The following is a 55979-nucleotide window of genomic DNA, read 5'->3' as shown; positions in this document are numbered from 1 at the left end:
GACGTTGCTGGAAAAGGAATGGCACCGGCTGCTGACCTCGGTGCAGGGTGTGGGGGCGAAAGTATCGCTGGCCGTCCTTGGCACGATCGGGGCCGAGGGACTGTCGCGGGCGATTGCACTGGGTGACTGGTCGGCGGTCCGCAAGGCGCAGGGCGTGGGGCCGAAACTGGCGCAGCGCATCGTTCTGGAGCTGAAGGACAAGGCTCCGGCGATCATGGCGCTTGGCGGTGACCTGACCGTTGATGCCGGGGGAGTTGTGGGCGGACCGGGCATCGAACCCGGCACACCTGCCGCCGATGCCCAGGCCCCTGCGGCCGGCGCCCCGGCGCAATCCGTTCCTAATGGCGGAGGAACGGCAAAGGCCGCCGCCGAGGCGTTGTCGGCACTGACCAATCTCGGTTATGCGCATTCAGAGGCAGCCGCTGCCGTGGCCGAAACGCAGGCGCGCGAAACCGGGGCCGATACATCCACATTGATCCGTGCGGCGCTCAGATCGCTTGCGCCGAAGGGATAGCATGAGCCAACCCGATCCCACCCTGCGCCCCGAACCGCTGGAAGGCGAGACCGAGGATCGCGCCCTGCGTCCGCAGGCGCTTGGCGATTTCGTCGGGCAGGCCGAGGCGCGCGCCAATCTGCGCGTCTTCATCGAAAGCGCGAAGATGCGCGGTAAGGCGATGGACCACACGCTGTTCTTTGGCCCGCCCGGCCTTGGCAAGACGACGCTGGCCCAGATCATGGCGCGCGAGCTGGGGGTGAATTTCCGCATGACATCCGGGCCGGTTCTGGCGCGGGCTGGCGACCTCGCGGCGATCCTGACCAATCTTGAGGCTCGCGACGTGCTGTTCATCGACGAGATCCACCGCATGAACCCCGCGGTGGAAGAGGTGCTTTACCCGGCGATGGAGGATTTCGAGCTGGACCTGGTGATCGGCGAGGGGCCGGCGGCGCGGACTGTGCGGATCGAGCTGCAGCCCTTTACTCTTGTCGGCGCGACGACACGGCTGGGCCTGTTGACGACGCCGCTCAGGGACCGCTTCGGCATCCCGACCCGGCTGCAATTCTACGAGGTCGAGGAACTTGACCATATCGTCCAGCGCGGCGCCCGGCTGATGGGGATCGAGGCCGAACAGGACGGTACACGTGAAATCGCCCGCCGCTCGCGCGGCACGCCCCGGATCGCTGGACGATTGCTGCGCCGGGTGATCGATTTCGCGCTGGTCGAGGGCGATGGCCGCCTGACCCGCGCCATTGCGGATGCGGCCCTGACACGGTTGGGGGTGGACGATATCGGACTCGATGGGGCTGATCGCCGCTACCTGAAGCTGATGGCGGACCATTATGGCGGCGGGCCTGTCGGGGTCGAGACCTTGGCCGCGGCGCTGTCGGAAAGCCGTGACGCGATCGAGGAGGTGATCGAGCCCTATCTGCTACAGCAAGGGTTGATCGCACGCACGCCTCGCGGCCGGCAGCTTGCGCCGCGTGCCTGGCGGCATCTGGGGCTGGCGGCGCCGGTCACGCCCGGACAGACGGATTTGTTCGAGGAGTGACACGGTTCGGAAGGGCCTTCGACTGATCCATCCCGGACATTCCGACGAAGACGGGAAATCAGGCGGCGCAGAGACAATTTGGTTGCCGATGGGGGTGATCAGTCAAGGATCGCGTCCACAACACGCAGAATCGACAGGACCTTGCCGCTGTCACTGCTCACACGTACCAGTTGTCCGTCAATGACGGCATAACGGTCGCCATCGGGAGGTATGCTGAGACCGTAGCGGCCCGGGCGCGTCACGACATGCACATCATTCCAATCAATGATGTCACCGACGCTGAGCTGAGTATCATCTGTCATGGTCTGTCCCGGAGGCGTGCAGGACGGGCTTTTACTGGCAAGACCGGGTGGACAGGTTTGCACTAGGAGGATCCGCCGCTTTGCACTGTCGTGCTTCACAGTAACATGATGCCGAGCCTGGTTCGACCTGGCATGGGCAGGAGGGTCTGCGAAACCGGAAACGGGCGGTATCGCAAGAAACAGACCCGCTATTGCCCCGATAATTCGGCGCTGCTGTCTCACGTCATGCTCCTTTGGTGCCTTTCGGCGGATCAACCGCTGTTGCAGGGCATGGTTCCGTCACGGATATGCGACTGGCCCGGTTTGCAGCGGCGGGCAATTGGCGGGGATCGGTTCAGTCAAGGATCTCGGATTGGCTGCGCAGGATAGACAGAACCTTGCCCGTCTTGGGGTTGATCCTGATCAGCTTGCCACCCGCGACGGCATATTTGCTGCCGGCGGGTTCGGGCCCCAAGCCATAAAGACCGGGATTGGTGATAATATGAACCTGATCGGGTGGGAGCGTATCTCCTACCCCGAAACCGGCCGATTCCGATCCCGCCGCCCCGGCGGCGAGGGATTGTTGTAACAGAGTCGTGTCAACGACACCGACCGTAAAAGCAGCCGCAGTCACGATGGTTGCAATGGTGCGAACATAACCCATCTGGAATTCCAGTCCTTGGCTTTTACTTGCTATCTGACTTCATCAGATAGGTAACTTCTCACGGGTCGACTGGTTCCATCGCTTTCCAATGCCCCGGGAGCAAGGCTCGTTACAAAGCGGTCCTGGCGACTTCGGGGCGGGTCATCCCGTTCCGAGAGGCGGAAGTTCATGCGCCTGCGAGACGGGCAGATCCGGCAATCGGGCAAGAACGGGCTTGCGGGGCGACGCCGTTCAATTTTTGCCAGGATGATGAGGGTATACATGGCAGTGCCCCGCTATCCACCTTTGATGAAAGGCCGCGTCATGCGGATATGGCCGATAACAATCCTACGCCCGCAGTCCGGCAAAAATCATCGGATCGAGCGAGGATTGCGCGAAGGTCGGGCCATCGACCAGAAGGCTGACGGCATCATGCGAATGCAGCGATTCCTGGTGGCTGGCGATGATGCGGAAATCGCCGACCCGCGGCTCGGCCTGCAATTCCTTGGCAAAGGCCCGCACCGCATCCTCGACAAAGATCGGATTGGCGGCGTTCAGCTCGGCGAAGGCCTGTTCATCCTCGCGCTTGACCATGACCTGGGTTTCCGTCGGCACTGCGCGGCGGCAGAGTTCGACGATATCCTCGAACCATATCTTTTCCGGCCCGTTCATCACCAGCGAGATCCGGGCGATCGAGCGCTGCGAATGCGGGGTCGCGAGGCGCGAACGGGTCTCGCGCGCATGTTCCGACAATTCCAGCGAACAGGGGCAGGTCGAGGAATACACATAGTCGAAATGCATCACCCGCAGCCGCTCGCCCTTATGCTCGATCACCTCTTGCGAGATGTCGTAATATTGCCAGCCGGACAATCCGGAGCGCAGCGAGTCGACCCGGATCGGGTAAGAGAAGCACATCTGGATCCGGGCATCGAACGCCTCCAGATCGGCCTTGTAGTCGTCCAGCGCGGCTTCCAGAACCTTGACGCTGAAAAGATGATCGGCATGGCCATAGAAGGAACGCATGATCCGGCTCATGTTGATACCCTTTCGGTCGGCTTCCAGGCTGACCGTGCCGGTGACGCTGGTTTCCAGCGTGATCTCTCCGCCATCGCGGGTCTGATAACGGATCGGCAGCCGGAAATTCGAGATGCCGACATGCTGTATGGGCGCGCGTGCGCCGACGATCAGGCTGGCCGGGCCGTTCTGCAGGTCGGGCAGGCTGGCCTTGTAGGTGTCGTCGACACGGAATTCGGCGTCGTAATCGCGGCTCAGTGCCGGATAGGCCGGAACCATCGGACGGGCTTCGGTCATGCGGTCATCCTCCTTGGGACTGCACCCGTCCATATGGGCACAGTCCGAACCATTCTAAAGAGATGATTATCGTAAATCACCCCCGGAATCCGGCGGTTTGGGACGTTTTGCCGAACTAATGGTCCAGTGCCTGCCGCAAATCCCCGATCAGGTCCTGCGCATCCTCCAGCCCGACCGACAGGCGCAGCAGGCCCGGGGTGATGCCAAGCCGCGTCTTGTCCTCGTCGGAAAGACGCTGATGCGTGGTCGTCGCGGGATGGGTCACGATGGATTTGGCGTCGCCCAGATTGTTGGAGATCCTGACGATCCGCAGCCGGTCAAGCGTGGTGAAAGCGGCGTCCTTGCCGCCCTCGACCTCCAGCGCGATCATCGTGCCGCCTGAACCCATCTGCCGCATCGCCAGTTCGTATTGCGGGTGATCGGGCAGGCCGGGATAGATCACCTGCTTCAGCCGGGGATGGCCCTGCATCGCCTTTGCGATCGTGGCGGCGCTGTCGGCCTGCGCACGCACCCGCAGATCCATCGTTGCCAGTCCGTTCAGCATGATCCAGCTATGGAACGGGCTGATCGCCCCGCCGGTATGTTTCAGATAGGGCTCCAGCGTGCCGCGGATATAGTCCCGCGTGCCGCAAACCACACCGGCAAGCGCCCGCCCGCCGCCATCGATATGCTTGGTGGCGGAATAGACGATGACATCGGCACCCAGTTCGACCGCGCGGGAAAACACCGGGGTGGCAAAGACGTTATCCGCAACGACGAGTGCGCCCGCCGAATGAGCGAGATCGGAAACGGCCTTCATGTCGATCACTTCCAGCCCGGGGTTCGAGACCGACTCGAAGAACACCGCCCTGGTGCCGGGGCGGATCGCGGATTTCCACTGATCCAGATCGGTGCCATCGACGTAAGAGACCTCGACCCCGAATTTCGCCAGCAGGTCCAGGACATAGAGGCAGGAGCCGAACAGAGCCCGTGCCGCGACAACGTGGTCGCCCGGCGCGCAAAGGGAAAACAGCGCGCCATTCACCGCCGCCATGCCGCTGGCGGTCGCGAAGGCGTCCTCGGTGCCTTCCAGCGCGGCCATGCGGTCCTCGAACATGCGGCTGGTAGGGTTGCCGTAGCGGGCATAGATGAACTCGTCCGGGCCGCTTTCGACAAAGCGTGCCTCGGCCTGCGCGGCGCTGTCATAGACGAAGCCCTGCGTCAGGTAGATCGCCTCGGCCATCTCGCCATACTGGCTGCGACGGGTACCGTGATGGACGGCCTGTGTGCGGGGGTGAAGCCCCTTGGCTGACGTGACGCTCATATCATGCTTGCCTCTTGCTGGTTCCAGCGGATTAGTCCGGCAGGGATGTCATTGCAAGCCCGGCGCACTCAGGCCCGGTATGTCGGGACCATGTGCAGCCGGGTTATCGTTCCAGTGCCGCCAGTAGCAGCCGCAGCGCATGATCTACTGTCGCCGCGCGGACCTGCCCCCGGCCGATGGCGCCGAATTCGACGGTTTCGGTGGTGGTGCCGAACGCGTCGGCGATGCCGAAACAGACCCGGCCCTCGGGCTTGTGTTCCGAACCGCCGGGCCCTGCGATGCCGGTGACGGCGACGGCCAGGCTGGCATCAGAGCGGATCAGTGCACCCGAGGCCATCTCGGCCGCGACGGCTTCGCTGACCGCGCCATGACTTTCCAGCGTCGTTACACGGACGCCAAGCATCTGCTGCTTGGCGGCGTTGGAATAGGTGACGAAGCCGCGATCCACCACGTCGGAAGAGCCCGGCACTTCGGTCAATGCTCCGGCGATCAGGCCGCCGGTGCAGCTTTCCGCGGTGGCAATCGTGACCGCGCGGGCGCGGGCGGCCTCCAGGACATCGGCGGCGAGGCTCATAGCAGCACCAGATGCGCGATTGCGGCGGCAATCAACGTGGCGATACCGGCAAACAGACCGGCCCAAAGATCATCCTTCATCACGCCGTCAACGCCGCCCTCGCGGTCGGCACGCCCGACCAGCCAAGGCTTCCAGATATCGAAGAGGCGGAAGAAGGCAAAGGCGGCCAGCCAGCCGGGATAGGGAAAACTGCTGGAAGGCATTTGTGCAAAGAAGAAGGCGGCCGAGGGGAAGCATAGTGCGAGCCACTGGCCGGCCACCTCATCGATGACGATTTCGCTGCGGTCCGGATCGGCCATGCCCCGGGTATAGCGGCGGACAGACCAGAAACCGGCAATGGTGACAGCGACGGTGGCGATTGCCAGCAGGGGAAAGTGGCCGATGCGATGCAAGAGCACACCGAGAAGGACCGCGACCGCAGAGCCCCATGTGCCGGAGGCGGGGCGCAGCAGGCCCGCGCCGAACCAGGTGCAGAGAAGTCTTTCCATGGCTCTATCCCTTGATCAGGCTGGCTGTCGCGATCGCCGCGATACCCTCGCCCCGCCCGGTAAAGCCGAGCCGCTCCGAGGTGGTGGCCTTGACGCTGATGCGGTTGGCCTCGGTTTGCATCACCTCGGACAGGCGGGCCTGCATGGCGCTGGCATGGGGGCCGATTTTCGGCATTTCGCAGATCAGGGTCACGTCCACATTGGCGAGGCGAAAACCCCGCTCGCGCGCAAGGTCGATGGCGTGGCGCAGGAAGATTTCGCTGGCCAGGCCCTTCCATTGCGGATCGGAGGGCGGAAAATGGCGGCCGATGTCACCTTCGGCCAGCGCGCCATAGATTGCGTCGGTCAGGGCATGCATGCCGACATCGGCGTCGGAATGGCCTACCAGACCCGCGTCATGCGGGATGCGGATGCCGCAGAGCCAGACATGGTCCCCCGGCCCGAAAGCATGCACGTCGAACCCATTGCCCAAGCGGATATCCATCGCGCCCCCCAGCAGCTTCTCGGCGCGGGCGAAATCACCCGGCCATGTGATCTTCAGGTTGTCTTCGCTGCCCTCGGTAATGGCAACCGGATGACCCATCTTCAAGGCCAGCGCCACATCGTCGGTGGCACCTTCGGGATGGGCACGATGGGCGGCGATGATATGGGGCAGGCGGAAGCCCTGCGGGGTCTGGGCACGATACAGCCCGTCGCGTGGCGTGATGCCCGAAACATGCCCCGCTTCCCCGTGCCAGAGCGTGTCTGACACGGCCAGGCCGGGGGCGGCGGCGATGGCGTCGCCTTCCAGCGCGTCGATGACCCCTTGAATGACCGGCGCTGGCGTCAGGGGGCGGGCGCCGTCATGGATCAGGACATGGCTCGCCTGACCTTCCAGCGCCGTCAGCCCGGCCATGACGCTGGCGGAACGGGTCTCGCCCCCGGTGACGATGGTGACGGGGCCGGCGAATTGGGCGATAGCCGCCCCCATATCATCCTCGTGAACGACAAGGACGACCCGTTCGAACCCGGCAAAGGCATCCAGCGCACGGGCGAGCACCGGACGGTCGCCGAGATCGCACCACTGTTTCGGTTGCGTGCCGCCGGCACGAACGCCGCGCCCGGCAGCGAGGACTATGGCGGCATAGCCTGCGGGCGCGCGGATCGTCATGCGTGATCGGGCATGTCGCCCTTGATGGCGCGGGCGAAGGCGGTGCGATAGAGCTCCGACAGATCGGCCAGCAGTGCCCGGTCATCGCCCAGGGTGACATGATCCCCGCCAAAGCGTCCCACGGCCGCAAGTGGCACCCCGGCGGATTTTGCGGCGGCGATCAGGGGCTCCACGGCATCAAGGGGGCAGGCGATCAGGTAGCGGGCCTGATCTTCGCCGAAAAGCTGGGCGATATCGGCGCTGTCGAGGGTCAGGCCAATGCCCGCAGCCTCGGCCATCTCGAACGCGGCCAGCGCAAGGCCGCCGTCGGAAAGATCGGTTGCTGCGCTTACGTGCCTGCGATTGGCGCGCAGGAATTCGCCATGTTCGCGCTCGGCCCTCAGATCGACATGCGGGGCGTCGCCCGCCTCGATCCCGAAAGCCTCATGGGCCAGGGCGGATTGGCCCAGATGCCCCGCGGTCTCGCCTATGACCAGTGCCAGATCGCCCTCGGAGGGAAGGCCCGCGATCAACTCGTCGATATCCCCGATCAGGCCGACACCGCCGATGGTGGGGGTGGGCAGGATGCCCTTGCCGTCGGTTTCGTTGTAGAGCGAGACATTGCCCGAGACGATGGGGAAATCCAGCGCAGCGCAGGCCTCTCCGATGCCCTTGATGGCACCGACGAACTGGCCCATGATCTCGGGTTTTTCGGGATTGCCGAAATTGAGATTGTCCGTGGTGGCCAGGGGCGCGGCGCCGGTTGCGCAGAGATTGCGATAGGCTTCGGCCACGGCCTGCTTGCCGCCCTCGTAGGGATTGGCACGGACATAGCGCGGGGTGACGTCGCTGGTGAATGCCAGCGCTTTCCGGGTGCCATGCACGCGCACTACCCCCGCGCCCAGTCCGGGACGGCGGATGGTGTCGGCACCGACCTGCGTGTCGTATTGCTCCCATACCCATGCCTTATGGGCGTAGTTCGGGCTGCCGATCAGTGCCTTCAGCGCGGCGATCGGAGTGATTGCGGGCAGTGCCGGGGTCGGGCCTGCCGCCGGGGTTTCGACCCAGGGACGGTCATATTCGGGCGCCGAGGAGGACAGTTTCGACAGCGGCAGATCGGCCTTCACCTCGTTGCCATGCAGGATCAGGAACCGATCCTCGGGGATGGTTTCGCCTACGATGGCGAAATCGAGATCCCATTTCTCAAAGATTGCCCGCGCCTCGGCCTCTTTCTCGGGCTTCAGCACCATGAGCATACGCTCCTGGCTTTCGGACAGCATCATCTCATAGGCGGTCATGTTGGTTTCGCGCTGCGGCACCTCGTCGAGGATCAGCTTGATGCCGAGGCCGCCCTTGTCGCCCATCTCGACGGCCGAGCAGGTCAATCCCGCCGCACCCATGTCCTGGATCGAGATCACGCTGCCCGAAGCCATCAGTTCAAGGCAGGCTTCCAGCAGGCATTTCTCGGTAAAGGGGTCGCCGACCTGCACGGTGGGGCGCTTTTCCTCGATCGTGTCATCGAACTCGGCGCTGGCCATGGTCGCGCCGCCAACACCGTCGCGCCCGGTTTTCGCGCCCAGATAGACCACCGGCATTCCAACGCCCGAGGCGGCAGAGTAGAAAATCTTGTCGGCATCGGCCAATCCGGCGGCAAAGGCGTTCACGAGGCAGTTGCCGTCATAGGATGCGTGGAACCGCACCTCGCCGCCGACATTGGGCACGCCGAAGCAATTGCCGTAAGAGCCGATCCCCTCAACCACGCCCTTGACCAGATGCGGGGTCTTGGGATGCTCGGGGCGTCCGAAGGATAGCGAGTCCATCGCGGCGATGGGGCGCGCGCCCATGGTGAACACGTCACGCAGGATGCCGCCCACGCCAGTCGCGGCACCCTGATGGGGCTCGATATAAGAGGGGTGATTGTGGCTTTCCATCTTGAAGACCACGGCCTGACCGTCGCCGATATCCACGACGCCCGCATTCTCGCCGGGGCCGCAGATCACCTGTGGGCCTTCGGTCGGCAGGGTGCGTAGCCATTTCTTTGATGACTTGTAGGAACAATGCTCGTTCCACATCGCCGAGAAGATGCCCATCTCGGTGAATGTCGGCTCGCGTCCGATGATCTGCAGGATGCGGTCATATTCATCGGGTTTCAGCCCGTGCGCGGCGATCAATTCCGGGGTGATCGTCGGATCCTGCATGATTGGCCCTTCCTGCCGGTGGAGTCAGCCGCCTTTTATGGTGAGTTGCACGGATTGGGAAGGGCAATGCGATCCGGAAAGGCGATCCCGCGAACCGAAATCCCGGTCCGCGGGAGCAGGGCAGAAAGAACCATGTGGCGCCTGCGGCAATGGTCAATTGTTCCGTAGCTTTCCGTCAGGAGGACAGAGGTCTCATTGGATGTTTTGTGTGCCGCGCGACGAGTTGCCGGATTTGTGAGACCTTGGCCGGAATGAGACGGGCGGGCGATGGAGCAAAATCCGGATCGAAAAGCTGTGGGAACAGTGCTTCGATTTCCTTCCGGGAGTCGGCAGGCACGCTTTTCAACGCCTCGGGACCGATGAACAGACTTTCGGTTGGGGTTTCTTCCGCAAAGATGATCTCGTGCCGGTCGAAGAGGATATGCCAATAGATTACGCTATCCACATCGGAAACGATCTCGATCCCATCGATCCCGACCAAGCTGATGGCAGGAATGAGGATCTGGGAGGTCCCGAACATTCGCTGCACGATATTCGAGCTGACAAGTATGCGGTGCTGTCGGCTGACGAGCAGATCCCGCTGAGGCAAATCCTGCCCGAGCGCACTGGCTTTAATGCGAATCGGTAGCAACTTGGGATTCACAGCAAGATCGGTGGCCGATATCCTGGTGGCGCCGATCCAGCGAATTTCCTGGAGGCCGTGATCCATCGTGCGCACGCGGTCGCCGACCTGAAGGGTTTCCACCGCTTTTGCGCCAGTATCGGTATCGATCAATGTGCCGGATGTAAAACAGGTAGCTCTAGGAGGAGGGGGCGGTTCCTTCCGGATTGGCGGGGGAGGGGGGGATTCCGGCTCGGATGGGGCAGGAGGCTCTTCCGGTTCGTCGGACACAAAGGAGTCATGATCATCGTAATAAAGCTGATAGGCATATTCATCGCGGACCAGCTCTCCCCGAACCGCATTTCTGCCGATGTAGAAGGTCTTTGCGGGATTAGGAAAGTAAAGCTCCACTTCGCTTGTGCCGTCCGGTTCCCCCGGCTGATCCTTTGAACCCTTCAGGCCCTTTACATTCGGGTTTGCCGGCAACTCCCCGATCGAATGCCCCTCACCCAACCTGACGACAGCATTGCCATCTTCAATCCACTCAATAAGATTGATGTGCGTTACATTGCCGTCAATATCTTGATAGGCGAAATTGGCGAAATCACCGCTGTCCAGATAAGATATATCCACGCGCAGAACATGCGCCGGTTCGGTGAAGCTGTGGCCATGCAATTCCGCCGCTGTCTGGCTGTCGTCACCGATAATCCAATAAGATGGCGGCCCGGCATAATAATAGGGGGTAGGCTGACCGCCAGCGGCGTAGACCATCATCGACGTGGAATCGCCATCTGCATCCGTATATGATTGGGGCGTGGTCCCATCCCCGTCATCCGTAACCTGAACCCAAGCCATATCTTGTTTCCCTGACCATCCAAAAGTTCTTCTGGGCAGTCATGCAGTCAAAAAAACTAAACTTGAGTTTAGGGGAAGGCCTTTCTAGAACCATTTACGCTGCGAATTTTATCAATTTTGCCCCGCATAGGCATGGATGCACCATGTATGGGGTAGGCGGGAGATGCTGCGGAATGCCTGGCGGGCAAAAAAAAGCCGGGCACGAGGCCCGGCCTAAGTCCAACAGGGAGGTAGAAGGTGATGAGCGATTACGCAAACCATCGCCTTCGAAGACCGATTTATGTGCAGACTGTGCACCATTCAAGGGGAAACATGCTGCGTGCGCAGCATAGCGGGCATGCAGTGGCCGAATGGCTACAGGAAAAAGTCGTAATTATTGCGGAAAATACGCCAAATCGGCGAATTTTCGCCGATGACGCGGCCTTGGTATAAGGTGCGGTACTTCGCGGCAGGACCAGTTCGATTCAGCCTGTCGGCCCCGCTCCTGCCTCGATTATGAAACCGGTGGTCTGTCAGCGGATTGCGCCTTCACTCTGGCTGCGGCGATAGGACTGGATCTCTTCCAGCACGAAATCCCGAAAGACCGCGACGCGCCGGGTCTGGCGGAGTTCCTCGGGATAAGCGAGGAAGACCGGCACTTCGGCAGAATCGATATCGGGCAGGACCCGCACCAGTGCCGGGTGATCCGCCGTCAGGTAGTCGGGCAGAACACCGATGCCGACATGGGCCAGAACGCCCTGCAAGACGCCGAAGTAATTGTTCACCGTCAGGGTCGAGGCGATGTTCTGAGCCATGATTTCCTGAATCAGGCGGGCGCCGGCCGCGACTTGCGGCTGGTCGATCTTCTGACAGATGAGCCGGTGGCTGGACAGATCCGCCATGCAAGTGGGCGTGCCGGCGCGATCCAGATAATTCTGCGTCGCGTAAAGCCGCATGCGGATATTCAGCAGCCGCCGGCGGATCAGGTCGGATTGGCTGGGTTCCTTCATGCGGATGGCGACGTCGGCTTCGCGCATGGGCAGGTCGAGAACGCGTTCCTCCAGCATCAGGTCGATCTTGAGATCCGGGTATTTCTCGTAAAGCTTGACCAGGCGCGGCGCCAGCCACAATGTGCCGAAGCCGACCGTGGTGGTGACCTTCAATTCGCCCAGCACATGCTCGGTGCTGTCGCGCATCCTGGCCGAGGCACTGTCAAGCTTGCGCGCCATTGAAGAGGTGGCTTCGAACAGAAGCTCTCCCTGCTCGGTGAGAATCAGCCCGCGGGCATGGCGGTGAAACAGGGTGGTTCCCAGTGCTTCCTCAAGCGCGCGGATCTGCCGGCTGACGGCGGATTGCGACAGATGCAGCGTATCCCCAGCATGCGTCAGGCTGCCGGCATCGGCGACCGCGTGAAATATTCTTAACTTGTCCCAGTCCATCGCTGTTACAATCCTGCCTTGGCAGCCATGCGTTTTTTGCAAATCTGCCAACCACCTGCCTGTCCGCGCGCTTTACGTCAAGCCGGGAATTAATCCTTTATCGGTCAGCTATTCTGACCTATAATCCCTGTAAGCCCTTCGGGCATTGGAGGAGACGCAGGATGAGCAAGCAAGAATTCTCGCTAGCCGACCGCTTTGACCTGTCGAAGCCGCACGTATTGTTGAACGGCACGCAGGCACTTGTGCGGCTGATGCTTATGCAGGCGGCACGTGACAAAGCCGCCGGTCTGAACACGGCGGGTTACGTGACCGGTTACCGCGGCAGCCCCCTCGGGGGCGTCGATCTGCAGATGATGCGCGAAGGCAAGCGGCTGACCGAGGCCGGCGTTCTCTTTCAACCCGGCCTCAATGAGGATCTGGCCGCGACGGCTATCTGGGGCAGCCAGCAGGCGGAACTGCGCGGCGAGGGCAAATATGACGGCGTTTATGCCCTTTGGTATGGCAAGGGGCCGGGGGTGGACCGCACCGGCGATGTGATGCGCCATGCCAATATGGCCGGTTCGTCGAAACATGGCGGCGTCGTGATGGCCATGGGCGACGATCACACGGGAGAAAGCTCGACCGTGCTGCATCAGTCGGACTGGGCGATGATCGACGCCTATATCCCGGTGCTGTCCCCGGCGGGGGTCCAGGAAATCCTAGATTACGGCCTTTATGGCTTTGCGCTGTCGCGCTTTGCCGGGGTCTGGACCGGACTCAAGACCATGAAGGACACGGTAGAGGCGACGGCGGTGGTTAATGGCGACCCGCACCGGCTGACCTTCGTGATGCCCGATTTCAGGATGCCCGAGGGTGGGCTGAATATCCGCCTTGGCGATACTCCGGTGCTGCAAGAGGCGCGGATGATCGACCACAAGCGGTGGGCGGCAGAGGCTTTCAGCCGGGCCAATCGCATCGACCGCAAGATCTGGGGCAAGCCGGGCGCCAAGATCGGCTTCGTCGCGGCGGGCAAGAACTGGCTGGATCTCGTGCACGCTCTGTCGCTTCTGGGGATCGACGAGGCCGAGGCAGAGCGCCTGGGCCTGACCACCTACAAAGTTGGGCAAACCTGGCCGCTGGACATGAAGTCCATGCAGGAATGGTCCGAGAATCTGGAACTTATCGTCTGCGTCGAAGAAAAACGAAAGCTGATCGAGGTGCAGTTGAAAGAGGCGATCTTCGATAATCGCCACGGCCGCCGGGTGCATGGCTGGAAACATGATCGCACCGGCGAGGAACTGTTTCCCACGCGATATGCGCTGGACCCGGTGATGATCGCGCAGAAGATCGGCGGCATCCTGATCGAGGAGGGGCGCGGCACCGAACATATCAAGGCCGGGCTGGCCCGGCTGACCGAGGTCCTGCGCAACGACAACGCCTCCGAGATCGCGACCCGCACGCCGTGGTATTGCTCGGGCTGTCCGCATAACACCTCCACCAGATTGCCGGAAGGAAGCCGCGCCTATGCCGGGATCGGCTGTCACTACATGGTGCAGTGGATGGGCCGCGAGACCGAGGGTTTCACCCATATGGGCGGCGAGGGTGTGAACTGGGTCGGAGAGGCTCCGTTCAGCAAAAGGCCGCATGTTTTCCAGAACCTTGGCGACGGAACCTATAACCATTCCGGTTCTTTGGCGATCCGGGCGGCCCTGGCTGCGGGCACCAATATCACCTACAAGATCCTCTATAACGATGCGGTAGCGATGACTGGCGGGCAGCCGAACGAGGGCGGATTGAACGCGCCCCAGATCGCGCGGGAGCTGACCGCGATGGGCGTCGATCCGGTGATCGTCGTCTATGACGAGAAAGAGGATGTAGACCGCAAGCAATTCCCCTCGGGGCTGCGTTTCGAGGAGCGCGCCGAGATGATGAATGTCCAGCGCGAACTGGAATCGGCAGAGGGTGTCAGCGCCATTCTCTATATCCAGACCTGCGCTGCCGAGAAGCGCCGCCGCCGCAAGAAGGGGGCGTTTCCTGACCCCGATCTGCGCATCTGGATCAACCCCGAGGTCTGCGAGGGCTGCGGCGATTGCGGGGTGCAGTCAAATTGCGTCTCGGTGGTGCCGCTGGACACCGAACTGGGCCGCAAGCGTCAGATCGACCAGTCGAGCTGCAACAAGGATTACTCCTGCGTGAACGGCTTCTGCCCCAGCTTCGTCTCGGTTCGCGGCGGCAAGCTGCGCAAGCCCAAGGCAGAGGCATTCGAACTGCCGGACCTGCCCATGCCCGCGCTGCCCGAGATAGACGGCACGCATAACGTTGTGATTACAGGTGTCGGCGGAACCGGAGTCGTCACGATTGGCGCAGTTCTGGCGCAGGCGGCGCATATCGACGGCAAGGGGGCGGGCATGATGGAAATGGCCGGGCTGGCCCAGAAGGGCGGCGCCGTGCATATCCATCTGCGCTTGGCCAACCAGCCCGAGGATATCAGCGCCATTCGGGTTGCCGTGGGCGAGGCAGATTGCGTCGTCGGCGGTGATCTGATCGTGACCGCGGGGGCCAAGACCATCGGCCTGATGACGAAGGGCCGGACCGGTGCCGTGGTCAACGATCATGAGATCATCACCGGCGATTTCACCCGTTTCCGCGATTTCCAGGTGCCATCGGACCGGCTGAAACTGTCGCTGGAGGCGCGGTTGGGCGATAATGCGGCATTCTTTGATGCCAATGAACTGGCGCTGCGTCTGCTGGGGGACTCGATCTATTCCAACATGCTGGTGCTGGGGGCCTGCTGGCAACGGGGACTGTTGCCGCTCACCTTCGAGGCGATCATGGAGGCGATTCGCCTGAATGGCACCAAGGTCGAGGAAAACCAGCGCGCATTCCAGATCGGACGATGGGCGATCGCTTTCCCGGAACAGGCAACAAAACCCGCGAAGATCACCGAGCTTCCGGTTGATCCGATCGAATATCGCGCTGCCCGGCTGGTCGATTACCAGGGCAAGCGGTTGGAGAAGAAATTCCGCAAGCTGGTTGAAGCCGCACCCGGTGATTTGCGGGAATCCGTCGCGCGTGGTTACTACAAGCTACTGTCCTACAAGGATGAATACGAAGTTGCGCGCCTGCATCTGGACACCGCCGGCCGGGTTGCCGAGACATGGGAGGGGGATGTGAAACTGTCCTTCCATCTTGCTCCGCCGGTTCTGCCGGGCAGGGATGCCGAGGGACGCCCGAAGAAGCGCGAATTCGGGGCGTGGATGCTGAAAGGCTTCAGGCTGCTGGCGGCAATGAAGGTTCTGCGCGGCACGCCCTTCGATCCTTTCGGTTATATGCCCGAACGCCGCCGCGAACGCGCCATGATCCGCGAATACGAGGCCGATATGCGCGAGGTTCTGGCGGCGGTGACGGACGCGACCATGCCCATCGCGATCGAACTGGCGGAACTGCCGCTGACGGTGCGTGGTTTTGGCCCTGTCAAGGACAAGGCGGCGGACGAGGCGGCGCAGCGGCGCGAGGAACTGTTGGCGCAATTCCGCTCGGGCGGAGCGCCGCTTCGCGAGGCGGCCGAGTAGCCGGGTCTCAAACATTTGTGTCATTTCCAAATCCCGCGTGGCACCCTAAAACGGCGTCACGCGGGTGATGGAGAGACAACATGGCGGTTGGGGTTTTCGATTCGGGGCTGGGTGGGCTGACGATCCATCGCGCCATTGCCGAAAGGCTGCCCGATCTGCCGCTGGTCTATCTTGGCGACAATGCCAATGCTCCTTACGGGGTTCGCGATGCCGACGACATTTTCGACCTGACCTGTGCGGGCGTCGAACGGCTGTGGCAGGAGGGCTGCGACCTGGTGATCCTTGCCTGCAATACCGCCAGTGCCGCCGCCTTGCGCCGGATGCAGGAAACATGGCTGCCGGAAAACAAGCGCGTCCTCGGGGTATTCGTGCCGATGATCGAGGCGCTGACCGAGCGCCGTTGGGGCGACAACTCGCCGCCACGCGAGGTGGTGGTCAAGCAGGTGGCGCTGTTCGCCACGCCTGCGACGGTTGCCAGCCGGGCCTTCCAACGCGAGCTGGCCTTCCGCGCCGTGGGCGTGGATGTCGAGGCGCAGCCCTGCGGTGGGGTCGTCGACGCTATCGAGCAGGGGGACGAGATCCTGGCCGAAGCGCTGGTGACCAGCCATGTCGAGGCCCTGCTGCGCCGCATGCCACGGCCCGAGGCGGCTATCCTCGGCTGCACGCATTACCCGCTGGTCGAGGCGGTGTTTCAGCGCGCGCTCGGAGAGCAGGTGACGGTTTACAGTCAGCCGGGGCTGGTGGCAGAAAGCCTTGCGGATTATCTGGAGCGCAGGCCCGAATTCCTGGGCGAGGGCACGCAGTCGCGCTTCCTGACCACGGGCGATCCGGTTCGGGTGTCGGGCAAGGCCGTGCAGTTCCTGCGCCGCCCGCTCCGGTTCGAAGCAGCTTGAGGAGGCGGAATGGCCGGTCTGAAATCACTGAAGAAGCGTCGCCGCATCCAGGTTCTGCTGGGGGCCGCCGTGGCATTGGTGATCGCGGTTGCGCTGATCGGTTATGGTTTCCGTGACGGTATCAACCTGTATCGTTCGCCTACGCAGGTCAGCGAAAGCGCCCCCGCCCCGGACGAATTCTTCCAGCTTGGCGGATTGGTGAAAGAGGGCTCGATCGTGAATCGCGACGGGGTCGCCTTTGATTTCGTCATCACCGATGGTGCAGTCGAGATCCCGGTAAGTTACATTGGCCGGGATCCTCGCCCCGATCTGTTCAAGGAAGGGCAGGGCACCATCGCCAAGGGCTTTTACCGCGATGGCCGTTTCGAGGCCCGTTCGCTTCTGGCGAAACATGACGAGACCTACATGCCGCGTGAAGTGGTCGATACGCTCAAGGAAAGCGGCGTGTATCAGGAACCTGAAAGCTGATTTTCAGGTTCTGGCAACGCGCGCATGGTTAAGGCGAGGTTAACCGGCACGGGTCACCCTTGTCACATCCGCCGATTCCGGCGGCGTGAACCAGAGGGGATGCAATGCCAAGCGTTAAAGATATCGCACGCGAGATCGTCGCCCGCGAGGGCGGATACGTGAACGACCCGGACGATCCGGGCGGCGCCACGAAACACGGAGTCACCATAGGCACGATGCGCAGGCTCGGACTGGATCTGGACGGTAACGGCAGGGTGGACAATACCGATGTGAAGGCGCTGACGCCCGCGCGGGCCGAGCGGATTTTCATCGAACATTATTTCCACAGGCCCCAGCTGGTGGAATTGCCGCAGGCCATACAGGCCAGTGTGTTCGACATGTATGTGAATGCAGGCGCCAATGCGGTAAAGATCCTGCAGCGTCTGCTGTCGAGGATGGGATTTTCCGTGCGGGCCGACGGGGTGATCGGGCCGCGAACGATCCTTGCCGCGCAGGCTGCGGCCAAGGCGGCTCCCGGCCATTTGGCCGATGCCTACGGGATCGCCCGGCGCAATTATTACTATGCTTTGGCCGACCGCCGCCCGGCCAGCCGCAAATATGCCCGCAATCGAGGCGGTGGAAAGGGTGGCTGGATCAGACGGGCCGAGGAATTTATCGCGCCCCGCTATCATCTGACAGAAACCGAACATCGTGAGAGGGTAGCGGCATGGGGGTGATAGGCCGGCTTGCCGGAGGCGCTCCGGCAGTGGCTGCAATCGGTGGCGCCGCGCGTGACGTGGCCGAGGTTTTCACCCGCAACGCAACCCGCCGGATGGAACTTGACGAAGCGGCATATGGTCATACCATCACCCAGTTGGGGCAGGAGTTCCGGATCGAGCCATCGGGATGGTTCGATAGTTTCGTCAATGGCCTGAATCGCCTTCCCCGACCCGCTTTGGCCTTGGGAACAATGGCGCTTTTCGTCTATGCCATGATCGAGCCAGAAGGGTTCGGGCTGCGCATGGAGGGTTTGCAGCAGGTGCCCGAGCCGCTCTGGTGGCTGCTGGGCGCCATCGTCGGATTTTATTTCGGGGCACGCGAGGCACATTATTTCCGGCATCGCGTCTGGCCCGCGCGTAAGCCTGCCGCTGCGCAGGATGAAACGGTCCTGGCCGCGCCCGACGACGATTTCGCCGATAACGCGGCCTTGCGGGATTGGGCGGCAAGCCTGCGCGGATAAGCCACACGGAAAACTGACAGGCAAAGACGAAGGGGGGACTTTCCCCCCTTTTTCCATGCCCCTATGCTGCGCCCATACGGAGGACCGCCCGCATGATCGCAGAATTCGGCCATTTCGCCCTGATCCTTGCCTTTGCCGTGGCATTGTATCAGATGATCGTGCCGATGATCGGTGCGGCAAGGGGATGGCCGGGCTGGATGGACAGTGCCCGCCCTGCGGCCATGGCGCAATTCCTGCTGACCGGGTTGTCATTCGCCGCGCTCACCGTGGCTTTCGTTACCTCGGATTTCTCGCTGAAGCTGGTTTACGAAAACTCCCACACCGCCAAGCCGATGCTTTACAAGATCAGCGGAGTCTGGGGGAACCACGAAGGCTCGATGCTGCTTTGGGTGCTGATACTGGCGCTGTTCGGTGCGGCGGCGGCAGTATTCGGAGGCAACCTGCCGCCCAGCCTGAGGGCGCGGGTGCTGGCGGTTCAGGCCTCGATCGGGGCGGCCTTTTACGCCTTCATTATCTTTACCTCGAACCCTTTCCTGCGGTTGGCGAACCCGCCTTTCGACGGGCGTGACCTGAACCCGCTTCTGCAGGATCCGGGCTTGGCTTTTCATCCGCCTTTCCTTTACCTGGGCTATGTCGGGCTTTCCATGGCCTTCAGCTTTGCTGTCGCCGCGCTGATAGAGGGGCGGGTCGATGCGGCATGGGCGCGATGGGTGCGCCCATGGACGCTGGCGGCCTGGATGTTCCTGACCATCGGCATCGCACTCGGGTCATGGTGGGCCTATTACGAACTTGGCTGGGGCGGGTTCTGGTTCTGGGACCCGGTGGAGAATGCCAGCTTCATGCCGTGGCTGCTGGCCGCCGCGCTGCTGCATTCGGCCATCGTGGTCGAAAAGCGCGAGGCGCTGAAAAGCTGGACGATCCTGCTGGCGATCATGGCTTTCGGTTTCTCGATGATCGGCACTTTCATCGTGCGCTCGGGCGTGATCACCTCGGTCCACAGCTTTGCCAGCGACCCGGCGCGAGGGGTCTTCATCCTCTGCATCCTTGCCGTCTTTACCGGCGGTGCGTTGACGCTTTATGCCGCGCGCGCCGGACAGATGACTGCGAAGGGGGTTTTCGCCCCCGTCTCGCGCGAGGGGGCACTGGTGCTCAACAATGTGCTGCTGGCTGTGTCGGCCTTCGTGGTCTTTATCGGCACAATGTGGCCACTTTTCGCCGAAATGATGTGGGACCGGAAACTGTCGGTCGGTGCGCCCTTCTTCAACAAGGCCTTCACGCCGTTCATGCTGGCCCTGGCCATAGCCTTGCCGCTCGGGGCGATCATGCCGTGGAAGCGCGCTGTCCCTTCGCGGGCGATACGTCCATTGCGCGGGGCATTGATATTTGCCGCGGCCATGGTGCTGCTGGTCTTTGCAGTATCGACCGGGCGTTCCGCCATCGCGATCATCGGGGCTGGGCTGGGTGCGTGGCTTATCGGTGGCTCGGTGGCCGAACTGATCCACCGGACCGGCAAATCGGGCCTGTCGCGCCTGCTGCGCCTGCCGCGCGCGGATTGGGGCAAGGCGGTGGCGCATTCGGGCCTTGGCGTGACCTTTATCGGGGTGGCACTGCTGACCGCCTGGCAGACAGAGGATATCCGCGTGGCACAGATCGGAGAGCCCTTCGATGTCGCGGGCTACCAGATCACCCTGACGACGGTGGACGAGGTCGAGGGACCGAACTACCTGTCGACGATGGCAGTGATGGATGTGGCCAGGAACGGACGGCATGTCGCCACGCTGCGTCCCGAAAAGCGGGTCTACCCGGTGCAGGCCATGCCCACGACCGAGGCGGCGATCGACAATGGCATCTTCCGCGATATCTATCTTGTGATCGGGGATGCGCAGAAGGACGGGGGATGGGCGGTGCGGTCCTATGTGAAACCCTTCGCCAACTGGATCTGGGCCGGGGCGATCCTGATGGCGCTTGGCGGAGTGATCAGCCTGTCGGATCGCCGCTATCGCGTCGCCGCCGGTGCCAGGAAACGCGGTTCCATGGCGGCGGTACCCGCGGAATGAAACGCCTTTTCGTGATCCTCGCGCTGCTGATGGCGCTTCTGTCCCCTGCGCTGGCCGTTCAGCCTGACGAGGTGCTGGACGATCCGATGCTGGAGGCGCGCGCCCGCGAGATCTCGCAAAAGCTGCGCTGCCCGATCTGTCAGGGTGAGAATATCGACGAATCCAATGCCGCTATCAGCCGTGACCTGCGGCTTTATGTGCGCGAAAGGCTGGTGGCGGGTGACAGCGATGACGAGGTGCTTGACGCAGTGGTCGATCGCTTCGGGGAATTCGTGTTGTTCGAGCCGCGCGTGCGTGGCGGCAACCTGATCCTGTGGCTTGCCGGTCCGGTGATGGCGCTGGCGGGGCTGTTGATTGCTTGGGGTTTCATGCGCGGACGGTCCCGCGCGGCGCCCTCGGCGGCAGAGTTGAGCGAAGCGGAAAAATCCCGCCTCGACGAGATCATGCGCGAGTGACGCAGGGTCGCGCTTTTCCCCCACGCGAAATTCGCCATCATGATGGCAAGGAGCAAGGGGAAAATCATGGCTTTCGAAACGATTGAATTCGGCATTGATGCCGGCATCGCGACGCTGACCCTGAACCGGCCAAAGGTGATGAACGCGCTGAACAGCCGGATGCGGGCCGAAATCACGCAGGCACTGACATCGCTACCGGAAGAGGCGCGTTGCGTGGTGATGACCGGATCGGGCCGGGCATTCTGCTCGGGGCAGGATCTGACCGATGCGAATGCCGCCCGCGACCTGGAGGCCACCCTGCGCGATGAATACGAACCCATGCTGCATGCAGTCCGCAACTGTTCCGCACCGGTGATCGCGGCGGTGAACGGCACGGCTGCCGGGGCCGGGGCCAATCTGGCGCTGGTCGCGGATGTGGTGATCGCGGCGGAAAGCGCGGATTTCATCCAGGCATTCACCCGGATCGGGCTGATCCCGGATGCCGGCGGCACATGGGCCATTCCCCGGGCCGTCGGAATAGCGCGCGCCATGGGCATGATGCTGTTCGCAGACGCCATACCCGCACGCCGGGCAGCCGATTGGGGCCTGATCTGGGAAGCGGTTCCCGACGACGAATTCGCCGGGGTTGTCGCGGCCCGTGCCCATCAACTGGCGCAGGGGCCGGGTTCGGCCTATCGCGCGATCCGGCAGGCGGTCTCGGCGTCTTTCGGCAATGATCTGGATGAACAGTTGAAGCTGGAAGCCAGGCTGCAGGGGCAGGCGGGCCGCAGCGGCGATTTTCGCGAAGGCGTTGCGGCCTTTCTTGAAAAACGCAAGCCGCGCTTTACGGGGCGCTGAGGAGTCGTCTGGCTTATCCGGCCTGCTGGGCGCAAAACTGTTCTGAACCAAACTCGTTGGTTGTCATGCCCTTCAGATGATCTGCGCGAAACGCGGCACATTACTGCGATTGTCAAAGAACGGCACCGTGTCGGGCAGGGGCAACGGATCGTGATGGGCGACGGAATCTGTCAACTCGGCGATTTCGGCCAGCACGACCTCGGTGATGAATGGCAGGTTCAATGCCCGTGCCTCGCTCACGGGAACCCAGTGCAGATGCGACAGCTCATCGCAGGCGCGGCCGAAATCGTCGGGATCACCTGTGATCACGCCCGCATCCACCACGAAGAAACGCGCATCGAAGCGGCGTGGCCGCCCCGGCGGGGTGATTGCGCGAAACACGTAATGCAGTTGCGATGCGTCGGGGCTAAGCCCTGTTTCGGCATAACCCGGCCAGTCACTGCGGGGACCGTCCGGCGTGCCGATCAGCAGGCCGGTCTCTTCCGCCAACTCGCGTAGCGCAGCGGCTCCGATGGCATGAGGGTCCGGGACGTGACCCTCGCGGGGGTCCTCCAGCAGGCGGCGCCGGCTTATTTCGCCAAGCGGGCGGGCAAGGGGCGCCGAGGCATCGGCAATATCCACCGCCCCGCCCGGAAAGACATATTTCGACGGCATGAAGGCCGCCTTGGCACCGCGCATTCCCATCAACACCGAACTGCCTCCGGCATCTCGCCTGAGCAGGATGATCGTTGCCGCATCGCGGATCGGTGGGCTGTCCTGCATCGTCACGACGAAGCCATTTCCGGAGGAGAGCCGAAACCGTGCATCCGCCGTGCCCATTGCAGCCCGACCATACCGCCCTTGATCCGGGGCAGCAGCAGCAGCGACAGGATCACCGCGCCGATTCCGAAAGTCAGGATCATCGTCATCGCCGAGGGCCGCCAGGCCATGTAGCAGGCCAGCAGCAGAGGCGCGCCCAAATGCGAGACCAGCAGGATGGTCAGATAGGCGGGCCCGTCGTCGGCGCGCTGGTGATGCAGTGCCTCGTTGCAATTCGGGCAGTGGTCGGCGACCTTCAGATACGAACTGAACAAACGCCCCTCTCCGCAGGCCGGGCAACGGCCGCGGGCACCGCGCAACATCGCCTCGCGCGTGGGGCGTTCAGTTTCGCCGGATGTGGTCGTTGCGGTCTGGGTCATTCCGTTGTCTCCATACACCATCCGCCTTGCCGGTGGGCCGGGTTTCCTGCATTGCCCCATGGGGCCGATCCGGGACGTCGCGGCAGGGCGGCGATCGGCGCGCCCGGTCCCGTAAGGTCAGCATAATGGCTTGACGCCCGCGCCGCCAGTGTTTGCTGTGGCCCTGTGCCGCATTGCCGCGGCCGGATGATGACGGAGAGGTTGAAGGATGAGCTATTCGGTGGCAGGAGCACGGGAACTCGCGGTCAGGGCGCTGGTGCATATCGCGGACCGGCCGGAACTCGCCTCGGCGCTACTGGCTGGCAGCGGTCTGAAGCCCGAAGCCTTGCGGCAGGCGGCGGAGAGTCCGGATTTTTGCCTGCATATCCTGGACTTTCTGCTGGAGGATGACAGCCGCGTGCTGGATTTCGCGCAAGCGCTGGCGATCCGGCCCGAGGAGGTGATGGCTGCGCGCACGGCGCTTGGCGGTCCGGGAAGCTACGGATGGGAGCCCGACTGACCGGCGCTTTGTCGCGATCGGCTGCGTTTGCGGTTCCTTTACTGATTGGCGTTATGGATCGGTCATGCAGAGGTGAACATGCATTGGCTGGTCAGAAAATCCATCGAGTCGTTCTTGCGCGACACTTACAACGAACGGTTATGCCGAACGGCTTGCCATGTCCCGGGGGCCGGATCGCAACAAGATTTCATACTCGACCGGCATAGCCGGGATCTGATCGATGATGCGGCACGGTTTCTGGACAAAACCGAAAGCGATCTTCTTGAAGATCTTGGCGCATGGATCGCCCGACAGGAGCGGACCAGGCGCCTGCTGCGATTCTCGGGGCGGAATTTCCGCGAGTTTCTGCTGAATCTGGAGTTGCTGCCCGACCGGATGCGCATGATCGTTCCCGATTTGCCCATGCCCCAGATGCGGGTCGTCGAGGATGGCGGCGATTGCCTTCGGGTCGAAATCCCATCCGATCAGTCGGAATGGCTTCATGCCATCGCCGGGCTGATCCGCTGCATGGCGGATGATTATGGCGTTTTGGGCCTGATCTGGACCGATGATGACAGGGTGATTGTGCAGATCTCGGATGGCGCATTCACCTCGGGCCGCAGTTTTTGGCCCGGCGAGGACGATGGGCTGGCGGAAGTGGAACCGGCATGAAGGGAAACGCTGCTCCGGCACGGCTTGTGCTGAATTCAGAGATGTTGTCACTGCTTTTGCCGATGCATCTGCTTGTGAGCGCGCAGGGGCTCGTGCTGGGCGCAGGGCCGACTGCCCGCAAGATGTTATCCGGTGACCGAAGATTGCTGAGTGACGATTTCGTTGTGACCCGTCCGGCCGGGAACCTGCCGGTCGCGCAGGCTCTGGCACTCGCGGCGCAGGGTGATGACCGGATCGAGATGCGCATGACCGGGTCGGAGCAGGTCAGGCTGCGTGGCCGGGTGGTGCGGCTGACCGATGACATGTTCCTGTTGAACGTGGGCTTCGGGATCAGCCTGCCTGAGGCCGTCGGAGTATTGAGGTTGAATGACGCGGATTTTCCGGCAGGCGGCCTCGCGATGGAATACATGTTCCTCTATGAGGCAAATCGCGAAGTCATGCGGGAATTGTCGCATTTCAACCTTTTGCTGAACGATGCGCGCTGCGAGGCTGAAATCCGGGCCCAGACTGATTCCCTGACCGGATTGAGGAATCGTCGCGGGCTGGAAATCGCGCTGGACATGGCGCTCGACGCCACGCGGGGTTGCGAGGAGGCCCGGATTGGCGCGGGTTTTGCCGTCATGCAACTGGATCTGGATCATTTCAAGGAGGTGAACGACCTTCATGGCCATGCTGCTGGCGACGAGGTGCTGCGCCATGTCGGACATGTGCTTGGTGAGGTCACGCGGGACAGCGATATTGCCGCCCGTGTCGGTGGAGATGAATTCGTGCTGATCCTGCACGGAGTAACCAAGCATGCCTCGTTGCGCAGGCTGGGGCAGCGCATTATCGGGAAAATCATGAAACCAGTGGAGTTCGATGGTGGTTGCTGCCATGTCTCGGCCAGCATCGGGGCGGCCATCTCGATCAATTATGAAAATCCCACCGCCGAACAGCTTCTGGCCGATGCGGATGCGGCGCTTTACTCTTCCAAGAGAAACGGGCGCGGGAAGGTGACGATTCCGGCCAGGTCATCGCGCCCCACCTCGTCGTCGGCATTGGCCGCCAAGTGAGGCAGTGCTGAAGGCCGTAAAATTCGATCCTGCGTTGGCATGGCTTTGCCGATAGGCTAAATCGGCCCGATGAAGGTAAAAACGCCCCTTGTATGGCCGGGGATGCGCATCGGCCTTTTGGGCGGATCCTTTGATCCCGCCCATGACGGACATGTGCATATTACCGAGTTCGCCCTGCGCAGGCTGGGGCTTGATCGGGTCTGGTGGCTGATCAGTCCGGGAAATCCGCTGAAGGCCCATGGTCCCGCCCCGATGGCTGAACGTATCGCGGCGGCCCGGCGCGTGATGCTTGATCCGCGGGTCGATATCACCGATATCGAGGCGCAACTGGGCACGCAGATGACCGCCGACACCGTGGCAGGGCTTCAGCGAAACTGCCCCGGCGTGCGGTTCGTCTGGCTGATGGGGTCGGATAACCTGGTGCAGTTCGATCAATGGGATCGCTGGCAAGAGATTGCGGCACGGGTTCCCATCGGTGTATTGGCGCGGCCGGGCTCTCGTCTGGCGGCACGGCACTCCCGGGCGGCACAGATCATGCGTGGGGGGCGGTTGCCCGAAGCTTATGCGCGCCTGTTGCCGATGATGGAACCACCTGCATGGGTGCTGCTCAATCTGCCGATGTCGCCCCTTTCCTCGACGATGATCCGGCGGGGACATGCTGGGCGGGCCGGTAAAGAAGGAACAAGGAATTGAGCCTGTTTTCCAGACGATCGGTTCTGGGCGGTGCGATCGCCGCAGGGCTGACGGCGCGGAATGCGGCCGGGCAAGGCCTGATGCCGGGGCTTGCGCAGCGACCGCCAGCCAAGCCGGTGCCGGGAAGCGCGGCGCTGATCGCGCGCGCAGAGCTGTCCGGGCGAGTCTGTTATGCGCTGTTCGATCCCGTGGCGGGAAGGATGCTGGAAGACGGGGAGGGTTCGGCGCCTCTGGCCCCGGCCAGCACCCTCAAGATCGCCACCGCACTTTACGCCTTGGATCGGCTAGGTCCGTCGCACCGGTTCCGGACGCGGGTTCTGCGGGCGGGTGACATGCTGGTGCTGGCAGGCGCCGGGGACCCGGTGCTGTCCAGCGACGATCTGGCGGGGCTGGCGGAAGAACTGGTGAAAACCGGGCAGACGTCGCCCAAGCGCTTTGCCGTATGGGGTGGCGCATTGCCGCGTATCGCGGAAATCGCGCCGCCGCAGGCCGATCATCTGGCTTACAACCCGGCACTGTCGGGCATGATCCTGAACTTCAACAGGGTGCATCTGGGCTGGCGGCGCGGGGGGGACGGTTATCAGCTCTCGCTGGAGGCGCGCGCGGCCAGGAACTCGCCGCGTGCCTACACGATCACCGCATATCCCGCTGCACAGCAGGACCTGTTTGGTTATCGCTTCGAAGAGGGGCGCGAGGTCTGGACGGTTTCGCGCAGCGCGATGGGCCGGGCGGGCAGCCGCTGGTTGCCGGTCCGCCAGCCCGAGCTTTACGCCGGTGACGTGTTCCAGACCCTGTGCCGGGCCAGAGGACTGGTCCTGCCCGCGCCCGAGGTGATCGACAAGCTTCCCGTGGCCGAGGAACTCGTCAGTCACGACAGCCCGCCGCTGAGCAAGATTGCCGAAGACATGCTGTATTATTCTACCAACCTTACCGCGGAAGCTATCGGTCTGCATGCCAGTGGTGCACCGGATCTGGCTGCATCGGCTGCGGCCATGCAGGAATGGGGTGCCGCACAGGGTCTGACCGAGGGCTTCAGGCTTGTCGATCATTCGGGATTGTCGGCCGACAGCCGGGTGACGGCGTCGGCGATGGTGCGGCTGCTTGCCGGGCCGGGGCTGGAGGCCGGGTTGCCCGACCTGCTCAAGCAAGATCCGCTGGCCGATGCCCTTGGCGATGATGTGGCCGGGAGTGCCGCGGTCTTTGCCAAGACCGGAACACTGAATTTCGTCTCGAATCTGGCCGGCTACGCCGTTGCGCCTTCTGGGCGGCGACTGGTCTTTGCGACGCTGTGCGAGGATGGTTCGCGCCATGCGGCGACACAGGGGCAGGATTTGCCGGCGGGCGTGATTACCTGGACACAGCGGGCGAAGCGGCTGCAGCATGACCTGATCGAAGGCTGGATCGCCCGGTTCGGTTGAAGAACCCGTATCCACATTTCGTGAGAATGCTTTAAGTTCGTGCCCATGCGATCCCCATATGAAACTGTTCCGCCGGAAATATCTTTCCTCGATACCCGAGTGAGGGGGGCGTTTGGCCCTTCGGCGCGATGACGCCCGCCGCGCGGATCAACGCAGCCATCGGGCTGCTGGACCAGGTGCTTGCAGGGCGTCCGGCCGAACAGGCCCTGCTGCGCTGGTCGCGTGCCAGCCGGTATGCGGGTTCGGGAGATCGGGCGGCAATCCGCGATCTGGTCTATGAGGCGCTGCGGCGACGCAACAGTCTGGCGGCTCTTGGCGGCGGCCTGTCCGGGCGCGGGTTGATGATCGGGCTTTGCCGCGAGACCGGGCAGGATCCCGACGCGTTCTTTACCGGTGCGACCTATGCGCCTCAACCGTTGACCGCCGAGGAACGGGTGGCCGGGGGTGGCAATGCAGAGGACTTGCCCGACTGGCTCTTGCCGTTATGGCGTCAGTCCCTCGGTCCGGATGCCGATGCGGTTGCGGCGGCGATGGGCGCGCGTGCGCCGGTCTGGCTGCGGGTCAATCCGCTGCGCGGAACTGCCGCCGATGCGCTTGCCATGCTCGCCCGGGACGGTATCGATGCGGAAGCATCGCCCGCCCTGCCCGAAGCCTTGCGCGTTACCGGGGCAGAGCGGCGCATCAATAGCAGCCGCGCCTATCGGGAAGGATTGGTAGAGCTTCAGGACCTGTCGCCGCAACTGGCCTGCGCGGCGCTGCCATTGCATGAAGGTGACCGGGTGCTGGATTACTGCGCGGGGGGCGGGGGCAAATCATTGGCGCTGGCTGGCCGCCAGCCCGGGTTGCAGCTTTTTGCCCATGATGCGGAGCCCGCGCGGATGGGTGATCTGCCAGTCCGGGCGGCGCGGGCCGGCGCGCGCATAGAACAGGTTTCACAACCTCGGGGTGTATTCGATCTTGTGGTCGCGGATGTTCCTTGCTCTGGTTCCGGCACCTGGCGGCGGATACCGGACGCGAAGTGGCGCCTGTCGCGGGCCATGCTTGACCGGTTGCTTGAAACGCAGGCGCATATACTCGATATTACATCTCGTCACGTCGATTCTGGCGGACATCTGGCCTATATGACCTGTTCGCTGCTGGAGCCTGAGAACGGGGATGCGATTGGGGCGTTCTTGGATCGCGATTCGCGTTTTTCCGAAGTTTTCCGAAAGCGCTGGACCCCCCTGACTGCGAGCGATGGCTTTTTCATGGCGCTGTTGCGGCGCAACTAGGGGTTGTGTATTTCCATTCCCTTCAATTAATAGAATTTTAACGATTCGGTTGCTATGCCGGAACTGTCTGTCTTTTCGAAAGTGTGACCGGATGGCCCATCTGGATGAACGCCTTGGCATTCCCCGTAATGCGTTGTGGCTGGTGCCCTTTTTACTGCTGCCCGGACTTGTTCAGTTGCTGTTGCTGCTGGTTTTGCCGGGCCATGGAATCGGAGCGGTAGTGGCGGTGCTTTCCACGATTGCGGTCTGCTGGCACTGGCTTGGCGGTGCGATCACCGTGTCGCATTTGTCGCGCGGTCTTTCCCGGCGCCGGGCGCTGACCGCGATTCGGGCAGAGGTCGAGACCGCGGCAGATCCTGTCTGGATCAGCGACCATGAGGGGCTGGTGCTTTTGCAGAATGTCGCGTCGATCACGGCATTCGGGGACATCACGGGGCAGGATATCAGTGCCATGATCGCGCATGCCAAAGCCGATCCGGCGGGGGTTCTGGCTGATCTGGCCATTCGTATGGCCGAAGCGGGCAGTGCCGAGATCGAATTGGATGAAGGTGCTTCCCTGACGGTCCGCCAGTTGCCGGACTCGGTGCTGCGGATATGGTCCTGTGACCGGACCAATGGGGCGAATGATCTTGCCGATATGATGGCCGATCCGGGCGATCAGGGGCGCGATGACATGTTTGAGGCGCTTCCTGTCGCGTTGCTGCAACTGACACCGGATGGCCATATTCGACGCGCCAATGCCGCCGCCCGGCGGGCGTTCATGGGCCGCTTGCCCGAAAAGCCCCAGTCACCGGTTCATCTCGGCAGCTTGCTGGAGGGGCCGGGGCGGCCTATTGGTGACTGGCTTGGCGATGTCTTTACAGGCGGGTTCGGCGAGACGCGGACCGAAATGCTGCGCCTGCGCTGCGGGGCCGGCAGAGCGGGCGAGGGGACCGAGCGGTATTTTAAAATGTCGCTGTCGCCGGCCACTTCCGGATTACCGGGGCTGCTGGCGGTGCTGACTGATGCCAGCGAAATGAAAACGCTCGAGGCGCAATTCGTGCAAAGCCAGAAAATGCAGGCGATCGGACAGTTGGCCGGAGGAATCGCTCATGATTTCAATAATTTGCTTACAGCGATCAGCGGGCATTGTGATCTGCTGATGCTACGTCATGACAAATCCGATCCGGACTATGCCGATCTGGATCAGATCAGCCAGAATGCCAATCGAGCCGCAGCGTTGGTCGGGCAGCTCCTGTCGTTCTCGCGCAAGCAGACGCTGAAGCTGGAACGGCTGGATCTGCGTGATATCCTGGCCGATCTGGCGCATCTGCTTAATCGTCTGGTGGGGGGGCAGGTGGCGCTGCAGATCAGCCACGACCCGGCATTGATGGCGATCCGTGCCGATCGCCGCCTGCTTGAACAGGTCATCATGAACCTGGTGGTCAATGCCCGCGATGCCATGCCCGATGGCGGCGATATCGGGTTGCAGACCGAGAATGTCTCGCTGGAGGCTCCGGTAATGCGTGACGGGATCATGCTGCCCGGGGGTGATTATGTCTGCGTCAGTGTTCATGATACCGGCCACGGGATCGCGCCGGAGCATCTGGACAAGATCTTCGAGCCGTTCTTCACCACCAAGACTGTGGGTGAGGGCACCGGGCTGGGGCTGTCGACCGTCTACGGGATCGTCAAGCAGAGCGGCGGTTACATCTTTTGCGACAGCGAGTTGGGAGAGGGGACCCGCTTTTCGGTCTATTTGCCCGCGCAACCCGGTGTGACGGTCGACCATCCCCGGAAAACGGAGCAGGAAACGGGGGCCATGTCGGTCATCGTGAACCGTCCTGCGACCGTGCTGCTGGTCGAGGACGAGGCATCCGTGCGCGCCGTTGCTGCCCGTGCCCTGCGCCTGAAAGGCTATGAGGTGCATGAGGCGGACGGAGCCGAGGCCGCACTGGCGCTGCTGCGTGACGGCAGTTTGCAGATCGATGTTTTTGTTACCGATGTGGTGATGCCAGGGATGAACGGTCCCGCATGGGTCCGCGCCGCGTTGAGGGACCGACCGGTGACCAAGGTGGTGTTCATGTCGGGCTATTCCGAGGACGTCTTTGCCGAAGGGCAGGAGCCGGTGCCGAATGCGGTGTTTCTGGCCAAGCCCTTCACGCTGGTCGAACTGGCCCAGACCGTTCAGGATCAGGTAAGTGCGGCAGAGACGGAACCGGCCTCCTCATGACCGGAACGGGGTCGTCCGGGCTGTTTCAGTCGAGTGTCGCATAAAGGTCCAGATCGGCCTGCATCGCCACGCGGAGCTCCTGTTCCTGTTCGGCCGACAGTTCGACATCGACAGCGGGGGGCACGTTGGCGCGCGGCAGTTCGACCGCGCAATCCAGCCGGTCTTCCAGAAATTCAACGAAGCTGCCGATGTTTTCGTAGCGAAAGATGCGGTCGACGATATGCCCGTCACGCCTCAGGAACTCTGCCTGATTCCCGATACCCAGGGATTCCTGCCCCCCTTTCGCGGCGTAGGCGCCGGCAAAACTTGCGAAGCTGACGCCGTCCATGTGGTGCAGCGGATCGTCCATATCGTCGCGCAGCCGGAAACGGTACCAGCTGCGCAGCCACTCCACCGGCTCGCGCATCAGGGCGATCGTGGTGAAGCTCTCTCCGGCCTGTGCCCTCAGCCATGGCCCGACATGGCGGTGAAACGTGGCGATATCGGTATGCTTCATCAGGGCCGGGCGCTGTATCGACGTTGTCGCAAGCGATTCCAGCGCCATGGCGATTGCGGTCGAACCTGCTTTTGGGGTGGCGAGAAAAACCAGTCTCTGATCCCAGAAAATCAGCATTGTCACACCTTTCTACGGCCTTCCGAGGGGTGGCGCGCGCCGGGATATCCAGCGGAAGGCGGGATGTAAACATATTCTTGGAAATTTCGTGCCAGGATCTGTGGACGAATCGTCCGCAAGCGAGAGTTAGGACTTGAAAAATGGCTGATTTTAACGCATTCAAGGACAGGAACAAGAAGTGAACATCTCTTCGCTCGGGCAGATTGCCCCGCTTGCGGGGCTGTGAAATAAGGACAGGACATATGGCAACGGCGAGCATCTTGGACATGAACGACAAACGCAGCGCGGATAAGCAAAAGGCGCTGGACAGCGCGCTGGCGCAGATAGAGCGGCAATTCGGCAAGGGCTCGATCATGAAACTGGGCGCCGACAATCCGGTGGCCGAGATCGAGGCGACTTCGACCGGCTCTCTCGGGCTGGACATCGCCCTGGGGATCGGCGGCTTGCCCAAAGGCCGCATCATCGAGATCTATGGCCCCGAAAGCAGTGGCAAGACGACGCTGACCCTGCATGCAGTCGCGGAAGAGCAGAAAAAGGGCGGTGTTTGCGCCTTTGTCGATGCCGAGCATGCGCTGGACCCGCAATATGCCCGCAAGCTGGGCGTCAACCTGGACGAGCTGCTGATCTCGCAGCCTGATACGGGCGAACAGGCGCTGGAAATCGTGGATACGCTGGTGCGATCCGGCGCGGTCAGCATGGTGGTGGTCGATTCGGTCGCCGCCTTGACCCCGAAGGCCGAGATCGAGGGGGATATGGGCGACCATCAGGTCGGCGCGCAGGCCCGCCTGATGAGCCAGGCGATGCGCAAGCTGACGGCCAGCATCGGCCGGTCGAACTGCATGGTGATCTTCATCAACCAGATCCGGATGAAGATCGGCGTGATGTTCGGCAATCCCGAGACGACCTCGGGCGGAAACGCGCTGAAATTCTATGCCTCGGTGCGTTTGGATATCCGCCGCACCGGTTCGGTCAAGGACCGTGACGAGGTGACCGGCAACACCACACGGGTGAAAGTGGTCAAGAACAAGGTCGCGCCGCCCTTCCGGCAGGTCGAGTTCGACATCATGTATGGCGAGGGAATCAGCAAGGTCGGCGAGTTGATCGACCTGGGCGTGAAGGCCGGCGTAGTCGAGAAATCGGGGGCCTGGTATTCCTATGGCGACGAGCGGATCGGGCAGGGGCGTGAGAATGCCAAGCAATATCTGCGCGACAACCCGGCTGCGGCGCTCGCGATCGAGGACAAGATCCGGGCAAGCCACGGGCTGGATTTCGGCACCGGAGGGGCCGGAGACGACGAGATCCTGGGCGAGGACTGAACTTGCCCTACCCGTGAAGGGTTCAACGGAACGCGGGGGCTTTGCCCCCGCGCGCTGTTCTTGATCAGGGGGCTTTGCCCCGTCCGGCGCGAGAGATGCGCCGGACTCCCCAGGATATTGGGATGAAGAAGAAGGCGGGTTGCCGGGATTGCTGGACAGCCGCATTGGCTGGGGCTAGACCGTAGGCCAGCCCGGCCAAGGCCGGAAGCGAATGTTTTGCGAGAAGGCCCCATATGCCCAGTCTGAATGACATCCGATCCACCTTCCTGAGCTTTTTCGAAAGAAACGGCCATCAGGTCGTCGAAAGCAGCCCGCTGGTGCCGCGCAACGACCCGACGCTGATGTTCACCAATTCGGGCATGGTTCAGTTCAAGAACCTGTTCACCGGGCTCGAGACACGCGATTACAGCCGCGCCACCACGTCGCAGAAATGCGTGCGGGCAGGGGGCAAGCATAACGACCTGGACAATGTCGGCTATACCGCGCGACATCACACCTTTTTCGAGATGCTGGGGAATTTCAGCTTCGGCGACTATTTCAAGGAACAGGCGATTCCCTATGCCTGGGAACTGTTGACCCGCGATTTCGGGATTCCCAAGGACAAGCTGCTGGTGACGGTCTATCATACCGATGACGAGGCGGCTGATATCTGGAAGAAAGTTGCCGGGCTCAGTGACGACCGGATCATTCGCATTCCGACCAGCGACAATTTCTGGCAGATGGGGCCGACCGGTCCTTGCGGGCCTTGCACCGAGATTTTCTTTGACCATGGCGATCATATCTGGGGCGGCCCTCCGGGCAGCGCCGAGGAGGATGGCGATCGCTTCATCGAGATCTGGAACCTCGTCTTCATGCAGAACGAGCAGTTCGAGGACGGCTCGATGCGGGCGCTGGACATGCAGTCGATCGATACCGGCATGGGGCTGGAACGGATCGGCGCGCTCTTGCAGGGCAAGCATGACAATTACGACACCGACCTGATGCGCAGCCTGATCGATGCCAGCGCCCATGCTACCGGCAGCGAGCCGGACGGGCCGGGCAAGGTGCATCATCGGGTGATCGCCGACCATCTGCGCTCGACCAGTTTCCTGATCGCCGACGGGGTGATGCCCTCCAACGAGGGGCGGGGCTATGTGCTGCGGCGGATCATGCGGCGGGCGATGCGGCATGCGCATATGCTGGGCGCGCAGGATCCGGTGATGTATCGGCTGGTGCCCGCGCTGGTGCAGCAGATGGGGACCGCTTACCCCGAGTTGAGCCGGGCGCAGCCGCTGATCGAAGAGACGCTGCGCAGCGAGGAGACCCGCTTCCGTCAGACCCTGGATCGCGGCTTGCGCCTCTTGGACGACGAATTGGCCAAGCTGCCGGAGGGGGCGAACCTGCCGGGCGAGGCGGCGTTCAAGCTGTACGATACCTATGGCTTTCCGCTGGATCTCACGCAGGATGCGCTGCGCGAAAAGGGCCGGGCGGTCGATACGGATGGTTTCGACAGCGCCATGGCCGAACAGAAGGCCAAGGCGCGCGCCGCATGGGCGGGCAGCGGCGAGACCAAGGATGCCCCGATCTGGTATGATCTGGCCGAAAAGCACGGTGCGACGGAATTTCTTGGCTATGACACCGAAGAGGCCGAGGGGCAGATCCTGTCGCTGGTGGCCGATGGTGCTGAGACCGACGAGGCCGGGCAGGGTGCCAATGTCCAGATCGTCGTGAACCAGTCGCCCTTTTATGCCGAGGCAGGCGGGCAGGTGGGTGACACCGGCCTGATCAAGACCGATACCGGCGCGGCGCGGGTGACGGACACCAAGAAGGTCGCGGGCGTTTTCCTGCATATGGCCGAGGTGACCATGGGCACCATCCGGCGCGGGCAGGGTGCCCAGCTTTCGGTCGATCACGATCGGCGGACCACCATCCGGGCGAACCATTCGGCGACCCATCTGCTGCACGAGGCATTGCGGCGCACCCTGGGCGAGCATGTCGCGCAAAGGGGTAGTCTGAACGCGCCCGACCGGCTGCGTTTCGATTTCAGCCATAACCATGCCGTTACGGCCGAGGAAATGTCGAAGGTCGAGGCGGAGGTGAATGATTTCATTCGCCAGAACTCCCCTGTCGAGACCCGGATCATGACCCCGGACGATGCCCGTGCCCTGGGCGCGCAGGCCCTGTTCGGCGAGAAATATGGCGATGAGGTGCGCGTCGTCTCGATGGGCCGGCTGGAGGGCAGCGGCAAGGGGCATGACGGCGCGACCTATTCGCTGGAGCTTTGCGGCGGAACTCATGTCGCGCGCACCGGCGATATCGGCGCATTCGCCTTGCTGGCCGACAGCGCCTCTGCCGCCGGGGTGCGGCGGATCGAGGCACTGACCGGGCAGGCGGCGATGGATCACCTGCGCGGTGCCGACCGTCAATTGGGCGAGATCGCCGGGATTATCAAGGCGCAGGCCGGGGATGTGGTGAACCGGGTGCGCGCGCTGGCCGATGAGCGCAAGGCGCTAGCCAACGAGGTGGCGCAACTGAAGCGTCAGCTTGCCATGGGCGGTGGCGGTGCCGCCGAGGCAAAGGATATCGCCGGGATCAAGTTCATCGGGCGCAAGGTCGATGGCGTGACCGGCAAGGAGCTTGGCCCGCTGGTCGACGAGATGAAGGCGCAGCTTGGCAGCGGTGCCGTGCTGGTATTGGCCGAGGCCGATGGCAAGGCCACCGTCGCGGCTGGTGTGACCTCGGATCTGACCGGGCGCATCAGCGCCGTCGATCTGGTGCGGGCGGCGACAGAGGCGCTTGGCGGCAAGGGCGGCGGCGGCCGTCCGGATCGCGCGCAAGGCGGGGCGCCCAGCCTGGAGAGCGCCGACAGCGCCTTTGCAGAGGCCGAGAAACTGATTGGAGGTGCCGCATGACCGCGCTCTGGATAGCCCATGTTCATGTGACCGATGCCGAGGCCTATGGCCGCTATGCCAAGGCCGCCGGTCCGGCCATCGCCGCGCATGGCGGCGTGTTCCTCGCCCGTGGCGGGCGCTATCGGCAGATGGAGGGCAATGACCGGCCCCGCAATGTCGTGGCCCGCTTTCCAAGCTTCGAGGCTGCGGTCGCCTGCTATGAAAGCGCCGAATACCAGGCGGCGCTCGCCCATGCAAAAGGTGCGTCGGAACGCGATCTGCTGATCGTCGAGGAAACGCCTCCTGCGGAATAGGGCTGTCCACACCCAGAGGCGCGAGATCGGCAACCGAATTATTTCTCGTCGTTCGAGATCGCCTTGGCTGCGCCTTGCGTTTCTGCCGAAGCTGGGCGAATCCCTGACCGGGGTGCAGGCCTTTCCTTCGCGGCCTCTGCCACTGGAGGGGCGGCGACGGCGGGTTTCTGTGGTTTGACGGTATCCGTGGCCGCGACGACCGCCCGGCGGAAGATCAGGAGATTGTGGTAAACCGTGGCGCGCCCGGTCAGGCCGCTACGCTCTTCGCTTGGCAGCACATCGGAGCGGAGATACTCCCAGCCATCCGCCGCCATCCGATTCAACTCTGCCGTCAGGGCCAGCGCATAACGATCGGTTGGGGTCTTGGCCTCTTTTGCCTTTTCACCACGTGAGGGGGCGGGGATGGCGGTGTATTCAAAGCTGGTCATGGAAAATCTCGTGATTGGTCCGGATCCGTGTTATGTTACTGCGCTTCGGCTGACCAGCACCTATGGCGAATTTCCGCATCCCGCCTCGTATGGCCGGGCCATCCGGCAGAGAATGCGCGGATCACCAGGGCCGGCACTTTCCGCGCTGTTACGCCAGCTTCTTCGCCACCAACTCGTTCACTGCCGCCGGATTCGCCTTGCCCCCGGTCGCCTTCAGAACCTGCCCGACGAACCAGCCCGCCAATTTCGGATTCTGCCTGGCTTTCTCTACCTGCGCCGGGTTGGCTGCGATGATCTCGTCCACCACTTTCTCGATGGCGCCCAGGTCGGTGACCTGTTTCATGCCGCGCGCCTCGACGATCTCGGCAGGGTCGCCGCCCTCGGTCCAGAGGATCTCGAACAGGTCCTTGGCGATCTTGCCCGATATGTCGCCCTTGGCGATCAGGTCGATCACGCCGCCAAGCTGCGCGGCGGATATGGGCGAGGTCTCGATCACCAGCCCCTCCTTGTTCAACCGGCCGAACAACTCGTTGATGACCCAATTGGCCACTTGTTTCCCATCGCGGCCCTTTGCCACGATCTCGAAGAAATTGGCGTTTTCGACATCGGCGGTCAGCACGCCCGCATCGTATTCCGACAGCCCCATTTCACGCACGAAACGGGCTTTCTTCTCGTCAGGCAGTTCCGGCATGCTTGCCGCGATGTCATCGACCCAGGCCTGCTCGATTTCCAGCGGCAGCAGGTCGGGATCGGGGAAATAGCGGTAGTCATGCGCTTCTTCCTTCGAGCGCATCGACCGCGTTTCGCCACGGTCGGGATCGTAAAGCCGGGTTTCCTGCACGACCGTGCCGCCATCCTCGATAATGGCGATCTGGCGACGGGCCTCGAAGTCGATAGCCTGCTGGATGAAGCGCATCGAGTTCATGTTCTTGATCTCGCAGCGGGTTCCCAGATGGCTGAAATCGCCGGTTTCGATATATTTCTCGTAGGCGCCGGGAGGGCAGACCGAGACATTCACATCGGCGCGCAGATTACCGTTCTGCATATTGCCGTCGCAGGTGCCCAGATAGCGCATGATCTGGCGCAGCTTGCCGACATAGGCGGCGGCCTCTTCGGGGCCTCGGATATCGGGGCGGCTGACGATCTCCATCAGGGCGACGCCAGTGCGGTTGAGATCCACGAAGGACATGTTCGGGTCCATGTCATGGATGGATTTGCCTGCGTCCTGCTCGATATGGATGCGTTCGATCCGGACGCGGCGGGCGATGCCGGGAGCCATATCCACGATCACCTCTCCCTCACCCACGATGGGATGGTAGAGTTGGCTGATCTGGTAGCCCTGCGGCAGGTCGGGATAGAAATAGTTCTTGCGGTCGAAGGCGCTGACCAGGTTGATCGCGGCCTTCAGCCCTAGCCCGGTGCGCACCGCCTGCGCCACGCAGAATTCGTTGACCACGGGCAGCATTCCGGGCATGGCGCAGTCCACGAAGGCGACATTGCTGTTCGGCTCGGCGCCGAATTCGGTCGAGGCGCCCGAGAAAAGCTTGGCCTTTGAGGCCACCTGCGCATGCACTTCCAGCCCGATGACCAGTTCCCAATCGCCCTTGGCACCGGCGATGGTTTTCGGTTCGGGTGCGGTGAAGGAAAGATGGTCAAGCATGGGGCTCTCGCTCTGGCTGTGGCGGTCTGGCGGCGGTTTTAGGCTAGCGCGCGGCTATTGTCACGGGGGCGCAGGCACACATGGTCCGATCCGAATGATGTTGCGCATGGGTCTGGCCGATCCGGGACATGCGCGATGTGGAGCATGGCTTGAGCGGGAAAACTCCGGTTATACGCGCTTCTTCGGCGAAAATGGCGTGAAATCGCCGATCGTGAGGCCGTTAACTTGCAAGAAGGTCATTTGCGGTTATGGCGTTCCGCGATGAAACGACCTTACGGGATTCGCATGCGTTCTGTTCTAGTCCTCGCCGCTCTGGCTTTGCTTTCCGCCTGTAACATGGACACCGGCCCCTCCTCCGAAGAAGCTGCCCAGGAAAAGGCGCGGCTTCTGGCACTGGCGGTCAGTCCGCCGATGCGGTGGGAGCACAAGAGCGGGTCGGACGAATGGACCGCGGCGACGCTGGCGGCACTTGAGCGCGAGGGCGTCACGATGCTGTCGAACGTGCCGCATGACATCGGGACCTATTGCCCCAATTATGCTGAACTGACTAAGGTTGAGCGCAAGGCGTTCTGGGCGGGCTTCATGTCGGCCCTGGCCAAGCATGAAAGCACCTATAACCCCATGGCAGCGGGCGGTGGCGGCAGATGGCTGGGGTTGATGCAAATCGCGCCGGGAACCTGGCGCAGCTATGGTTGCAGCGGTCACATCACCGATGGCGCGGACAACATGGCCTGCGCTGTGCGGATCATGTCGAAACAGGTCGGACGTGACAATGCCGTTGCCCGCGATGGCAGTGGCGGCTGGCGCGGTGTGGCGCGGGACTGGGGCCCGATGCGCAGCGCCGCGAAACGCGCCGACATCGCCGCGTGGACCAGCAGTCAAAGCTATTGCACCGCCAAGACCGAGAGCTGACCCGATGCTTCGCGCTTGAGCGTCTGGCTGCTTTGACATAACAGGCGTCCATGCGAATCTTATTCCTTGGCGATGTCATGGGGCGGTCCGGTCGCCGCGCGATTACCGAGAAACTGCAGGGGCTGCGGGCGCGGCTGAAAGCGGATTTCGTGGTGGTCAATGCCGAGAATGCCAGCGGCGGGCGGGGGATTACCGCGGGACATGCGCAATTGCTGCTGGAATCGGGTGCGGACTGTCTGACGCTCGGCGATCATGCTTTCGATCAAAAGGACATGCTGGCTTTCATCGAGCGGGAGCCGCGCATTATTCGCCCCCTGAACTATGCCAGGGAGGCGCCGGGGCGCGGCGCCGGGGTGTTCAGCGACCGGCGCGGGCGCAAGGTTCTGGTGACGCAGGTTCTGGGGCAGGTTTTCATGTCACGGCCATATGACGATCCGTTCTCGGCGGTGGACGGGGTTCTCCGGGCGCATCCCCGTGGCGGGATGGTCCAGGCAGCGCTCGTTGATATCCATGCGGAGGCGACCAGCGAGAAGATGGCCATGGGCCATTTCTGCGACGGGCGTGCGTCTCTGGTGGTCGGCACGCATACCCATGTTCCGACCGGTGATGCGCAGATCCTGCCTCGCGGCACGGGATATCTGTCCGATGCCGGAATGTGCGGCGATTACGACAGCGTCATAGGCATGGACAAGGCCGAGCCCATGCGCCGCTTCATCACCGGCATGAACCGCGACCGCTTCACGCCCGCGGAGGGCGAGGCGACGCTTTGCGGTGTGCTGGTCGAGACCGATGACCGCAGCGGCGAAACCCGGCGGATAGAGCCGGTGCGGGATGGCGGCAGGCTCGCGCAGACACATCCGGAAGCCGGATGACCGACGGTTTTCCGCTGATTTTTCCGGTCACCACCACTAATTCGATGTTTTGGGTCAAGCCTGCTTGCGGGCCGCGCGCGTTTCAGATCAAGATGCGCCGATTAAACCGATGAGGTCGACGTTGAGAGATCTGAATGTTCGGATTTGAGCTAAGCGGCACAGTGGCTGCCGTAGCCACGATATTCATCATAATTGGCATGCTGACCCTCTTCGTGCGTGAGGTTTATCCGCCTGAAGTCACAGCGATTCTCGGTGCGGTCGTGCTGCTTTCACTGGGGATTCTGGATGTCGGTCATGTGGCGGGTGTGCTGTCGAATCCGGCGCCCTGGACCATTGCCTTCATGTTCATCATCGTCGGCGGGCTGGTGCGCACGGGGGCACTCGACTGGATCGGCCAGCGAGCGGCGCGCCACGCCGGCGACAGACCGTTGTTGACGCTGGCGCTCATCTCGGTCGTGGTCTGTGTGATGTCGGCCTTTGTCAACAATACGCCGCTTGTGGTGGTGATGATGCCGATCTTCATGCAGCTTGCCAATGAAATGGGCAAATCTCCGTCCAAGCTGCTGATTCCGTTATCCTACCTGTCTATCTTGGGCGGCACGATGACAATGATCGGCACCTCGACCAACCTGCTGGTGGATGGTGTCGCGCGCAGTTCGGGTCTGGACGCCTTCACCATTTTCGAGATTACGCCGGTCGGCCTGCCCATGGCGTTGGTCGGGGTGACATATCTGCTGCTGGTCGCACCCAAATTGCTGCCGGATCGCGATTCGATGTCGCAACTCATGTCCGGCCGCTCGAAGATGAAATTCTTCACCGAGGTCGCCATCCCCGAAGATTCCGCGCTGATCGGCAAGGCGCTGGATGAAGTCGATATCTTCACCCGCGATACCGCCCGGGTCATCGACGTGCTGCGCGGTGACGCATCCTTGCGCCGGGATCTGGCCGCCGTGCGGCTGGAGGCGGGTGACCGCGTGGTTCTGCGGACGCCGATGTCCGAAGTTCTTGGGCTGCAAAGCCACAAGGACCTGCGGATGGTGGACAAGCTCAGCTCGGTCCAGACCTCCACGGTTGAAGTGCTGATCACGCCCGGCTGCCACATGATCGGGCGCAGCCTCGGCTCCATGCGGTTGCGCCGGCGCTATGGCGTTTATGTGCTGGCCGCGCATCGCAAGAACCAGAATATCGGACGCCAGCTTGACGATCTGGTGGTGCGCGTGGGCGATACTCTGCTGCTGGAAGGCGCGCCTGCCGATATCCAGAAACTGGCCAGCGACATGGAGATGGTCGAGGTCAACGCGCCCTCCGACCGTGCTTATCGTCGCAAGCACGCGCCGATCGTGGTGGCGACGCTGGTTGCGGTCGTAACCCTGTCTGCCTTCGACATAGCGCCGATCTTATTGTTGGCCTTCATCGGGGTGGCGGTGGTTCTCGGCACCCGCTGTATCGATGCCGACGAAGCACTGAGCTTTGTCGATGGCAGGCTGATGGCGCTGATTTTCGCGATGCTGGCGGTCGGGGCGGGACTGGAGAATTCCGGTGCGGTCGAACTGGTGGTGACGCAGGTTGCCCCTTGGCTGGCAGAGGTGCCTTCCTGGGGACTGGTCTTGGCGGTCTACCTGCTTGCCATGGCGCTGACCGAAACCGTGACCAACAACGCCGTTGCGGTGATCGTCACGCCGGTCGCGATCTCGCTTGGTAACCAGCTTGGTGTCGATCCCCGGCCATTGGTGATTGCCGTGATGATGGGGGCCTCGGCCAGTTTCGCCACGCCGATCGGCTATCAGACCAATACGCTTGTCTATGGTCCCGGCGGATATCGCTTCACGGATTTTATCCGCGTGGGATTGCCGCTGAATGTGCTTATGGCAATAACAGCAGCGACGGTCATCCCGATCTTCTGGCCGTTATAGGCATTTGCCACAGTTTGCCCTTGCTGCAATGCTGCTATGCGGCATTGCGGGTTGTCGTTATGCTGCGCCTGCACAATATTGAGCGCAGGGAGGAAACAACTTTGTGCGAAACAAGGAGTTTCCTATGGCAGGGACCGCTACCATCGACCGCAGTGCGCAGTCTTCCATCTTCAACGTGCTGGCCGCACCTTTCACAGCTCTTGGACGTTTTCTGGTTTTGCTGGCAGAGGCCAATCCGAAAATGCGTGAACTCGATCGGCTGAGCCGTGTGACGGATGAAGACCTGGCCGCGAAAGGCCTGACCCGCGACGGAGAGATTCGCCGTATCATGGGCGTCAATTCCTATCTCTGAGGCATAGGCCCTCGTATTATCCGCCAAGCGCGCGTCCCCCGGTCGCGCGCTTTCGCATGTCAGCCTTTCCGCCGGAGGAACTTGCAGCTCCCGTCTTGCGATGGGACGCCTTGCTGGACTAAAAGCGCTGCAAACCGAAATATATCCGAATTACGAAGGACGACCGAATATGGCTGGTCATTCAAAATGGGCCAATATCCAGCATCGCAAGGGCCGGCAGGACGCGGCACGTTCGAAGCTGTTTTCCAAGCTGTCCAAGGAAATAACCGTGGCCGCCAAGATGGGCGACCCGGATCCCGAGAAGAACCCGCGCCTGCGGCTTGCCGTAAAGGAAGCCAAGTCGAATTCGGTGCCCAAGGATGTGATTGAACGCGCGATCAAGAAGTCGCAGGGCGGCGATGCCGAAAGCTACGAGGAAATCCGTTACGAGGGCTATGGCCCCAACGGGATCGCGCTGGTGGTCGAGGCGATGACCGATAACCGCAACCGCACGGCCTCGAATGTGCGCAGCTACTTCACCAAGTCCGGCGGCGACCTGGGGCAGACCGGCTCGGTTGCCTTCATGTTCGACCGGGTGGGAGAGATCATGTATCCGGCCTCTGCCGGGGATGCGGATACGGTGATGATGGCGGCGATCGAAGCCGGCGCCGATGACGTGGAATCGGACGACGAAGGCCATTGGATTTATTGCGCGGATACGGCCTTGAACGACGTGGCGACGGCGTTGGAGGCATCCCTGGGCGAATCCGAGACCGCCAAGCTGATCTGGAAGCCGCAAGCGCCGACCGAGATTACCGATCTGGAGACAGCGAACAAGCTGATGAAACTGATCGACGCGCTGGAAGATGACGATGATGTCCAGAACGTCACCGGCAATTTCGATCTTTCTGACGAGATCGCCGCGCAGTTGTAAGCTGTCCGCTTCTGTGCAGGAAACTGAAAAACCTTCGGCCTGTAGCGCGCCGGAGGGTTTCGGTATGTGCTTTAACGCATCCCCCGGGGCGCAAGGCTGGTATCCATGGCACGGTCAGGGGAAGGGTAATGCCGGTCTGCCACAAAGGCCCCGACCGTGGTTCATGGCGTGAAAATGCTTCGCCCGACCATGACGTTCCCGAACGATCCTGAACCGCATATAGCCTTGCACATCCTGCAAAATCCGGTCATCACCCCGCCATGAGCGAGTGGATCATCCAGATCGCGGGCACGCCCGAGGGTGCGCGGTTGGCATCAATCCTCGCGCTGAGCGCGGCGTTCCTGCACGCAGTGTTCGGAGCGTTGCAGAAGGGCCGGCACGATCCCTGGATCAGCCGGGCAGCGATTGACCTGAGCTATGGGCTGATCGCGTTCCCGGTGGCGCTGTTCGTGGTGCCGTGGCCCTCGGCACAGCTTTGGCCGGTGCTGTTCGGGGCGATGGCGATCCATATCGCCTACAAGATCGCGCAGGCGCAGACCTATCAGCGGGGCGCCTATACCGTCGTCTACCCGGTGGTGCGCGGCAGCGGTCCGCTTTTTACGGTGATCGCTGCCGGAGTGGTGTTCCGCGAGCATTTCAACCTTGTGCAATGGCTGGGTGTGCTGCTGCTGGTGGGCGGGATCTTCGGGCTCGCGGTCTATAACCGGCTTCGCCTGACCATCGGGCGCGACACATTGGGGCCGGCGCTGGCATGGGCATTGGTGACGGGTGGGCTGGTCGCGCTTTACACCACCTATGATGCCTGGGGCATCCGGCTGGCGGCCGATCCGTTCACATTCCTGGCATGGTTCTTCCTGCTGGATTCCTTTTTCATGCCGCTCTGGAACAGGCGCCGCCTCGCCGCCCTGCCGAGATCCGAGATCGGGCCGCTGGCCTTGCGTGGAATCGCTGGGGCCTTGGTCGCGCTGGCGAGTTTTGGGTCGATCATGCTGGCCACGAGGATCGACGATGTTGGGCGTGCGGCGGTTCTGCGCGAGACCTCGACCGTTTTCGCGGCCCTTGTCGGCTGGATGATCCTGGGCGAAAAGGTGGGGCCAACGCGCGCGATCCTGATGGCGGTGATCGCAGCGGGCGCGGTGATTGTCGAGTTGGGTGCCTGACCGGGCCAAGGAAGGATGCGATGAAAGAGACGAAACCCTGGGTCAAACCGGTGCTGGAACTGGGACCGGTGCTGCTGTTCTTCGCGGTGTTCATGCTGTTTCGCGGCGAAGAGGTGAATCTCTTCGGTCGCAATTACAGTGCGTTCATTCTCGCCACGCTGATCTTCGTGCCGGTGCTGGCGCTGGCGACGCTGATCCAGTGGCGGCTGACCGGCAGGCTGGCGCCGATGCAGATAGCGACGCTGGTGTTGGTGGTGGTGTTCGGCGGGCTGTCGGTCTGGCTGAACGATCCGCGCTTCTTCAAGATGAAGCCAACCCTGATCTATCTGCTGTTTGCCGTCATTCTCGGAGTCAGCCTGATCGCGCGCAGGAACTGGTTGCAGATGGTGCTGTCGGATGCCCTGCCCATGGATTCCGAGGGTTGGCGCAAGCTGACCTTGCGCATGGCGCTCGCTTTTCTGGCGTTGGCCGTGGCGAACGAGATCGTCTGGAGGACCATGTCCGAAACGACATGGGTTTACTTCAAGACCTTTGGCTTGCCGCTGATCCTGTTCGTCTTCCTGATGGCGAATGCGGGGCTTTTCCGGGATCACGCACTGGACAGGGATTCGGACAAGTCGGATTCCTGAGAATTCAGGCCCCCAGGCCACCAAGAGGAGCAGGCCGCGCCAGCAGGCGCGACCAGCGCGGCTCGATCCGGCCGGGAAGACGGGCGCGCAGCATCGGCATCGGTAATGCCCAGGGCTGGGCAAGCGCGGTGCGGTAGAAATCGAACAGTCCCTGGCGCAGATAGGGCGTCCAATGCGACAGGCGCAGCGGCGTGCGGTCCACCGGAAAGCCCAGATCCCACAAGGCGTCAAGCGTGCCGTCATGGTCGATCTGCATGTCGATCCAGTTGCGCCGGGGCTCGTCCAGCCCGAAACCGAGCGCCTGCCGGCGGCCATGGCCCAGCCACATCTCGATGGCGAAGTCGAAAAGGTCATTTTCGCGCGAGGTGATGTTCAGCACTTCTGCCCGCCGTCCCGCCGGACTGTCGAGAGCCGCAGCGGCCTCGTCGCGGAACTCGGCTCCGGTCAGCAGGATCATTCGCCCGATGCCGCCCGGATCGGTGTGATGCAGTGCCTGCAATGCCACCCGCGCACCGAGTGAATGCCCGATCAGGGCTACGGGCTTTCCGGTCTTGTCGGCCAGATCCGAGACGATCCGGGCCAGCGTCGCTCCTGCTTCTCCTGCCTTCCGATAGGCTTGACCGAGGCGGCCGCGCGCCTCCCATCCGAAAGCCAGCGCCAGCCCTTCTCCGGGATTGCCGGTGCCAAAGCCGAGCGCGCGTGGCCATGACAGCGCCCGGCGTGCACCAGGCTGCGGATCGAGCGAAAGGATATGGCGGTGCGGATCATTAGCAGGTTGCGAAGGCGAATAGCGATAGCCATGGATCATGACAATGATCGGGGCGCCTTCGGGCAGCGCCCGGGCCTGCCGCTGCAATCCCGGCGGTATCTCGCTATCGGCATTGAGCTTGACGACTGGCATCCATCGCCTCCCGTCCTGTCCAGACAGGGGTTGGATAGGCCGATGTTGCAACAGCAGCATGACCGGAATATTACGGCTTCGTGACGTTGCCACATTCGGTCCGGCTTCTGTGTTGTCGTTTTTATTCAGATCATTGCTGCGGAAATATCAAGCGCTGACTGAAAGCCGGGGGCAGGGTCTGCAGACATGCCGCCCGAAACATTTTTCCTTGCCTGGACACATGGGAGGTAAGTCGGGGCATCACCGGTTCGCGAGACCTGTCGATGACGGGGCTGGCTTTCGGCTGTCGTCGGATGCGAAGATTGCCCCGCCTCCGTTTCAGCCCGCCGCCACGGCCAGCAGCCAGCCGACGCCGATCACGATCAGGGCCATACCGGCCAGTTGCAGCCTTCCAGTGGTCTCTCGCAATATGCGGCCCGAGACGACCTGCGCGAAAACCACCTCGACCAACGCCAGCGTGCGGACATTGGCTGCGGGAGTGAGTGCGAAACCGATGAACCAGAACAGCGAGGCGAAGGCCCCCAGGGCTCCCGCCGCCATCGATACCCGCCACTCGCCCATGATCCCGCTCAGGGCCCGCCGGTCGGCGGCGAGCATCCAGATCAGCATCGCCGCCGATTGGATCGTCAGAGTCAGGACAAGCACTGTCAGTGCATGAATGAAATAGCCGCCCTCGGGCAGAGCGAGAAGCGCACCGCGAAATCCGATGGCGGAAAGCCCGAACAACGCCCCGGCGGCGATGCCATTCGCGATCGGCACCAGCCCGGCCCGCGACCATTTCGCGCCCGAACTCAGCACCACGCCGAGGGTCGCCAGGCCGATCGCCCCCAACCGTCCGGCGCCGAGCGGTTCAGACAGGATTACCGCGCCGATCAATGCCAGTGTGACCGGTTCGGTCTTCATCAGCGCGGTGGCGACGCCGAAGCTCTGCCCGCGCATGGTCAGCAGCATGAAGGCGGTGGCGGCGATCTGCGCCCCGGCGCCCATGGCCGTGAAACCGAGAACGGCGGCATTCGGGCGGGGGATCTCGGTGAATGGCGAGAGCAGTAGCAGGAACAGCGCTGCGAAGGGCAGGCCGAAGATGAAGCGCACCGAGGTCGCGCCGACTGTTCCGACCCGCGCGCCCAGCCCGGCCTGCGCGGCATTCCGCCCGGTCTGGGCGATGGCGGCGATCAGCGTGGCCGCGACCCAGATCATGCGCTGCGCACCGCCTCGATCATCCGGGCGACATTGTCGGGATCGGCGTCGGGCGTGATGCCATGGCCGAGATTGAAGATATGCGGTCCGCCGCGCAGGGCGCGGGTGATGCGTTGGGCCTCCGCCTCCAGTTCCGGGCCGCCCGTGACCATATGCCGCGGGTCGAGATTGCCCTGCACGCAGCCGCCGGTCTGCACATGTCCCGCCGCCCATTCGGCACTGACCGAATTGTCCAGAGCCACGCAATCGGCCCCGGTTGCCTTGGCAAAGCCGATATAACGCTCTCCGGCCTCGCGCGGGAAAGCGATGACGGGAATGCCCGGGTGACGCTCTTTCAGTGCCGCGATGATCCGCCGTGCGGGGGCGATCGCGAAATCGTCGAAATCGGCGCCTTTCAGGCTGCCAGCCCAACTGTCGAACAGCTTGACCGCCTCGGCCCCGGCCTCGATCTGTGCCGACAGATAGAGGATCGTGGCTTCGGTGATCCTCTCGATCAGCGCCGAGAAGGCCGTCCGGTCCGCCGCCTTGAAAGCATGGGCCGGCCCTTGGTCCGGTGTACCGCGTCCGGCAATCATGTAGGTCGCAACGGTCCAGGGTGCACCGGCAAAGCCGATCAGCGCTGTCTCTCGCGGCAATTCCCGGGCAAGGATACGAATGGTTTCATAGATCGGCGAGAGCCGCTCATGGATCGCCCCGGCAGATTTCAGAGCTTCGACCTGCGCCCGCGAGGTGATGGTGGACAGTCGCGGCCCCTCGCCGGTGACGAACCACAGATCGGCACCGAGCGCCTGCGGCACCAGCAGGATATCGGCAAACAGGATCGCCGCATCGAAGCCAAAGCGACGGATCGGCTGCAAGGTCACCTCGGCTGCCAATTCGGGGGAGTAGCATAGCGACAGGAAATCGCCCGCCTTTTCGCGGGTGGCCCGGTATTCGGGCAGGTAGCGTCCGGCCTGGCGCATCATCCAGATCGGTGGGGTGGGTAAGGTCTCGCCCGCAAGCGCGCGCAGCAGAAGTTTGGTCATGAAGCCTCCTGCGCCCCTTCATGGCCAGCGGGCAGGCGTTGTCAAGCGGCTCGCTGCCGGGTAAGCCGGGGGCATGAATGTATTGCCCGACCCCACCCGGCCGCTGAAGATCGGCACCCGCGGCTCGAAACTGGCGCTTGCGCAGGCGCATGAGGCGCGGGCGCGTCTGATGGCTGCGCATGATCTGCCCGCCGAGGCGTTCGAGATCGTGGTGATCCGGACGACCGGAGACCGCGTGACTGACAGGCCGCTCAAGGAAATTGGCGGCAAGGGATTGTTCACGAAAGAGATCGAGGATGCACTGGCGGATGGCGGCATCGACATCGCCGTGCATTCGATGAAGGACATGCCGACCGTCCAGCCCGAAGGTATGCTGATCGATTGCCTGTTGCCGCGCGAGGATGCCCGCGATGCCTTTGTCAGCCCGCATTACGCCTCGATCGCCGATCTGCCCGAGGGCGCGGTGGTCGGCTCGTCCAGCCTGCGGCGGCGTGCGCAACTGGCGCATCGGAGGCCCGATCTGCGGCTGGTCGAGTTTCGCGGTAATGTCCAGACACGGCTGAAGAAGCTGGAGGACGGTGTGGCGATGGCGACCTTCCTGGCGATGGCCGGGCTGCGCAGGCTGGATATGCTGCATGTCGCCCGTGGCCCCATCGATCCCGCCGAGATGCTGCCCGCTGTCGCGCAGGGCGCCATCGGGATCGAGCGGCGTGCGGATGACGGGGATGTCGCGGCGCTGCTGCGCCCGATCAATGATGTCGAAACCTGCCAACGTGTCGCAGCGGAACGGGCCTTCCTTGCCCGTCTGGACGGCTCCTGCCAGACGCCCATCGCGGCTTACGCGGAACTGAACGGTTCCCGGTTGTCGCTGCGCGGAGAGATCCTGCGCCCGGATGGCTCACAGGCGTTGTCCGGTGCCCGGGAAGGCGTGATCGCGGACGGCCCGGCGATGGGCAGGGAGCTGGCCGATGAATTGCTGGGCAGGGCCGGGCAAGGGTTCTTCGATCACTTGCCCTGATCCGGGGTAGTCTCTTTCGCCCTGATCTCGCCTCCTCCTCTTTGCGCAAATGCCATGCGGGGGCCGATCAGCCTCGCCACCGGTCCGGGAGGCCGGCCGGTGACGGAATGCAAGATCCCCCGACTGTCGGGGGACGCAATCCGGATGCGGACCGGTCAAGGCAGAAAGCGTTTCAGGCCCCGGCCACACGCCAGATCACGTTGCCGACATCATCCGCCATCAACAGGGACGACCTGTCCGGCCCGATGGTCACGCCGACCGGGCGGCCATAAGAGAACCTCTCGTCCTCGGACAGAAAGCCCCACAGGATATCGCGCGGCTTTCCAGCGGGCTTACCGTCGCGGAAAGGCACGAAGATCAGCTTGTAGCCGCTGAGGGTCGAGCGGTTCCAGGAACCATGTTGACCGATCACCATGCCGTCGGGAAAGCCGGGCAGGGTGCCCTCGGGCATCCAGCACAGGCCAAGCGAGGCGGTATGCCCGCCAAGCGCGTAATCCGGCGTGATCGCGCGGGCGACCAGTTCCGGATCCTGCGGCACACGGTCATCGACGGTCTGGCCCCAATAGCAATAGGGCCAGCCGTAGAAGCCGCCATCCCGCACCGAGGTCAGGTAATCGGGAGGGGTCTCGTCGCCCAACCCGTCGCGCTCGTTGACGACGGTCCAGAGCTTGCCCGTCACCGGCTCCCATGCCAGGCCGACCGGATTGCGCAGGCCCGAGGCAAAGATGCGCGCCTCGCCGCTGGCCAGATCCAGTTCCCAGATTGCGGCCCGGCCCTCTTCGGCTTCCATGCCTTCGTCACCGATATTCGACAGCGAGCCGACTCCCGCATAGATCCTGCCGCGATCCGGCGAGACGATCAGGCTGCGCGTCCAGTGGCCGCCGGGCTTGAACTCGACCAGCCGCGTACCGGGGCCGGTCAGCCGCGTGGCGCCTTCTTCATAGGGAAAGCTCACGATGCCGTCGGTATTGCCGACATAGAAATTGCCGTCGACCAGGGCCATGCCGAAAGGCTGGCGCTGACCTTCGAGGAAAACCTCGCGCGTCTCGGCCTTGCCGTCGCCATCTGCATCGCGCCACAGCGATATGCGGTTGGCACTGACGCCAATGGCATGGGCACGCCGCATGGTGGCCTGCATGGCGCGTTCGAACAAGCCCTTGGGCGGTCCGGCCTCCAGCAGGGCCTCGGCAACCAGCACATCGCCATTCGGCAGAACCTCAATCCAGCGCGGATGCTCCAACCCTTCGGCAAAGGCGTTGACCTTCAGGCCGGGTGCGGCTTTCGGCGTCTGGCCGGGCTCCCAGCCCTTCGCCGATGGCATCTTGAGCGTCATCAGGCCCTGTGCCTGAGCCTTGGGGATCGTGGGCGCGGCGCCGACGGCCTGATCGCGCGGCGCGCCGGATCGCCGCAGTTGCACCATGATTCCGCCCACGATCGCGGTTGCCTTTGCCATGAAATCCATCTGGTCCCCCTGATTTGTCCGGCGCAGGATAGGACAGCGGAAGAGATCATGAAACCGCGGATCGTGAGAGGTTCACGCCCGGCCGGTTCGGCCTTGGGACGGCGCCTTGCGTCTGGCCTGCAACTCGAACTGGCGCTGACGTTCGCGAAAGCGCTCGCGGTCGGAATCGTCATATTCCCGCAGGCAGCGGTGGCAACTGACGCCTTCCTCGTATTCGGGACGATGACGGTCCTCGGGCGCAAGCGGGCGGCGGCAGGCATGACACAGCGAATGCCGTCCCTGTTTCAGTCCGTGGATCAGGCTGACGCGTTGATCGAAGACAAAGCATTCGCCCTGCCAGAGGCTGTCCTGTTCGGGCACTTCCTCAAGATATTTCAGGATTCCGCCCTTGAGGTGATAGACCTCCTCGACGCCCTGCGACAGCAGGTAATTCGTCGATTTCTCGCAGCGGATGCCGCCAGTGCAGAACATGGCGATGCGCTTGTTGTGAAAGCGATGCGCGTTCTGTTGCCACCATTCCGGGAACTCGCGGAAGGATTTCGTGGCCGGATCCACCGCGCCTTCGAATGTGCCGATCTCCACCTCGTAATCGTTGCGCGTGTCGATCACTGCGACATCGGGGGCAGAAATCAGCGCGTTCCATTCCGCCGGGTCGACATAATGCCCGACCGCCGTCCCCGGATCGACATCGGGTTGCCCCATGGTGACGATTTCGCGCTTGAGCCGCACCTTCATGCGGCCGAAAGGCATGGTTTCGGCGGGGCTTTCCTTCCAGTCGAGATCGGTGCAGCCGGGCAGCGACCTGATATGTGCCAGTGCCGCGTCTATCCCCGTCCGCGTTCCCGCAATGGTGCCGTTGATCCCTTCACGCGCCAGCAGCAGGGTGCCGTGAATGCCGTTCTCTTCGCAGACCGCCAGCAAGGGCGCCCGCAAGGCGGCGGGCTCCTCAAATCGGGTGAAATGATACAGGGCGGCAACGGTCAGCATGAGCGGGGCATATGCCAGCCCCGCCCGGTTAGGCAAGGGGGAGGAACGCATTGACGCGGCGGGCAGTGCTTTCTACCCATAGGGAACAGCAAAGGAGGCAGCCATGCCCAAAGCCTTGATCGTCATCGATATGCAGAATGATTTCTGCCCTGGCGGAGCCTTGGCCGTGGCGGGGGGCGACATGATCGTTCAGCTGATCAACGCGATGATGCGTGAATTCGATACGGTCGTGTTGACCCAGGACTGGCACCCTGCGGATCATGCCAGTTTTGCAGATAACCATCCGGAGGCCGAACCGTTCAGCCTGACCGAGATGCCCTATGGCCCGCAGGTTCTCTGGCCACGCCACTGCGTCATCGGCAGCGAAGGGGCGGCGTTTCATCCGGCGCTGGATCTCGACCGAGCCGATCTGGTGATCCGCAAGGGGTTTCGCCCCGAGATCGACAGCTATTCTGCCTTTTTCGAAAATGACCACAAGACGTCCACCGGACTGGCCGGATATCTGCGCGAGCGTGACCTGGCCGATCTGAGCTTTGTCGGCCTTGCCCATGATTTCTGTGTCGCGTGGAGTGCGATCGACGCGGCGAAACTGGGCTTTACCGTCTCGGTCATCGAAGAGGCGACCCGCGCCATCGATCTGGACGGCAGCCTTGAGAAAGCGCGGGCCGATATGCGCGGCGCGGGGGTCACACTGCGTTGAAGGAATTGCCTACGCTCTTGCAAGAGGTGCCGCCAGCAGCCACCAAGAGGATCGTTACTGAGGAGTCCGGTCATGGTCGATATAGCCACGCGCGTTTATAACCACAAATGGAAGATCGACCCGATCGTGCGTTCGCTGATCGATGACGATTTCTACAAGCTGCTGATGTGCCAGTCGGTGTTCCGCAACCGGCCCGACACGACCGTCACTTTCAGCCTGATCAATCGCAGCGAATCCATCCGGCTGGCTGAACTGATCGATGAAGGTGAACTGCGCGAGCAGTTGGACCATGTGCGGGGTTTGTCGCTGACGCGGGGCGAAAGCACCTGGCTGCGCGGCAATACCTTTTACGGCAAGCGCCAGATGTTCCGCTCTGACTTCATGGAGTTCCTAGAGGGGCTGCGCCTGCCTCCGTATCAGCTCGAGAAACGCGACGGGCAGTATGAACTGACCTTCGAAGGTCGTTGGCCCGAGGTGATGCTGTGGGAAATTCCCGCGCTGGCGATCCTGATGGAACTGCGTTCGCGGGCCGTGCTCAAGGATATGGGCCGGTTCGAGCTGCAGGTCCTGTATGCCCGCGCCATGACCCGCGTATGGGAAAAGATCGAGGCGCTGCGGGAACTGCCCGACCTGTTGATCGCCGATTTCGGCACCCGCAGGCGGCACAGTTTCCTGTGGCAGGACTGGTGCGTGCAGGCGATGATAGAGGGGCTGGGGCAAAGCTTTACCGGCACCTCGAATTGCCTGATCGCCATGCACCGCGATATCGAGGCCATCGGCACCAATGCGCATGAGCTGCCGATGGTCTATGCCGCTCTGGCCGAGGGGGACGAAGCCTTGCGCCGGGCGCCCTATGATGTGCTGGCCGATTGGCACGAGGAGCATGACGGCAACCTGCGCATCATCCTGCCCGACACCTATGGCAGCTCGGGCTTTCTGGAGCGTGCGCCGGACTGGCTGGCGGGCTGGACGGGCATCCGCATCGACAGCGGCGATCCGGCGGCAGGGGCAGAGGCCGCTATCCAATGGTGGCGCGAGCGGGGCGAGGATCCGCGACAGAAGCTGGTGATCTTCTCGGACGGGCTGGATGTTGCCAGGATCATCGAGTTGCACAGGCAATTCCATGGGCGGGTCAAGGTCAGTTTCGGTTGGGGCACCCTGCTGACCAATGATTTTCGTGGGCTGGTTCCCGGTGACGGGCTTGCCCCGTTCAGCCTGGTCTGCAAGGCCGTTGCCGCGAACGGGCAGCCGACGGTGAAACTGTCGGACAATCCCGCCAAGGCGATGGGCCCTGCCGATGAGGTCGAGCGGTATAAGCGCGTCTTCGACGTCGGTGAGCAGGTCACCGAAAAGGTCATTGTCTGAAGCGTCACATCCCGGTCGCCAGCCTGATCAACAGGTAGCTGAGCGAGCCGAGGATCGCAGTTACAGGCACTGTCACGACCCAAGCGACGGTAATCGTGGCCACGTGGCTGCGTCGGATCAGCAGGCGGCGGCGGGTTTCTTCGGCAGGTAGGGCCTCGTGCTTGCGGTTGTGGCGGCGATCGAGCCATTCGCGCACGAAACCCACGCCGAAAATCCCACCCACAGCGACATGGGTGGTCGAGACCGGCAGTCCCGCGCCGGAGGCGACCAGCACCGTCGCCGCCGTTGCCAACGAGACGCAGAAGGCGCGGACCGGGTTCAGCCTGGTGATCCCGGTTCCGACCATGGTGACCAGCCGTCTGCCGAACAGCAAGGTTCCCAGGGCGATTGCCAACCCCGCCAGCAGCAGCACCAGCACCGGAACCTGCAACGCCGAGCCCGAACCGAGCCCCGGAAGGATCACCGACAGGGGACCGGCGACATTGCCGACATCATTGGCACCATGAGCGAAAGCCATGATGACGACCGCCGCAAGGAGCGGAGGGCGGAACAGATGCTTCATACGCGGCTTTTCCCGGTTCTCTGCAAGCTCGATTTGCAGCCGCCGCCGCATTATCCAACCTGCCGGCAGAGCGGTCAGCAATGTGACCAGGACCAGCGGCAGCGGCCAGACATCCAGCCTGCGGGTCACAAGCAGGGCAAGATAGGCCATAAACAATCCGAGCATCGCCCCGACCAGCATGGGAAGCCAATGCAGGGCCGCTGTAGTGCGGTCCGGGGCCTCGCGCACGTGAATCGTCACGAAGGCCAGGAAGGCCGCGGCCAGCAACGCGGCCGCCAGTGGCGACAATACCCATGCCGAGGCTATGGTTATCAGGGTGGCCCAATGCACCGATGCGAAGCCAAGTGCCGCAATACTGGCACCCGCGATGGCGCCCACGATCGAATGCGAGGTGCTGACCGGCAGTCCGATCCCGGTCGCGAGCGTGATCCAGATGGCCGCGCCGATCAGGGCGGCAAGCATCAGCATCTGCTCCTGCTCGGCCGATGCGATGGCGCCCGCCTCGAAGATGCCGCCGGCAAGGCGGTGCGTGACGGCCCCGCCCGCCAGGCTTGCGCCGGCGATTTCGGCCAATGCCACGAGTATCAGCCCCGGCAGCAACCCGATCGCCCCGGCCCCCACCGCCGGACCAAGCGAGTTCGCCACATCGTTAGAACCGATGGCAAGCCCCAGCCAGCAGGCGACGACCAAACCCGCCACAAGATTGACATGGGCCGGATCATGGCCCAGCAATCCGATCGATGCGATCAACACGCTCACGCATAGCAGGATCGCCAGTCCCAGCCTCAATACCGGCCGGAAGGCATGGACCTGCGCCGTCTCGACATGAGTGATCCGACCCAGATCCTTGTCGAGGATATGAAACCCGCGTCCTCCGCGTTTCATACCGGTGCCCCCTCCCTGTATAGCATGGCCCTACTCCCGTGCAGGAGGCAGGCCACGCAAAATCCGTTTCAAACCGGATTCGGCAACCATAGGCACAGCTTCGGCAGGAGTGAACCAGCGACGCTCACGCTCTTCGGATTCGGGGAAGGTTTTTTTCAGCTTTTCAACGTGAAGGGGAAATACGGCAACTTCGACCGGCACCGAAAAACCGCTATCCTGTTCCTTGTCATAGGCATATCGCCCGATCTCTTCATGAACGACACGGCCTTCTACCCCGGCCTCTTCCCATGCCTCACGGGCGGCGGCGCCGGGCAGGCTGTGCCCTTCCATTGGCCATCCCTTGGGAATGACCCATCGCCCGGTGCCCCGGCTGGTAATCAGCAGCACCCGGCCCGTTTCGGGATCGAGGCACAGCGCCCCGACCTGCAGTGACGAGGGGCGCTTGCCCAGAAGCAACCGGAGGGATCTGCGCAGCGAGATCATTCGTCACCCTCCACCCGGCCGCGAAGAGCCTTGACCTGGCCGCGCAGCGCCTTGGATTTCAGGCGCCGCTTCTTGCTGGCAAGCGTGGGACGGGTCGCAACCCGGCGCTTGGGCGCGACCAGCGCACGCCGAATCAGATCGGCCAGCCTGTCGCGGGCGATCTCTCTGTTGCGGGATTGGCTGCGGGTCTCCTGCGACAGGATCACGACCGCACCGTCCGAAGTCCAGCGGCGCCCGGCCAGGCGTTGCAGCCTGCGCTTGACAGGATCGGGCAGATTGGGTGAACGGGCGGCCTCGAAGCGCAGCTCCACCGCTGTCTCGACCTTGTTCACGTTCTGGCCGCCCGGGCCCTGGGCCCGTGTAAACTGTTCGGACAATTCCCACTCTTCAATAACAACACTCTCCGACACGTAGATCATAACCGCTAGATATGGTGGCCGGTTTCCCAATTCAAAACAATAAATATGACATGATTGAAAAGGATCGGCGGCTCATTCAGGTAATATGCCCGTTTCCGGTTTTGAAATTCTTAACACGTCGTCGTGGCTGCGCTCCAGCCGGCCTGTCAGGCCGTCCCGCACCGCGATACGCAAAATCCGCCGGAAGCGTTCCGCATCGGGGCCGTAATCCCCGGCTTTCC

General features: G+C 62.8%; 54 protein-coding genes (2 of these 54 only partly in view). 30 read left to right on the top strand and 24 right to left on the bottom strand.

Annotated elements, in window-relative coordinates:
• Both ruvA and ruvB read left to right on the top strand, forming a co-directional pair.
• Positions 1 to 514: the 3' portion of a Holliday junction branch migration protein RuvA gene (ruvA, locus tag C9E81_RS03920; protein WP_122110970.1), read on the top strand. 191 nt of this gene lie to the left of the window's left edge; only the last 514 of its 705 coding nucleotides appear in the window; its start codon lies beyond the left edge, outside the window; its stop codon occupies positions 512 to 514.
• Between the two features lies 1 nt (position 515).
• On the top strand, positions 516 to 1547 hold the full coding sequence (gene ruvB / locus C9E81_RS03915) for a Holliday junction branch migration DNA helicase RuvB (protein ID WP_122110969.1): 1032 nt from the start codon (positions 516 to 518) through the stop codon (positions 1545 to 1547).
• Positions 1548 to 1645: 98 nt separating this feature from the next.
• Here ruvB and C9E81_RS03910 read toward each other — a convergent pair whose 3' ends face one another.
• The 10 genes from C9E81_RS03910 to C9E81_RS03865 form a co-directional block, all read right to left on the bottom strand.
• Positions 1646 to 1849: an RcnB family protein gene (locus C9E81_RS03910; RefSeq protein ID WP_122110968.1), complete on the bottom strand. Its 204-nt coding sequence runs from the start codon at positions 1847 to 1849 to the stop codon at positions 1646 to 1648.
• Between the two features lie 334 nt (positions 1850 to 2183).
• Entirely contained in the window at positions 2184 to 2492 is a 309-nt protein-coding gene (locus tag C9E81_RS03905) for a hypothetical protein (RefSeq protein WP_122110967.1), read from the bottom strand.
• Positions 2493 to 2819: 327 nt separating this feature from the next.
• Positions 2820 to 3782, bottom strand: a complete 963-nt coding sequence (gene folE2, locus C9E81_RS03900; RefSeq protein WP_122110966.1) for a GTP cyclohydrolase FolE2 — start codon at positions 3780 to 3782, stop codon at positions 2820 to 2822.
• Between the two features lie 115 nt (positions 3783 to 3897).
• Positions 3898 to 5085 (bottom strand): O-succinylhomoserine sulfhydrylase, encoded by a 1188-nt coding sequence (gene metZ, locus C9E81_RS03895; protein WP_122110965.1) that lies wholly within the window; start codon positions 5083 to 5085, stop codon positions 3898 to 3900.
• 103 nt (positions 5086 to 5188) lie between these two features.
• Positions 5189 to 5659, bottom strand: a complete 471-nt coding sequence (locus tag C9E81_RS03890; protein WP_122110964.1) for a CinA family protein — start codon at positions 5657 to 5659, stop codon at positions 5189 to 5191.
• Positions 5656 to 6147, bottom strand: coding sequence for a phosphatidylglycerophosphatase A family protein (locus C9E81_RS03885; RefSeq protein ID WP_122110963.1), 492 nt, complete (start codon positions 6145 to 6147; stop codon positions 5656 to 5658). The genes C9E81_RS03890 and C9E81_RS03885 overlap by 4 nt, the downstream gene beginning before the upstream one ends.
• Positions 6148 to 6151: 4 nt before the next feature.
• Complete coding sequence (locus C9E81_RS03880; protein ID WP_122110962.1) at positions 6152 to 7297, bottom strand: bifunctional 2-C-methyl-D-erythritol 4-phosphate cytidylyltransferase/2-C-methyl-D-erythritol 2,4-cyclodiphosphate synthase; 1146 nt, start codon at positions 7295 to 7297, stop codon at positions 6152 to 6154.
• Positions 7294 to 9474, bottom strand: coding sequence for a phosphoribosylformylglycinamidine synthase subunit PurL (gene purL / locus C9E81_RS03875; RefSeq protein ID WP_122110961.1), 2181 nt, complete (start codon positions 9472 to 9474; stop codon positions 7294 to 7296). The genes C9E81_RS03880 and purL overlap by 4 nt, the downstream gene beginning before the upstream one ends.
• Before the next feature lie 175 nt (positions 9475 to 9649).
• On the bottom strand, positions 9650 to 10930 hold the full coding sequence (locus C9E81_RS23090) for a Hint domain-containing protein (RefSeq protein WP_243698479.1): 1281 nt from the start codon (positions 10928 to 10930) through the stop codon (positions 9650 to 9652).
• A 512-nt stretch (positions 10931 to 11442) separates the two neighbouring features.
• On the bottom strand, positions 11443 to 12348 hold the full coding sequence (locus tag C9E81_RS03865; RefSeq protein WP_122110960.1) for a LysR family transcriptional regulator: 906 nt from the start codon (positions 12346 to 12348) through the stop codon (positions 11443 to 11445).
• A 161-nt stretch (positions 12349 to 12509) separates the two neighbouring features.
• Between C9E81_RS03865 and C9E81_RS03860 the strand changes: the two genes are divergently transcribed.
• The 8 genes from C9E81_RS03860 (at position 12510) to C9E81_RS03825 (ending at position 21828) form a co-directional block, all read left to right on the top strand.
• Complete coding sequence (locus C9E81_RS03860; protein WP_122110959.1) at positions 12510 to 15899, top strand: indolepyruvate ferredoxin oxidoreductase family protein; 3390 nt, start codon at positions 12510 to 12512, stop codon at positions 15897 to 15899.
• Positions 15900 to 15979: 80 nt separating this feature from the next.
• The gene (locus C9E81_RS03855; RefSeq protein ID WP_122110958.1) at positions 15980 to 16792 is read left to right on the top strand and encodes a glutamate racemase; all 813 of its coding nucleotides are present in this window, start codon (positions 15980 to 15982) and stop codon (positions 16790 to 16792) included.
• A gap of 18 nt (positions 16793 to 16810) precedes the next feature.
• A complete protein-coding gene (gene ccmE / locus C9E81_RS03850) occupies positions 16811 to 17260 on the top strand; it encodes a cytochrome c maturation protein CcmE (protein ID WP_122111159.1) in 450 nt (149 codons plus the stop codon).
• A gap of 104 nt (positions 17261 to 17364) precedes the next feature.
• Entirely contained in the window at positions 17365 to 17976 is a 612-nt protein-coding gene (locus tag C9E81_RS03845) for a holin-associated N-acetylmuramidase (protein ID WP_122110957.1), read from the top strand.
• Positions 17967 to 18479 carry a holin family protein gene (locus tag C9E81_RS03840; protein ID WP_122110956.1) on the top strand — a complete coding sequence of 171 codons (513 nt, stop codon included), beginning with the start codon at positions 17967 to 17969 and terminating at the stop codon, positions 18477 to 18479. The genes C9E81_RS03845 and C9E81_RS03840 overlap by 10 nt, the downstream gene beginning before the upstream one ends.
• Positions 18480 to 18571: 92 nt before the next feature.
• Positions 18572 to 20536: a heme lyase CcmF/NrfE family subunit gene (locus tag C9E81_RS03835; RefSeq protein WP_122110955.1), complete on the top strand. Its 1965-nt coding sequence runs from the start codon at positions 18572 to 18574 to the stop codon at positions 20534 to 20536.
• On the top strand, positions 20533 to 20991 hold the full coding sequence (locus C9E81_RS03830; RefSeq protein WP_122110954.1) for a cytochrome c-type biogenesis protein: 459 nt from the start codon (positions 20533 to 20535) through the stop codon (positions 20989 to 20991). The genes C9E81_RS03835 and C9E81_RS03830 overlap by 4 nt, the downstream gene beginning before the upstream one ends.
• A gap of 66 nt (positions 20992 to 21057) precedes the next feature.
• Positions 21058 to 21828, top strand: coding sequence for an enoyl-CoA hydratase-related protein (locus tag C9E81_RS03825; RefSeq protein ID WP_122110953.1), 771 nt, complete (start codon positions 21058 to 21060; stop codon positions 21826 to 21828).
• Positions 21829 to 21900: 72 nt separating this feature from the next.
• On the opposite strand, the gene C9E81_RS03820 is transcribed toward C9E81_RS03825, so the two are convergent.
• Positions 21901 to 22590: an NUDIX hydrolase gene (locus tag C9E81_RS03820; protein ID WP_122110952.1), complete on the bottom strand. Its 690-nt coding sequence runs from the start codon at positions 22588 to 22590 to the stop codon at positions 21901 to 21903.
• 2 nt (positions 22591 to 22592) lie between these two features.
• Entirely contained in the window at positions 22593 to 23006 is a 414-nt protein-coding gene (locus C9E81_RS03815) for a DUF983 domain-containing protein (RefSeq protein WP_122111158.1), read from the bottom strand.
• Positions 23007 to 23214: 208 nt separating this feature from the next.
• Between C9E81_RS03815 and C9E81_RS03810 the strand changes: the two genes are divergently transcribed.
• From C9E81_RS03810 to C9E81_RS03780, 7 genes are all read left to right on the top strand, one after another.
• Complete coding sequence (locus C9E81_RS03810; RefSeq protein ID WP_122110951.1) at positions 23215 to 23505, top strand: DUF3572 domain-containing protein; 291 nt, start codon at positions 23215 to 23217, stop codon at positions 23503 to 23505.
• 78 nt (positions 23506 to 23583) lie between these two features.
• Positions 23584 to 24156 carry a heme NO-binding domain-containing protein gene (locus C9E81_RS03805; RefSeq protein ID WP_122110950.1) on the top strand — a complete coding sequence of 191 codons (573 nt, stop codon included), beginning with the start codon at positions 23584 to 23586 and terminating at the stop codon, positions 24154 to 24156.
• Complete coding sequence (locus C9E81_RS03800; RefSeq protein ID WP_122110949.1) at positions 24153 to 25208, top strand: GGDEF domain-containing protein; 1056 nt, start codon at positions 24153 to 24155, stop codon at positions 25206 to 25208. Before C9E81_RS03805 ends, C9E81_RS03800 begins: the two co-directional genes overlap by 4 nt.
• Positions 25209 to 25277: 69 nt before the next feature.
• Complete coding sequence (locus C9E81_RS03795) at positions 25278 to 25901, top strand: nicotinate-nucleotide adenylyltransferase (protein ID WP_122110948.1); 624 nt, start codon at positions 25278 to 25280, stop codon at positions 25899 to 25901.
• Complete coding sequence (gene dacB, locus C9E81_RS03790) at positions 25898 to 27319, top strand: D-alanyl-D-alanine carboxypeptidase/D-alanyl-D-alanine endopeptidase (RefSeq protein ID WP_243698478.1); 1422 nt, start codon at positions 25898 to 25900, stop codon at positions 27317 to 27319. The genes C9E81_RS03795 and dacB overlap by 4 nt, the downstream gene beginning before the upstream one ends.
• A 128-nt stretch (positions 27320 to 27447) precedes the next feature.
• On the top strand, positions 27448 to 28590 hold the full coding sequence (locus C9E81_RS03785) for an RsmB/NOP family class I SAM-dependent RNA methyltransferase (protein ID WP_122110947.1): 1143 nt from the start codon (positions 27448 to 27450) through the stop codon (positions 28588 to 28590).
• Positions 28591 to 28681: 91 nt separating this feature from the next.
• Positions 28682 to 30802, top strand: coding sequence for an ATP-binding protein (locus tag C9E81_RS03780; RefSeq protein ID WP_243698477.1), 2121 nt, complete (start codon positions 28682 to 28684; stop codon positions 30800 to 30802).
• Between the two features lie 25 nt (positions 30803 to 30827).
• Here C9E81_RS03780 and C9E81_RS03775 read toward each other — a convergent pair whose 3' ends face one another.
• Positions 30828 to 31415: a sulfotransferase family protein gene (locus tag C9E81_RS03775; RefSeq protein WP_122110945.1), complete on the bottom strand. Its 588-nt coding sequence runs from the start codon at positions 31413 to 31415 to the stop codon at positions 30828 to 30830.
• 242 nt (positions 31416 to 31657) lie between these two features.
• Here C9E81_RS03775 and recA point away from each other — a divergent pair, with 242 nt between their 5' ends.
• The 3 genes from recA (at position 31658) to C9E81_RS03760 (ending at position 35915) form a co-directional block, all read left to right on the top strand.
• A complete protein-coding gene (recA, locus tag C9E81_RS03770; RefSeq protein ID WP_122110944.1) occupies positions 31658 to 32731 on the top strand; it encodes a recombinase RecA in 1074 nt (357 codons plus the stop codon).
• A gap of 233 nt (positions 32732 to 32964) precedes the next feature.
• Positions 32965 to 35622: an alanine--tRNA ligase gene (alaS, locus tag C9E81_RS03765; RefSeq protein WP_122110943.1), complete on the top strand. Its 2658-nt coding sequence runs from the start codon at positions 32965 to 32967 to the stop codon at positions 35620 to 35622.
• Positions 35619 to 35915, top strand: coding sequence for a DUF1330 domain-containing protein (locus C9E81_RS03760; protein ID WP_122110942.1), 297 nt, complete (start codon positions 35619 to 35621; stop codon positions 35913 to 35915). Before alaS ends, C9E81_RS03760 begins: the two co-directional genes overlap by 4 nt.
• 38 nt (positions 35916 to 35953) lie before the next feature.
• On the opposite strand, the gene C9E81_RS03755 is transcribed toward C9E81_RS03760, so the two are convergent.
• Together C9E81_RS03755 and gatB are read right to left on the bottom strand one after the other, a co-directional pair.
• Complete coding sequence (locus C9E81_RS03755) at positions 35954 to 36343, bottom strand: DUF4177 domain-containing protein (protein WP_122110941.1); 390 nt, start codon at positions 36341 to 36343, stop codon at positions 35954 to 35956.
• A 148-nt stretch (positions 36344 to 36491) separates the two neighbouring features.
• The gene (gatB, locus tag C9E81_RS03750; protein WP_122110940.1) at positions 36492 to 38003 is read right to left on the bottom strand and encodes an Asp-tRNA(Asn)/Glu-tRNA(Gln) amidotransferase subunit GatB; all 1512 of its coding nucleotides are present in this window, start codon (positions 38001 to 38003) and stop codon (positions 36492 to 36494) included.
• 285 nt (positions 38004 to 38288) lie between these two features.
• Between gatB and C9E81_RS03745 the strand changes: the two genes are divergently transcribed.
• From C9E81_RS03745 to C9E81_RS03715, 7 genes are all read left to right on the top strand, one after another.
• A complete protein-coding gene (locus C9E81_RS03745; RefSeq protein WP_166461807.1) occupies positions 38289 to 38915 on the top strand; it encodes a transglycosylase SLT domain-containing protein in 627 nt (208 codons plus the stop codon).
• Positions 38916 to 38965: 50 nt separating this feature from the next.
• Positions 38966 to 39787 carry a TIGR00282 family metallophosphoesterase gene (locus tag C9E81_RS03740; RefSeq protein ID WP_122110938.1) on the top strand — a complete coding sequence of 274 codons (822 nt, stop codon included), beginning with the start codon at positions 38966 to 38968 and terminating at the stop codon, positions 39785 to 39787.
• 134 nt (positions 39788 to 39921) lie between these two features.
• Entirely contained in the window at positions 39922 to 41700 is a 1779-nt protein-coding gene (locus C9E81_RS03735; RefSeq protein WP_122110937.1) for an SLC13 family permease, read from the top strand.
• A 124-nt stretch (positions 41701 to 41824) separates the two neighbouring features.
• Complete coding sequence (locus C9E81_RS03730) at positions 41825 to 42052, top strand: DUF1127 domain-containing protein (protein ID WP_122110936.1); 228 nt, start codon at positions 41825 to 41827, stop codon at positions 42050 to 42052.
• 169 nt (positions 42053 to 42221) lie between these two features.
• Positions 42222 to 42965: a YebC/PmpR family DNA-binding transcriptional regulator gene (locus C9E81_RS03725; RefSeq protein WP_122111156.1), complete on the top strand. Its 744-nt coding sequence runs from the start codon at positions 42222 to 42224 to the stop codon at positions 42963 to 42965.
• A 260-nt stretch (positions 42966 to 43225) separates the two neighbouring features.
• A complete protein-coding gene (locus C9E81_RS03720) occupies positions 43226 to 44125 on the top strand; it encodes a DMT family transporter (protein WP_122110935.1) in 900 nt (299 codons plus the stop codon).
• 20 nt (positions 44126 to 44145) lie between these two features.
• Complete coding sequence (locus C9E81_RS03715; protein ID WP_122110934.1) at positions 44146 to 44754, top strand: inner membrane-spanning protein YciB; 609 nt, start codon at positions 44146 to 44148, stop codon at positions 44752 to 44754.
• A 4-nt stretch (positions 44755 to 44758) separates the two neighbouring features.
• Here C9E81_RS03715 and C9E81_RS03710 read toward each other — a convergent pair whose 3' ends face one another.
• The 3 genes from C9E81_RS03710 to hemE form a co-directional block, all read right to left on the bottom strand.
• Positions 44759 to 45655, bottom strand: a complete 897-nt coding sequence (locus C9E81_RS03710) for a hypothetical protein (RefSeq protein ID WP_122110933.1) — start codon at positions 45653 to 45655, stop codon at positions 44759 to 44761.
• A 318-nt stretch (positions 45656 to 45973) separates the two neighbouring features.
• Complete coding sequence (locus tag C9E81_RS03705; RefSeq protein WP_122110932.1) at positions 45974 to 46852, bottom strand: DMT family transporter; 879 nt, start codon at positions 46850 to 46852, stop codon at positions 45974 to 45976.
• A complete protein-coding gene (hemE, locus tag C9E81_RS03700; RefSeq protein ID WP_122110931.1) occupies positions 46849 to 47877 on the bottom strand; it encodes a uroporphyrinogen decarboxylase in 1029 nt (342 codons plus the stop codon). Before hemE ends, C9E81_RS03705 begins: the two co-directional genes overlap by 4 nt.
• A 73-nt stretch (positions 47878 to 47950) precedes the next feature.
• Between hemE and hemC the strand changes: the two genes are divergently transcribed.
• Positions 47951 to 48895, top strand: a complete 945-nt coding sequence (hemC, locus tag C9E81_RS03695) for a hydroxymethylbilane synthase (RefSeq protein ID WP_122110930.1) — start codon at positions 47951 to 47953, stop codon at positions 48893 to 48895.
• Between the two features lie 172 nt (positions 48896 to 49067).
• On the opposite strand, the gene C9E81_RS03690 is transcribed toward hemC, so the two are convergent.
• Positions 49068 to 50357: a PQQ-dependent sugar dehydrogenase gene (locus C9E81_RS03690; protein WP_122110929.1), complete on the bottom strand. Its 1290-nt coding sequence runs from the start codon at positions 50355 to 50357 to the stop codon at positions 49068 to 49070.
• Positions 50358 to 50429: 72 nt separating this feature from the next.
• Positions 50430 to 51344 (bottom strand): oxygen-dependent tRNA uridine(34) hydroxylase TrhO, encoded by a 915-nt coding sequence (gene trhO / locus C9E81_RS03685; protein ID WP_122110928.1) that lies wholly within the window; start codon positions 51342 to 51344, stop codon positions 50430 to 50432.
• A gap of 103 nt (positions 51345 to 51447) precedes the next feature.
• On the opposite strand from trhO, the gene pncA reads away from it, so the two are divergent.
• Complete coding sequence (pncA, locus tag C9E81_RS03680; protein ID WP_122110927.1) at positions 51448 to 52044, top strand: bifunctional nicotinamidase/pyrazinamidase; 597 nt, start codon at positions 51448 to 51450, stop codon at positions 52042 to 52044.
• A 72-nt stretch (positions 52045 to 52116) separates the two neighbouring features.
• Positions 52117 to 53409: a nicotinate phosphoribosyltransferase gene (pncB, locus tag C9E81_RS03675; RefSeq protein WP_122110926.1), complete on the top strand. Its 1293-nt coding sequence runs from the start codon at positions 52117 to 52119 to the stop codon at positions 53407 to 53409.
• 4 nt (positions 53410 to 53413) lie between these two features.
• Here pncB and C9E81_RS03670 read toward each other — a convergent pair whose 3' ends face one another.
• The 4 genes from C9E81_RS03670 to C9E81_RS03655 form a co-directional block, all read right to left on the bottom strand.
• Positions 53414 to 54856, bottom strand: coding sequence for an inorganic phosphate transporter (locus C9E81_RS03670; protein ID WP_122110925.1), 1443 nt, complete (start codon positions 54854 to 54856; stop codon positions 53414 to 53416).
• Positions 54857 to 54886: 30 nt separating this feature from the next.
• Entirely contained in the window at positions 54887 to 55339 is a 453-nt protein-coding gene (locus C9E81_RS03665; RefSeq protein WP_122110924.1) for an NUDIX hydrolase, read from the bottom strand.
• Positions 55336 to 55758: an alternative ribosome rescue aminoacyl-tRNA hydrolase ArfB gene (gene arfB, locus C9E81_RS03660; protein ID WP_122110923.1), complete on the bottom strand. Its 423-nt coding sequence runs from the start codon at positions 55756 to 55758 to the stop codon at positions 55336 to 55338. Before arfB ends, C9E81_RS03665 begins: the two co-directional genes overlap by 4 nt.
• Before the next feature lie 72 nt (positions 55759 to 55830).
• Positions 55831 to 55979, bottom strand: partial view of a glycosyltransferase gene (locus C9E81_RS03655; protein ID WP_122110922.1) — the final stretch only. 823 nt of this gene lie beyond the right edge of the window; only the last 149 of its 972 coding nucleotides appear in the window; its start codon lies off the right edge, out of view; it ends in the stop codon at positions 55831 to 55833.

It is taken from the genome of Paracoccus alkanivorans (genome assembly GCF_003697785.1).
GTDB lineage: Bacteria > Pseudomonadota > Alphaproteobacteria > Rhodobacterales > Rhodobacteraceae > Paracoccus > Paracoccus alkanivorans.
The sequence above is the reverse complement of the archived record's forward strand: the minus strand, read 5'-3'. Positions and strand labels throughout refer to the sequence as shown.

What these genes read in the sequence shown, in the direction of transcription:
- C9E81_RS03775 (WP_122110945.1), bottom strand. Translation starts at nt 31,415, where the DNA reads ATGCTGATTTTCTGGGATCAGAGACTGGTTTTTCTCGCCACCCCAAAA.
- gatB (WP_122110940.1), bottom strand. Translation starts at nt 38,003, where the DNA reads ATGCTTGACCATCTTTCCTTCACCGCACCCGAACCGAAAACCATCGCC.
- C9E81_RS03795 (WP_122110948.1), top strand. Translation starts at nt 25,278, where the DNA reads ATGAAGGTAAAAACGCCCCTTGTATGGCCGGGGATGCGCATCGGCCTT.
- C9E81_RS03720 (WP_122110935.1), top strand. Translation starts at nt 43,226, where the DNA reads ATGAGCGAGTGGATCATCCAGATCGCGGGCACGCCCGAGGGTGCGCGG.
- ruvB (WP_122110969.1), top strand. Translation starts at nt 516, where the DNA reads ATGAGCCAACCCGATCCCACCCTGCGCCCCGAACCGCTGGAAGGCGAG.
- hemC (WP_122110930.1), top strand. Translation starts at nt 47,951, where the DNA reads ATGAATGTATTGCCCGACCCCACCCGGCCGCTGAAGATCGGCACCCGC.
- C9E81_RS03755 (WP_122110941.1), bottom strand. Translation starts at nt 36,343, where the DNA reads ATGACCAGCTTTGAATACACCGCCATCCCCGCCCCCTCACGTGGTGAA.
- alaS (WP_122110943.1), top strand. Translation starts at nt 32,965, where the DNA reads ATGCCCAGTCTGAATGACATCCGATCCACCTTCCTGAGCTTTTTCGAA.
- C9E81_RS03810 (WP_122110951.1), top strand. Translation starts at nt 23,215, where the DNA reads ATGAGCTATTCGGTGGCAGGAGCACGGGAACTCGCGGTCAGGGCGCTG.
- C9E81_RS03890 (WP_122110964.1), bottom strand. Translation starts at nt 5,659, where the DNA reads ATGAGCCTCGCCGCCGATGTCCTGGAGGCCGCCCGCGCCCGCGCGGTC.
- C9E81_RS03905 (WP_122110967.1), bottom strand. Translation starts at nt 2,492, where the DNA reads ATGGGTTATGTTCGCACCATTGCAACCATCGTGACTGCGGCTGCTTTT.
- C9E81_RS03865 (WP_122110960.1), bottom strand. Translation starts at nt 12,348, where the DNA reads ATGGACTGGGACAAGTTAAGAATATTTCACGCGGTCGCCGATGCCGGC.
- pncB (WP_122110926.1), top strand. Translation starts at nt 52,117, where the DNA reads ATGGTCGATATAGCCACGCGCGTTTATAACCACAAATGGAAGATCGAC.
- C9E81_RS03805 (WP_122110950.1), top strand. Translation starts at nt 23,584, where the DNA reads ATGCATTGGCTGGTCAGAAAATCCATCGAGTCGTTCTTGCGCGACACT.
- C9E81_RS03725 (WP_122111156.1), top strand. Translation starts at nt 42,222, where the DNA reads ATGGCTGGTCATTCAAAATGGGCCAATATCCAGCATCGCAAGGGCCGG.
- C9E81_RS03845 (WP_122110957.1), top strand. Translation starts at nt 17,365, where the DNA reads ATGCCAAGCGTTAAAGATATCGCACGCGAGATCGTCGCCCGCGAGGGC.
- C9E81_RS03825 (WP_122110953.1), top strand. Translation starts at nt 21,058, where the DNA reads ATGGCTTTCGAAACGATTGAATTCGGCATTGATGCCGGCATCGCGACG.
- C9E81_RS03670 (WP_122110925.1), bottom strand. Translation starts at nt 54,856, where the DNA reads ATGAAACGCGGAGGACGCGGGTTTCATATCCTCGACAAGGATCTGGGT.
- C9E81_RS23090 (WP_243698479.1), bottom strand. Translation starts at nt 10,930, where the DNA reads ATGGCTTGGGTTCAGGTTACGGATGACGGGGATGGGACCACGCCCCAA.
- C9E81_RS03830 (WP_122110954.1), top strand. Translation starts at nt 20,533, where the DNA reads ATGAAACGCCTTTTCGTGATCCTCGCGCTGCTGATGGCGCTTCTGTCC.
- C9E81_RS03885 (WP_122110963.1), bottom strand. Translation starts at nt 6,147, where the DNA reads ATGGAAAGACTTCTCTGCACCTGGTTCGGCGCGGGCCTGCTGCGCCCC.
- C9E81_RS03820 (WP_122110952.1), bottom strand. Translation starts at nt 22,590, where the DNA reads ATGCAGGACAGCCCACCGATCCGCGATGCGGCAACGATCATCCTGCTC.
- pncA (WP_122110927.1), top strand. Translation starts at nt 51,448, where the DNA reads ATGCCCAAAGCCTTGATCGTCATCGATATGCAGAATGATTTCTGCCCT.
- C9E81_RS03665 (WP_122110924.1), bottom strand. Translation starts at nt 55,339, where the DNA reads ATGATCTCGCTGCGCAGATCCCTCCGGTTGCTTCTGGGCAAGCGCCCC.
- C9E81_RS03780 (WP_243698477.1), top strand. Translation starts at nt 28,682, where the DNA reads ATGGCCCATCTGGATGAACGCCTTGGCATTCCCCGTAATGCGTTGTGG.
- C9E81_RS03745 (WP_166461807.1), top strand. Translation starts at nt 38,289, where the DNA reads ATGCGTTCTGTTCTAGTCCTCGCCGCTCTGGCTTTGCTTTCCGCCTGT.
- C9E81_RS03880 (WP_122110962.1), bottom strand. Translation starts at nt 7,297, where the DNA reads ATGACGATCCGCGCGCCCGCAGGCTATGCCGCCATAGTCCTCGCTGCC.
- hemE (WP_122110931.1), bottom strand. Translation starts at nt 47,877, where the DNA reads ATGACCAAACTTCTGCTGCGCGCGCTTGCGGGCGAGACCTTACCCACC.
- recA (WP_122110944.1), top strand. Translation starts at nt 31,658, where the DNA reads ATGGCAACGGCGAGCATCTTGGACATGAACGACAAACGCAGCGCGGAT.
- C9E81_RS03735 (WP_122110937.1), top strand. Translation starts at nt 39,922, where the DNA reads ATGTTCGGATTTGAGCTAAGCGGCACAGTGGCTGCCGTAGCCACGATA.
- C9E81_RS03860 (WP_122110959.1), top strand. Translation starts at nt 12,510, where the DNA reads ATGAGCAAGCAAGAATTCTCGCTAGCCGACCGCTTTGACCTGTCGAAG.
- metZ (WP_122110965.1), bottom strand. Translation starts at nt 5,085, where the DNA reads ATGAGCGTCACGTCAGCCAAGGGGCTTCACCCCCGCACACAGGCCGTC.
- C9E81_RS03815 (WP_122111158.1), bottom strand. Translation starts at nt 23,006, where the DNA reads ATGACCCAGACCGCAACGACCACATCCGGCGAAACTGAACGCCCCACG.
- C9E81_RS03840 (WP_122110956.1), top strand. Translation starts at nt 17,967, where the DNA reads ATGGGGGTGATAGGCCGGCTTGCCGGAGGCGCTCCGGCAGTGGCTGCA.
- C9E81_RS03715 (WP_122110934.1), top strand. Translation starts at nt 44,146, where the DNA reads ATGAAAGAGACGAAACCCTGGGTCAAACCGGTGCTGGAACTGGGACCG.
- C9E81_RS03785 (WP_122110947.1), top strand. Translation starts at nt 27,448, where the DNA reads ATGACGCCCGCCGCGCGGATCAACGCAGCCATCGGGCTGCTGGACCAG.
- C9E81_RS03740 (WP_122110938.1), top strand. Translation starts at nt 38,966, where the DNA reads ATGCGAATCTTATTCCTTGGCGATGTCATGGGGCGGTCCGGTCGCCGC.
- purL (WP_122110961.1), bottom strand. Translation starts at nt 9,474, where the DNA reads ATGCAGGATCCGACGATCACCCCGGAATTGATCGCCGCGCACGGGCTG.
- C9E81_RS03705 (WP_122110932.1), bottom strand. Translation starts at nt 46,852, where the DNA reads ATGATCTGGGTCGCGGCCACGCTGATCGCCGCCATCGCCCAGACCGGG.
- C9E81_RS03855 (WP_122110958.1), top strand. Translation starts at nt 15,980, where the DNA reads ATGGCGGTTGGGGTTTTCGATTCGGGGCTGGGTGGGCTGACGATCCAT.
- C9E81_RS03690 (WP_122110929.1), bottom strand. Translation starts at nt 50,357, where the DNA reads ATGGATTTCATGGCAAAGGCAACCGCGATCGTGGGCGGAATCATGGTG.
- C9E81_RS03760 (WP_122110942.1), top strand. Translation starts at nt 35,619, where the DNA reads ATGACCGCGCTCTGGATAGCCCATGTTCATGTGACCGATGCCGAGGCC.
- folE2 (WP_122110966.1), bottom strand. Translation starts at nt 3,782, where the DNA reads ATGACCGAAGCCCGTCCGATGGTTCCGGCCTATCCGGCACTGAGCCGC.
- trhO (WP_122110928.1), bottom strand. Translation starts at nt 51,344, where the DNA reads ATGCTGACCGTTGCCGCCCTGTATCATTTCACCCGATTTGAGGAGCCC.
- C9E81_RS03730 (WP_122110936.1), top strand. Translation starts at nt 41,825, where the DNA reads ATGGCAGGGACCGCTACCATCGACCGCAGTGCGCAGTCTTCCATCTTC.
- C9E81_RS03710 (WP_122110933.1), bottom strand. Translation starts at nt 45,655, where the DNA reads ATGCCAGTCGTCAAGCTCAATGCCGATAGCGAGATACCGCCGGGATTG.
- C9E81_RS03800 (WP_122110949.1), top strand. Translation starts at nt 24,153, where the DNA reads ATGAAGGGAAACGCTGCTCCGGCACGGCTTGTGCTGAATTCAGAGATG.
- C9E81_RS03910 (WP_122110968.1), bottom strand. Translation starts at nt 1,849, where the DNA reads ATGACAGATGATACTCAGCTCAGCGTCGGTGACATCATTGATTGGAAT.
- C9E81_RS03835 (WP_122110955.1), top strand. Translation starts at nt 18,572, where the DNA reads ATGATCGCAGAATTCGGCCATTTCGCCCTGATCCTTGCCTTTGCCGTG.
- arfB (WP_122110923.1), bottom strand. Translation starts at nt 55,758, where the DNA reads ATGATCTACGTGTCGGAGAGTGTTGTTATTGAAGAGTGGGAATTGTCC.